Below are 57671 nucleotides of genomic sequence, written 5' to 3' on the forward strand. Positions count from 1 at the left end.
CTTATGGATATTGCCCAGTACCAGAAGAATGTGATTGTTCACATGATCCATGTAAAGAATTTATGGAAAGAGAAATACCAACACTTTATCCACCACAACAAATGGAGAATTTATTTGATGATTGTGAAGAAAATCATTATGAAAGGGACGATGAGAATAATATAATGTACAAAAATATGGCACCAAATAATACTATACCCAGTAATTAATATATAAATAAATATTGAAATACCCAATGACCATATATTATATATTTAGTATAGTATTATTAAAATGGTAGCATGTACAGGATAGATATACATGTTAATAATAAGACTATTTGTATATTAGGACTTCAGTCTTTATATAGGGACTTGGAGTCTTAATATATTTTTATTTACATTTATACAATTTGTTAATTAATAAATGAAAGCTATTGGAACCACTAAAAGTAAAGAGAAAAATAATATGTGGAAAAAATAGGTAGTATTTATTGTATTTAAACATAAAATAATAAAGTATAAAAAAGTAACACAAAATTTTTAGTTTATAAATTAAGTGTTAGGTATAGAACTAGGAGGTATAAAATGTCTCAATTAAAAAGAAATTTAATATCTAAATTAAAAAATAGAACAGCTAAATTAGGTGTAGTAGGATTAGGTTATGTGGGGCTTCCATTAGCTGTAGAAAAAGCTAAGGCAGGATTTCAAGTTATAGGTTTTGATGTCCAGGATAAAAAAGTACAACTTGTCAATGAGGGGAAAAATTATATAGGAGATATAATTGATAATGAATTAGAAGATTTAGTTAGGAAAGGCCAATTAAAAGCTACTACAGATTTTTCGTTTGTAAGTCAGGTGGATGCAGTAGCCATATGTGTACCAACACCTTTAGATTTATATAAACAGCCAGATATATCATATGTTGTTAATTCTGCTAGGAGTATTGAAAAATACATTCATAGGGGTATGCTTATAGTCTTGGAGAGCACAACTTATCCTGGAACAACAGAAGAAGTTTTAAAACCGATTTTTGAAGAGACAGGTTTAAAGTGTGGAAAAGATTTCTTTTTAGCATTTTCACCAGAAAGGGTAGATCCAGGAAACAAACAATTTAAGACTAAAAATACACCTAAAGTTGTAGGTGGTTGTACAGAAGAATGTACAGAAGTTGCGGCCATGCTTTATAGAAGTGTTTTAGAGGGGGAAGTATATGTAGTATCATCTCCAGCAGTAGCTGAAATGGAAAAAATATTAGAAAATGCCTTTAGAAATATAAATATAGCATTGGCTAATGAAATGGCTATACTATGTAAAAAAATGAATATAGATGTATTTGAAGTTATAGATGCAGCGAAAACAAAGCCTTACGGATTTATGGCATTTTATCCAGGGCCAGGACTTGGTGGGCATTGTATACCTCTAGATCCCTATTATTTAGAATGGAAGGCAAAAGAATATGATTTTCATACAAGATTAATTGAAGTATCGGGTGAAATAAATGATCGTATGCCTGAATTTGTGGTAGAAAACGCTATGAAATTACTAAATAAACACAAAAAGGCTATGAATGGATCAATAGTTTTACTATTAGGTGCTGCTTATAAAAATGATATAGATGATATGAGAGAATCTCCCATATTGAAAGTAATAGAACATTTAGAGGAAAATGGAGCAAATATACAATTTAATGATCCATATATACCACAGTTTAGTCATAAAGGTAAATCATATAAATCTGTAGATTTAGATGTAGGATTGGATAAGGCTGATATTGTAATTATAATTACAAATCATAGTTGTTATGATTATGAGAATATAGTGAAAAAATCTAAAATATTATATGATACAAGAAATGCTACAAAGGAAGTAAAGGAGAATAGAGAAAAAATATATAAACTATAATATAGAAAGTAGGATAAGTTCTTTTCGAACTTATCCTACTTTAATATTTTTTAATTTATATACTAAATGGTATTGTTAACAATTGTGAATTATCTTTTTTGTGTTAATTTAGGATCATTCTATACATTAAATTTACTATGAATACAAATACTAAACTTAAAGTTATAGGAATAAAGGAGGTGCAATGTTTGAAAGTATTTAAAAAAGTTATTTGTTGTATAGTTATTATTTTACTTATGTGTACTTCAAAGGTATACGCTAAGGAAAGTAGTGAGGTGCATTTTATAAATACACGTCAAAGTGACTGTATTTTAATAAAGTCTAAAGATTTTAATATATTAATTGATACAGGAGCAGAGGAATCTGCAGATAAAGTTTTAGACTATTTAAGTAGTAATGATGTAGACAGAATAAATTATATTTTTATAACCCATTATCATAATGATCATTATGGGGGACTTGAAAAAATTTTAAAATATAAAAAGGTAGATAAAGTATTTATTCCATCTCATCCTGATGTAATGAGAGATATTATATATAGATATTTATATGTTAGTGGAGTAGATGTGTCTTTTATAAAAGATGAATTTAAAATAAAGAAAAATGATATAAAACTTATAACTATAAAAGCTAAGGATTATGATCAGGAGATTGAAAATAACAATGCTATAGTTATAGCAGGAAAAATAAATGGTAGAAGATATATATTTGCATCTGATATAGAAAAAGAAAGAGAGAAGGAAATTGTAAAGGAAGGCATTATAGGAAAATGTGACATATTAAAACTTCCTCATCATGGACTTAATACTAGTAGTAGCAATTTATTTTTAAGAAGAGTACGCCCTTTAACGGTAATTATAACTTGCAATGGAGAAGAGAGCCCGGATGAAGAAATAATTGAAAAATTAAAGAAAATGAGAATTAACATAATTAGAACTGATGTGGATGGTGACATAGTTATTAAATAAGTAGGTGGTTGATAATATGAAGGTCATAGTAGTAGGTGGTGGTTGGGCAGGATGTGCATCAGCGGTAAGTGCAAGAAAATTAGGGGCTCAGGTTACTATATTGGAAAGAACTGACATGATATTAGGAACAGGACTTGTAGGTGGGATAATGAGAAATAATGGTAGATATACAGCAGAACTTGAACTTAGTTACCTTGGAGGAGGAGAATTATTTAATATATGTAAGCAGTGTTGTAAACACGATAATATAAATTTCCCAGGACATGCTCATGCAAGGTTATATAATGTAGGGAAAATACATGGAGCTGTTAAAAATTTTTTAGAAAATATGGGTATTAAAATAGAATTTATGAGTAGAGCAGTGAAAGTGCATATGGAAAATAACAGGATAATCGGTGTTGAGGATGATAAAAAATTTATATATGAAGGGGATGTTTTTATAGATTGTACTGGTACAGCAGGTCCTATGGAAAATTGTAGTAAATACGGCAATGGATGTGCTATGTGTATAATTAGATGTCCTAGTTTTGGAGGAAGGAAAAGTATAGCATCTTTAGCAGGGGTAAAGGAATATATAGCTAAGAGAAAAAACGGGCAAGTAGGAGCAATGAGTGGATCTTGTAAGTTGCTTAAAGAATCATTAAGTACAGAAATACAGGAGAAATTAAATAAAGATGGGGTATGTATAGTACCAATTCCACAGGAGCTTGTGGATGATCATTTAGGAGTAAAAGCATGTCAACAATATGCATTAAAAGAATTTAAAAATAATTTAATAATTTTAGATACTGGTCATGCAAAACTTATGGCACCTTATTATAATATAGAAAAATTAAGAAAAATACCTGGTTTTAAAAATGTAAAGTATGAGGATCCTTATGCGGGTAGTAAGGGGAATTCCATAAGATTTATTGGCATGTGTCCAAGAGACAATTATTTAAAAGTATTAGATGTAGAAAATCTATTTTGTGCAGGTGAAAAAGCTGGCCCACTAGTTGGGCATACTGAGGCTATAGTAACGGGTACTTTAGCTGGATATAATAGTGTAAAATATATTTGTGGATGCAGTATGCTCTCATTTCCAAGAAAACTTTCCATAGGAGATGGAATTGCATTCGTAAATGAAGAGGTTAAAAGTGAAGAAGGACTAAGTAAAAAATTTACTTTTTCTGGTTCAGTTTATTTTGAAAGAATGAAAAAATTAGGACTATATTCTGTAGACAAGAATGAGATAAAAGATAGGGTAGAAGGGTTATCACTTTTAAATATTTTAAATTCAAAATAATGTTTAGAATAATAAGAACTGTATTATGCAGTTCTTATTATTTATTAAAGTTGACTATTAGATTAGCAACTTATAAAAAGACATTATATATATATTATAAAAAATTTTATAAATATATGAATTTAAATTTTTATACAAAAATTTGACAAAATTTTAAAAAGAAGTTAAAATTTAAAATGAGAGTGTCTACGTATTACTTAAATATGGACAAGTGTTTATTTTATGTAAAGGTTTATATTAAAAATCCATTTAAGGAGAACAAAATTTTTATATTAATAATATAACTTGTTATTCAGATTAGTATTTTTTTAGGCCTAATTTATGTTTTGAAAATAATATATGAAGGGAGAAGATAAAAAGAATATAGTATTAGTTATATGAAAATTTTATCGAAGAGTTAGCAGGTTAGAGAAATTGCAAAATTATTTTGGGAGTGATATTATTGAACGCATCTATATCTGAAAATAAAGAATTATCAACAAAAAGAGGATTTACAGGAAGCACATTAAAAATTACTGCGCTTATTTCTATGTTAATTGATCATATTGCTGCAACGTTAATTTTAATGGGAGTATATTATAAGTTTATACCTGTAGCTGCAAATTCAGCAATGGCTAATAATGCAAATTTAAATATGATATATATGTTAATGAGAGCAATAGGACGTATATCTTTTCCAATATTTTGTTTTTTACTTGTTCAGGGATATATACATACAAGTAACAAAAAAAAATATGCATTAAGGCTTTTTATTTTTGCGTTAATTTCGGAAGTACCTTTTAATTTGGCTTATGGTAATAAGGCATTTTTGCCGGCTTCTCGATTAAATAATGTATTCTTTACATTATTTTTAGGAATATGCGTAATGTATTTAATTGAACTTATTAATAGTAGGAAATTGAACAAAGCCATTAGTATTTTTTCTATTATAGTAGTTATAGTTGCATTTGGTGCTATAGCTAAGTTTATAAAATGTGATTTTACTTATTATGGTATATTGTGTATATCTCTTTTTTATATATTTAGAGAAAATAGAAAATTACAGATTTTATCAGGAATTATTGTATTTTTATATGAGGTGCCAGCAAGTTTGGGTATTGTATATATTTCATTTATTCTAATTTATTTTTACAACGGTGAGAGGGGATTAAAAATAAAATACTTTTTTTATATATTCTACCCAGCACATTTACTTATTTTGTATTTCATAAGAACATATTTGGCCACAATAGGTGTTTAATTAGAATACTTTAGTAAAAGAAAGATAGGAACTGCAGTATGCAGTTCCTATTTATTATTTAGCTTGATTTATAAACATTTGAGTCCAGTAACATGTTCCATTAGAGTTTTTACCTAATCCAACTCCTATTTCCGTAAAGGATTTATTTAAAATATTGGCCCTATGCCCTGGTGAGTTCATCCAACCATCTACAACTTCTTTAGCTGTAGAATATCCTGAAGCTATGTTTTCACCAGCAGTAGTATATTTTATTCCAAATTTTTTCATCATATCAAAGGGTGAACCATAAGTTGGGGATGTATGTGAAAAATAATTTTTATCAATCATATCTTGAGATTTAATCCTTGCTACCTTTGAAAGCTCTACATTAGCTTTAAGGGCAGGTAAGGAAATCTTTGCTCTTTCTTCATTAACAAGTTTAATAACTTCTTGTTCTAATGCATTTATACTTGAATCATTGTTTGTTCCTGTTTGGGAATTTGAACTCTCATTATTGTTATTATTGTTCATTTCATTGTTATTTGAAGTATTGTTGTTATTATTTGAAGTATTGTTGTTATTATTTGAAGTATTGTTGTTTGTAGTTGAACCATTGCTACAACTAGTATTTTTATCTTTAGTTGAATTGTTGCTACAACTAGTATTCTGGTTCTTGAAGTCAGTATTACCATTAGAAGTCTTTTTTACTTCTGTGTTACGGGTAGATTGTTTTTTTGTACAATCCTGATTTGCAGTATTTAAGTTTATATTACATTTAGATGCAATTGAGGATCCAGTTTTTATTGGAGAATCAGATAAGTTTAAAGAGCCTCTTGCAGATACTAATTGTATACTAGATACTGCTAAAACTGTAGTAAGCACTGAAGCAGCCATAAGTTTTCTTATGGAAGATTTATTCATTGTAACACCTACCTTAAATATTTATTTGAAAATTTATAATTTCTATTATACTTTAGGTAGGGGTACATGTCTAAGGTAATGTAGTGGGAAAATGTTAAAATTCTTCCACCTCTTTTAAAAATCTGTAAAAGAAAGCTGATAAGTGTTCTTGTAAATACTTTGTAGTTTCTTTGGCTGCAATATTCCATTTTTCAGTATCCCCTTTTAAACCTTTTTTTGCATTAGCTAAATCTTTATATTTATAGGAATGTTTAGCGCAATCTTGAAAGAGTTGGGTGCAATAATTTTCAAATGAAAGAGAGGAAAATTCGTTGTATTTATCACTAGTTGATACTACGTAGTCCTGATTTCTTTCATTTATGAAATCTTCATATTGTGAATGAGTGCTAAGTACAGCTACTAAATTTGCCGAATGATGTGGAACATTTATGTCTTCCAGGAAATGACAAGCACGACCTAACTCTTCCATAGAATAGGATCTGTTATTTTTATAATTCTGTAATGCATTTTTGGTATGGTTTTCAAAACGCACTAGCCCTGTTTCATAAGAAGCATTTATATATTTAGGTAAATAATTTCTACCAGTATAAGGATTATAAAAATGGTAAGCAAAGCCATAGTCTTTCTCATCTTTATCTGGTTTGTCTGAGAAACTCATTATAGTTTTTTTATAGGGCTCAAGAAGATTAAAAACCTTATCTCCTTTATCATTTTTTAATATATTAAGTGACTGGTTAAGAAAAAATTGATGAGAATAGCCTTCATTTCCACTTGCGAAAAATTTATCTGAAGGTATATAAATGATACTTCCATCATCCTTTTCTAAAGGAATTCTTATTAATGTGCAATCTTTTATATTTTCTTTAGTAGTATATGGAGTGACTTTAGCATAACAAGTATTATTGAAAGTAAATATTGAGCATAAAGTTATTAAGAAGATATTAATTTTTTTAAACAATTTTATATGCATCCTCCTTAAATTAAATAATGATTATAGTAAATAATATGAATATATAAAGATGGGTATGTTAATATGTAAAAATAAAACTATTATAGATTATTTTTTAGTTGATTTCATTAGGGTATAATAGGAATATGAAAGTAATTTGGAGGCGGTATAGTGAAAAAGCTAATGAATATGTTTTGGAGTTTCTTTAAAATAGGAGCATTTACTTTTGGAGGAGGATATGCAATGATTCCTCTAATTGAAGTAGAGGTAGTAGATAAAAAGAAATGGATAAGTAAAGAAGAATTTTTAGATATAGTTGTTATATCTCAGTCTTTTCCAGGTGCATTAGCAGTAAATGCGTCTACTTTTGTAGGATATAAAGTAGAAGGTGTTAAAGGTGCTATAATGGCTTTACTTGGAACTATTTTACCTTCTTTCTCCATAATATTAATAATTGCATCTTTTTTTATGCAATTTAGAAATAATTATTATGTAGATTTGGTATTTAAAGGGATATCCGCAGCAGTACCAGTACTTGTTTTAATTGCAGTAATAAGTTTATCTAAATCAGTTAAAAAAAATTATATGAATCTAATATTAGTTTTAGTAACTGTTTTGCTTGTTTCTATAATAAAGATTCACCCTGTAGTAGTAATTATACTTTCAGGAATTTATGGTTACTTTTATTATAGAGAGAAGGTGTAATTATGGGAAATGTAATAAGTTTATTTTTAGTTTTTTTAAAAATAGGAGCCTTTAGTTTCGGAGGGGGATACGCAATGCTTCCTTTTATCGAAAGGGAGATTGTAAATAATAAGGGATGGATTAATTTTCAGGAATTTAGTGATATAATAGGTATTTCTCAAATGACTCCAGGACCTGTGGCTATTAATTCAGCAACTTTTGTAGGATATAAGGTTTCTAAAGTTTGGGGAAGTATAGCAGCTACATTAGGAGTGGTAGCTATATCATTTTTTCTTGTATCAATAGCTACTCATTATATATTAAAGTTTAAAGAATCAAAAATTATTAAATCTTCTCTTATGGGAATGAGACCAGCACTTATAGGACTTATAATATCGGCTTTTTTATCTTTAGCTATAGAATCTTATAAGGATTTCAAAAGTATAATTATTGGAATTATAATTATGGTACTTTTATTATCTAAAAAAATACATCCTATATTGGTAATTGTGGTAGCGGGAGTTTTAGGTATTATTATGTATTAGCTTGTTCAATATATTTTAAAAATATATTGAACATAATCACCTTATATGCTATAATCTACCTTACAAAGGGGAGTAGCGAATTTATAACTATTCGTCATGACGGCATTTAGCCCGGATAGTTACTCTTAGGTGAGATTGCAAGACCTTTGTCCTATTTGTTATACAAATAGGACAAAGGTCTTTTTTTATTAATTTTAAGAGGGGGAATGAAAAAGAAACCATAAAAACTTAAACAGTTAAATAATTTATTCTTTATATACAAATAATATATATGAGGTGAAGTTGAATGTGGTTTGACAAAGGCACGGATGAAGTGATAAAAGAATTAAATACTGATACTGTAAATGGACTTACATCCAAAGAAGTGGAAGAAAGAAAAGTAAAATATGGACTTAATAAATTAGTAACTAAGAAACCTAAGTCAATTGTTCAAATGTTTTTTGAACAATTAAATGATGTACTTATTTATATTTTACTAGCTGCAGCTATAATATCAGGACTTCTTGGAGAGGTAAGTGATGCTATAATAATAGGATTTGTTATTCTCTTAAATGCTGTAATTGGTGTAGTACAGGAATCAAAAGCAGAAAAAGCTTTAGAGGCACTAAAAGAAATGTCTACTCCTAAGGCAATAGTTAAAAGAGATGGTGAACTTAAAGAAATACCATCTGAGGAAGTTGTTCCAGGAGATATAATAATATTGGATGCAGGAAGGTATATACCATGTGATTTAAGACTTGTAGAAACTGCAAATTTAAAGGTTGAAGAATCTGCATTAACTGGTGAATCTGTACCAGTGGAAAAGGATTCAAAACTTTTTCTAGACAGTAAAGATACTGCATTAGGTGATCAAAGAAATATGGCATTTATGTCTACACTGGCTACATATGGAAGAGGTGTAGGTGTTGCAGTAGGCACAGGAATGAATACAGAAATAGGTAAAATTGCTAAAATGCTTGATAATAGTGAAAATGAATTAACACCTTTACAGAAAAAATTAGCAGAACTTGGTAAGTTGTTAGGCTTTGGGGCACTGGGAATATGCGGAGTAATGTTTTTAGTTGCTTTAGTTCAAAAAAGAGACTTATTTGAAATGTTTCTAACCGCTATAAGTTTAGCTGTAGCAGCAATACCTGAAGGACTACCTGCTATAGTTACAATAGTTCTTGCTATGGGCGTTCAGAAGATGATTAAAGAAAATGCTATAGTAAGAAAACTTCCAGCAGTAGAGACATTAGGGGCAGTAAATGTAATCTGTTCTGATAAAACAGGAACTTTAACTCAAAATAAGATGACTGTAACTAAGTTTTATGCAGATAATAATTTGGGTGATATTTCTACAATAGATTTAAATAATAGTGTTCATAAATTGTTAGTGGAAAACTTAGTATTATGTAATGACGCTACTTATTCCGAGGAATCAAAGACTGGAGATCCAACAGAAATAGCTTTACTTGAGGTTGGATTTAAATATGATATGGCAAAGATTGAATTGGATAAAAAATACGAAAGAGTTAATGAAATTCCTTTTGAATCAGATAGAAAACTTATGACTACAGTAAATAAATATGATTCTGAGTATTATGTAATGACTAAAGGAGCTACAGACAATTTAATAAACCTATGTAAAGAAATTTATATTAATGGTGAGATAGTTCCATTGACAGAGGAAATAAAAAATCTTATAGCAAAGGCTTCTAACTCTATGTCAGATGATGCCTTAAGAGTTTTAGGAGCAGCTTTTAAAAAAATAGAATCTAAGCATATAGAAATTGATAAATTAGAAAATGATTTAATATTTATAGGCTTAGTTGGAATGATAGATCCACCAAGAGAAGAAGTAAAAGATTCTATTTTTGAATGTAAAAAATCCGGAATAAAAACTATAATGATAACAGGAGATCATAAAAATACTGCATTAGCTATAGCCAAGGAACTTGGAATTGCAGAAAATGAAAATCAGGCTATTTTTGGAGCGGAACTTGATAAACTTACAGAGGAGGAGTTAGCTTCAAAAGTTGATAATTTAAGAGTATTTGCAAGGGTTTCACCTGAACATAAAGTTAGAATAGTTAAGGCATTTAAATCTAAGGGCAATATAGTTTCTATGACTGGAGACGGAGTTAATGATGCTCCTTCACTTAAGATGGCAGATATAGGTGTAGCTATGGGAATCACAGGTACAGATGTGGCGAAGGGCGCTTCTGATATGATACTTACAGATGATAATTTTTCAACTATTGTATCTGCTATAAAAGAAGGGAGAAACATATTTAACAATATAAAAAAATCTATAGTATTTTTGCTTTCCTGTAATATAGGTGAGATAATTTCATTATTCTTTGCTATATTATTTGGTTGGCCAGCACCACTTAGACCAATACATCTATTATGGGTTAACCTTATAACTGATAGTTTACCAGCACTATCATTGGGTGCAGACCCAGGTGATCCAGAAGTAATGAAGGAAAAACCAAGGGATCCTAAAGCTAGTTTGTTTTCTGGTGGTACAGGAGTGTTTTTAATATTAAATGGTATTTTAATAGGAGTTTTAACATTAGTAGCTTTTGTAGTTGGAGTGAAAGTTTATACTAGGGATCCTAATTTATTCCCATTGTTTCCAAAGGATATACCGGAGGATGCTTTAACTCATGCTCAAACTATGGCATTTGTAGTTTTAAGCGTATCACAATTGTTTCATTCCCTAAATTTAAGACATCCAAGTAAATCTATATTCCAAGTAGGATTATTTACAAATAAGTTTTTAATTGCTTCAGTATTATTTGGAATATTTTTGCAAGATGTAGTAATAACTGTACCTTTCTTTGCTAAAGTGTTTAAAGTATTCGATTTACTTCCAAGAGATTGGTTGTTTGTAGGTATATTGTCGGTAATACCACTTGTAGTTAATGAAATAGTGAAAGTATTTATAAGAGCTAAAGAAAAAAGTGTTAGTGCTGATGTATAAAATTTAATTATAAAAAAGTGTAGGATTATTTATTAATCTTACACTTTTTTATTTTTGGATCATTTTTGTTTTTGGAGTAGATAATGAAAATGATTATCGTTTATAATTGATTTAACTTAATGGGAAACTATATAAATTAATGTAAAAGCTTAAATGAAGTTTAAAAGTAAAAATAATATAAAAAATTTCAATAAATTGGAGGTATAGCTATGAATAAGAATAGAGAAGAATTACTAAAAAAAGAACCTAAAGAGTTAATGTTTAAATTATGTATTCCAGCAATTATTGGGATGCTTGTAATAGGATTATATTCTTTTATGGATGGAGTTTTTGCTGGACAATTAATAGGGAAAAATGCTATGGGAGCAGTAGGGGTTGCATATCCTATAACACTTATTAATAATTCTGTGGCTACTTTAATAGGAATTGGTTCTTCTTCCATTTTATCTAGAGCTATTGGGAAAAATGATAAAAAAACAATAGATAAAATTATGGGGAATTTGCTAGCATTAGTATTGATATTTTCTATTATTATAATGACAATTGGGATAATATTTACAAAAGAGCTTTTATTTTTAACTGGGGCCAAGGGAGAGATTCTAGATTTAGGTGTAAGATATCTTCGTATTATTTTTATAGGATCAATTTTTGTAAATTTTGCTCAAAGTGCAAATATGGTAATGCGTGGGGAAGGACTTATGAAAGAAGCAATGCTTTTTATGGGTATAGGAGCTGTTTTAAATATAGTCTTAGATCCTATATTAATAATAGTATTTGGTGAATATGCTATAGAAGGGGCGGCTGTTGCTACTGTAATATCCCAAGTTATACAAGCAATTATTATAATGTATCATTTTATAAAAAAGAGTAAAAATATTAGATTTCATGAAATAAAGGTTGAAAGAAGCTTACTTCCACAGATATTTTCCGTTGGAATATCAGCTATGATGATGCAATTTATGACCATTATACAGCAGACATTACTTTACAGAATGGCTACAAAGTATGGAGGAAGTAATCAATTAATATTAATGGGTGCAGCTCTAAGAATACAGGCTTTTTCTTTTATACCTCTTTGGGGTATGAGTCAAGGATTACAGCCAGTAGTCGGAACAAATTATGGGGCAAATTTATTTTCAAGAGTAAGAAAAAGTACAAACATATTTATAATAGCATCTATTATTTTGGCCTGTATATTTTGGATACCTATTGAATTGTTTCCTAAAAAAGTATTAGGATTATTTATAACGGATACTGTTATAGTTAGTGAGGGTATTAATAACTTTAGAATAATGTATAGTATATTCCCAGTTTTAGCAGTCTGGATTATGACTATAACATTTTTTCAATCAATAGGTAATGGTAAAAATGCTGGTATAATGGTCTTGTTAAGACAAATAATACTATTTGTGCCTTCAATTTTAATACTTCCATCTATATTAGGAATTGATGCGGTATGGTTTGTAACTCCATTAATTGATGGTATAGTATTTTTAATATCACTATATTTAATTTTTAAAGAGTATAAGAATATAAATGATGTAAAAAATTTAAAAATTAATCCGTAAAAATAGTTTAGGCTGTTGATAATTATAATTTATCAACAGCTCTTTATTAGATATAGCAACTTATTATATATATAATCCATAAATGTAATGGATAAAATGCATAAAACATATATTTTGTAAGTTTAGTATTAATACCCCTTTTCCCATTATATAAAAGTATTAATATTATAGCAAAAATCATCATCCACTGGGTGTTAAGTAAGAATAAATTATCATATATAAAGGATGGAGAAGAATTAATAAATTGCGGAATTAAAGGACCAAGGTTAAGTACTAGGAAAACTAAAACATATACTAAAGGCATGGATTTTTTCCCTCTATAATAATAAAAAATATAGGTCATTACTACTCCAAATATAGAGGATTCTGTATATAACATTAAATATGAAATAAACGTGGCTAATAGTACACCTAATACCATGAGTTTTTTGTTTTCTTTTGTGCATTTAATAAATGTAAATATACTCATTAGAACTACAGATAAACCTAAAGATAAAAATATATTATTATGTATTACTCTATTGCTAGGTAAAATAAAACATAATGTTTTAGATCCAACAAACATTATTAATGCCCAGAAAAATAATCTAGTAATATATTTAAGTTTACTGCTTGTATAAAAAAAACCTTCTACTACTAAGAAAGCGAAAACAGGAGAGACTAATCTTCCTAAATAATTAAACCATATAGGCATGTTGGGCAAGTAAGCATTTACATGGTCTAAAATCATAAGTAGCATTACTAATATTTTTAATTTAAAGCTATCTAACTTCATATTGTGACCTCCCTAAATTTAAATTGCAATTCATATTATATATTGAAGCTAGAAAACATACTATTTATTTGCATTACAGCTACCTTTCAGTTTTGCAATATTAACTTTTCATGAATATTATATTAGATTTATCATATTTTTTATAAGGTCATATAATACCTAAAAGTTTAATTCATAATAAAAACTAAAGCCTTTATAAATAATTTAGACTTTAGTTTGGTATTTAAATAAATTATATAGAAATTTTATATAGTATATTTTAGTAATTTTTTTATATATTTTGAGCGTATTTTTAGAAAATATATAAAATGGATTATAAAAAAGCTAATCCATATAAAGAAAAATCTTATTTTAATAGGATAACTCAGTACCCCTTGTAAACACTTAAGAGCAAAAAAAGTATGGAATATAGAAATAAAATATGGGACAAAAAATAATATAAATGTTTGAATGGTAATTGAAGTTTTTATTTCATTATTAGTTAATCCTAGTTTACTTATATTTTTATATTTGTTTTTGTCTTCATTTATATCTACATAGAATTTAAAGTATAGGAAACTACCTGCCCCTATAAGGAATATGGCACCTATAAAAAATCCTATAAATAATTGTAAACTAGATTGAAATTTGTCATATTCATAAACATCAGAGCTAGTTAAAAATATAAATGAATCCTTATATTTTCTATGTATTTTATTGTTTAATGATGAAATGGAAGATAGGTTGTTTTTCCATTCAGGAACCACATAACCATAGAAAGTAATATTAGAATAATTATTTTTTATACTATCGTATAGAGAATCTTCTACTACTATAGAATTTGAAAGTATTCCTAATGGGAATATATTTCTATTACTTACACCTTTAACTTTTAAAGTAATATTATCTTTTAGCCAAATGCTTTTTTTATCAAGTAATGTTTTTATGTAATGCTTCTTATTATAATTTGATATTAAATAGGTTTCATTTTTATTTAATTTTATAGGAGTTAAAAAAATTTTATTGCTTTTTAAAGTATTTAATATTTTGTTAAAATCAGCTAATTTTATTATATAATAGTCTTCATCCATAACCTCTTCTTTTATAATAGATAGTTTACATTTATTATATTTTTCATTGCTATTGTTTAATGTATTTTCTATAATAGAAACATGATTTTTCTCTTCAATATTTTTATCAAGGGATAAATAAGAAATTGTAAAGGGGAAATATGTTATTATTCTAGAATCTTGATTATAATTTAATATATACAATGATGATATTGTGGTAAATGCAGCTGAAAAAATAATGGTTATTAAGAATAACATATGTGCATTTTTTTTTATTCTATAGGATAAATCTGATATCCAAAGAATATTTGTTTTTTTCATATAAAATTTTTTATTTAATTTTAATTTGTTGATTACAAGAATACTGAATTGAGAATAAAGCAAATAGGTTCCTATTGTAATTAGCATAAGAATTAATGGTATATAATTATTGAAATTTTTAAAGTACTCACTAAAATATGAAATAAAATATCCTAATAAAATTAGAAAAATTGATAAAATGGATAGTAAAGAAGAATAATTGATATATTTATTGCTTTCCTCTTTTATTTTTAGTAGTTTTGTTACTTTTTTAGAGGGAATAATAAAAGAACAAAATAATGATACTACAAAAAATAAGAATGAGAATAAAACTATAGTTATTATTATTGCTTTTCGAGGAAAATAAAAATACATATTTATTCCTATTATATTTGAGCTTAATAATAAAAAGAATTTACAAAAAGCTAATCCAAATATTATACCTATGATAATAGAGAAAAAACCTACCAGTAAATTTTCAATGAGGATTAAGCTTTTAAGTTGAAATTGTGATGCTCCTAAAATAGTTAATATGCCAAAATCCTGCATACGTAATTTCAAAAATGTACTTAAAGAATATAGTATAAATAAAAATGAAAATAAGGATATTATAATTTCAGAAAATAGTAGCATAATAAAAGTAACGTTTCCTATTTTTTCATAGGAATTAATTAAAGTAGGATGAAACATACATATGGCAAAAGAAAAAAATATAGTAACGGAGAAAATGCTACTTAAAAAATAGGCAATGTATGAATTGAAATTTCTGCGTATGTTAGTTAGGGCGAATTGATAAAAAGTCATTATTATAATCACCTCCTAGAAAAGAGAGTACATCAATAATTTGTTGGTAGAACTTATGTCTACTCTCCCCTCTATGAATTTCATTAAATAGTTCTCCGTCTTTAATAAATATTACTCTATTACAATAACTAGCGGTAATGGGATTATGGGTTACCATTAAAGTGGTTACATTATCTTTTTTATTCAAACTTTCAAATAGTTCCATAACATCTTTAGTAGATTTTGAATCTAAATTTCCAGTAGGCTCATCTGCAAGAAGGAGAGAAGGGGAATGTATTATGGCTCTGGCTATAGCTGCTCTTTGAATTTGCCCTCCAGAAACTTCAAAAGTTTTCTTATGTAAAATATCTTCTATATTTAATTTTTGAGAAATTTCTATAAGTTTTTTCTCCATTTCCTTAATAGAATAACCGTCTAAAATCAAAGGTAATAATATATTTTCCCCTAAAGTTAGAGTGCTGATTAAATTAAAATCTTGAAATACAAAGCCTAACTCTCTTCTACGAAATAAGGAAAGGTTTTTATAAGAAAGTTTATAGGGATTTTTATTGTTTACAAAGATTTCACCAGAGGACGGATAATCAATGGTGGAGATTATATTAAGTAAAGTAGTTTTTCCACTACCTGATGGACCCATTATTCCAACAAATGATCCTTTTTCCATGAAGAAATTAATATTATTAAGTGCTATAGTTGGTACCTTACCTTCATATATTTTAGATACATTATTTAAATTTAATATTTCATTCATTAGATTACCTACTTTCTATAGAAATGAATTTTTCATAAAAGATAGTTAATACTTATTTTATAATATAAATATTTACTGCTCTATCTAATAACGTTTCATTATTATTACATTTATGTAAGGAAGGGATTCCTTAAAATAAAACTTTTATACAAGTACCTTTACCTATCTCTGACTGTACCTGAAGTTTAAGATTCAATTTATTACAAACTTCTTTTACTATATAAAGACCTACCCCTGTAGATTCTCCGAATTTGCGTCCATTTTCACCAGTATAAAAGGGTTCAAATATTCTTTTTATATCACATTTAGGAATACCTATTCCCTCATCACATACTTGTAGTATAATCTTATTATTTTTTTCGTAGGAAGAAATAAATATTTTAGAGTTCTCCCTATTAGAGTATTTAATTGAGTTAGTTAAAAATTGTTTCAATATAAATTTTAACCATTTTGTATCACAATTTATTTTATGATTATTTTTAAGTTCTACCTTAGGATATACTCTTTTTCTTATAAATAGGCGCTTTAAATCGTTAATTACCTCATAGATAAGAGAGTTTAAATCTATAGGTTCAATGTGAAAGTCATTTTCAAAAGTATCCATCCTAGCTAAGTATAATGCAGTGTTTAATCCCTCATTCAGTTTTTCTACTTCCGTTTTTATATTATTAAGATTATTAAAATCACCATCTTGAATAATAAGCTGAATTACAGATAAGGGGGTTTTCATCTGATGAACCCATTGATTTATAAAAGTAAGATGTTCTTTTTGCTTACTTATATATTTTTGTAATTGGTTTTGATAAACAGTATATTGCTTTTTTAAAAATATATCTAATTTTATACCAATAGGGGAAGTACCCATTTGCAGAAGGCAGTCTTCAGGGGAATCTATTTTCCTGTCTAAGTTTTCATACATATTTTTATTTATTATATATCTATAAATGAGAAAACATATCAGTAAAAACAGACTTAAGAAAATAAAATAAAAAATATTTTCTTTAGAGCTAAAGCCACCTATATTATAATAAATTAATGGTAGAATTAATAAATTAAATATATATAAAAGTATGAAGGGCATATGTTCTAGTATAAATAATTTCATTAATCATTCCCCCAAGTTATATTTAACCTATAACCAAATCCACGAACGGTTTCAATAGCATTTTTAATTTTTAATTCTTCTAATCTTTTTCTTGCTCGAGTGACATTAACATTTAAAGTATTATCTTCTACAAAATTTTCATCATCCCACAATGATTCAAGAAGAACTTCCCTGTCTACTGTTTTAGGATATTTATTTATAAGAGTTTCTATTAAAACTGCTTCTTTCTTTGATAAAATAATAGTTTTGTCTTTAAATTTAAGTTCGGGTCTTTCAGGATAGAGTGTTAAACCTTCTAAATTTAACACTCTTTCTTTTGTATTTGGTGAATATAAACCATAATTTCGTCTAAGCTGGCTTTTAATTTTAGCAATAACTACATCATAATAAAAAGGTTTTGTTATATAGTCGTCTGCACCAGTTTCAATTGCCATGACTTGTTCCATTTCACCTAAACGAGCAGAGATAAATATTATAGGACATGTGGATACTCTCCTTATTTTCCTACACCAGTAAAATCCATCGAATTTAGGAAGATTTAAATCCATTAAAACCACGTGAGGCTTTTCTTTTTCAAATACTTCTAAAATATTATTAAAGTTTTCTGTTTTAACTGTAGTATATCCGTATTTCTCTATATGAGAACTTAGTAAATTAGCAATATTTTTATCGTCTTCAACAATCATAATTTTATAGTACATTTTAACTACCCTCTTTCTTATGTATTAACAGTATGATATAGCAACATTATTTTATATTATAGTATTTGTCAATAAGTATTTCCTATTGGAATTAATATAAACTAATTATATTAAATTTTATTGAATATGCAAAAATTATTAAAGTACGAAAATACAGTGGTGAGTGTATATATGGATAAAAAACTAATAAATGGAAATAATTATTATTGATATATTAATTAGGAGGAGATATAAAGTAATATGAAAAGGTTATATAGTTTTTGGATTATATTAATATTGTGTATATTGTCAATGTGTTTTGTAATATATAAAAATAATAATGAATATAGTTATGTTTTTAATGAAAAAGGAGCGGAACAATATAATTTTTTAGATATTAAAATGTTAGATAGTTATTCGGGATGGGCTATAGCAAAAGAAGGTATATTAAAAACTGATTCTGGAATAAAAAAGTGGAATAATGTTAATGACAATAAAAATATAAAAAAAGAAATAAAAGATGGAGGATTATGTTACAAATTTTTCAATAAAGATGTTGGAGTATTAGCCTATAAAAAAGATAATAAAATAGTTACTTATAAAACCGCAAATGGAGGTAAAATTTGGAGAAAATATAATTTGTATTTGGATAACCATTGGAATAAATTGGATTTTGATATTAATATAGACATAGTGGATAAAGAAAATATATTTATTATTTTGGTGAATAATTCAAATTATTTAGAGATAGAAAAGTGCATTTTTAAGTCAGAAGGAAGTATTTTTAAATGGACAAGAATTTTTCCTAAATTAAAAGATAATAAAAGTGAAGTAATGAAGTATTCAAATAAATTTAGTATTTTTACAGGTGTAAGTTATACCAATTCTAAAGTAGCTTGGTATGGAGTAAAAACCTATGGTAATCAAGATCCATTTATATATAAAACAGAAGATGGAGGAGAAAATTGGAATGTCCAATCATTGAGTATTCCACCTCAATACAAAAATTTAAAAGATTTAAATATAAATACTTATCCTCCGGTTTTTTATAAAGAGAATGGATATTTACCAGTAGAATATGTTCTTAATAAAAAAGTGTCACTTTGGGTATATAAGAGCAAAGATGGAGGAAAATGTTGGTTACCAGTTCTTCCTATAGATATGGAGTCAGGAATAGAATTAAAATATGGCTTGGATAATAATGGTATCTTATGGGTTCTAGATAATTCAGGTAATAAAATATATAGATTGCTTAATAATGAAACCAATGTACATCAAATATGGAGTGAAGTAAATCTTAAGGATAAAAGTATTCAATTTGTAGAAGGCAGTAAGGGATATACACTTATTCAAAATAAAATATATTTTACTAAGGACAAAGGAATAACATGGGAAAGTATAGGAGAAAAATAGTAAAAATTCAATGCTTTTTGGAGAATTTTAATATATAATAATTCTAAGGGAATATATTATATAAATACTGCATTGAGAGGTGATAGATTTGGAAATATCTAGGGTAGGCAATACTTCACCAGTAGTAACAAGTGATAATAAGACTATAAGCAATAAAAAGGATTTTTCACAGAGTTTTAATTTTGCAAGAGAAAGAAAATCTGAAGAACAATTAAAAAAAATGTTTGAAGATATAAGGAAAAAGGGAGAAAGGCTTGCTACAACAAAATGCTATGCGGATGTAGCTTCCTATAAAAGAATGATAAAAGATTATTTAAAATCAGTTTTAACCTATATGTATAATATTAAAAAAGATATTAGCTTTTGGCAAACACAGTATTTTATAACAGTAGATACTATAGATGAGAAATTAGAAGAGCTAACACAAATGCTTATAAAAGATCAAAAGGATAATTTAGATGTGGCAAGCACCATAGATGAAATAACAGGATTAATAGTAGATATTTATAAATAATATTAAATGGAGGCAGTATAGGAGATAATTTTACTATACTGTTTTATTTTTTTTTGAATAAAAATTAAATTTTTGTTAATATAAAGTAGGGTGGTTTTATGAAAAAATTGATTAAAAAAGATATTTTAGAAGAATATGTATTAGTAGCTAGTATGATTAAATGGATATTTTTAGCCGCTATTATAGGATTAGTAGTAGGGATGGCCACATCTGGGTTCATAAAAATAGTTAGTTTAGCTTGTAGTGTTACTCATAAATATAAATACTATTATTTAATAATGCCGTTGGCATTTTTTTTGAGTAGTTTAATAGTAATAAAATTAGCACCGGATGCTAAAGGTCATGGTACTGAAAAAGCAATAGAAGCTGTAAATAAAAAAGCAGGGAAAATGGATATAAAAGTAGTACCTGTAAAACTATTAAGTACAATACTTACTATAATGTTTGGAGGATCAGTAGGAATGGAAGGGCCTGCAACCCAAATAGGAGCAGGGATATCATCACAAATAGGAAAAATACTTAAACTTAATGAATCTGGTAGAAAAAGAATAGTTGTTTGTGGGATTGCCTCTGGATTTGTAGGCGTATTTGGAGCTCCCGTAGGAGCTGCTATATTTTCAGCAGAAGTTTTGTATGTAGGACAATTTGCATATCTTGCATTATTTCCGTCTTTAGTAGCATCATTTGTAAGTTTTTTTGTGGGAAGAGCTTTAAAAACAAAGCCTTTAATAAGCTATTTTATTGATATGAAGCAATTTAGTACAGAAATAATGTTTTTGCGAATGGTTTGTTTTGGATTAATAATAGGCATAATTGCAATGATTTTTATAAGGATTGTAAATTTTATAGAGGAGATATTTAAAAAAGTTAATATATATACTCCTATTAAAGGTATAATAGGAGGTATTGTTTTAATTTTAATAGTTATATTAACTGGTACTACAGATTACTTAGGTATAGGGGAAGAAGTCATAGAAAAAACTGTAATGGGACAAGGAGTAAATAAACTAGCCTTTTTCTGGAAGACACTAACTACTTCCATAACGTTAGGATCAGGGGGGAGTGGTGGAATACTTACACCTATGTTATATGTAGGGGCCACTTTGGGAAGTACATGGGCGCATATTGTTAATGGCAGTCAAACTTTTTATTCTGCTGTAGGAATGGTTTCTTTTATGGCTACCTGTGCCAATACTCCTATAGCCGGAATTGTTATGTGTATGGAGCTTTTTGGATCTGAAGTTGGTATGTATGCAGCTATAGTTTGTGTTATAAGTTATTTAATAGTTGGGCATAAAAGCATTTATCCAACCCAAATATTAATAAAACCGAAAACTATGTCATTATCAATAAATACAGAATGTGAAATAAGAACGTCAGATGAAAAGTTTATTATTAAAAATAATGTATTAAAAAAAATCATAAGGAAATAGCTTTTTAATACTTAATATGTATTTTATATAGAATAATATTTTACATAGATAAATTACTATAGGAAATATGGGATATGTTTAAATGTTATTATAGTAATAACTTTAAATATTGATGTAATTTAAAGTTATATATAAAGATTAGGATTTTAATAAAGCCCTGATCTTTATATATAAATATATTATTTAATTATACCTATATTGAAAAATTTTTCTACTTTTTCAATATAGATCCCCTTATTCTTTATATAAGATTGAGCATGTTTTGCATTAGCACATATATATATAGCCTTTTGCCCTTTTTTTTCATTATATAACTCATAAGCCATATTTGTTGGAATAAATTCATCTTTGTTACCATGTATAAACATAATGGGGGTGGACACATTTTTTATAGATTCTTTTGGGGATATAGAATAAAGAGAAAAGCCGGATTTGTATAGTGATATTATATTAGTATAGAATAAAACTATATTAGCAATAAGGGGAGTTTTAATTCCTAGTTTAGAGGATGCCTCTCTTTCATATATCTTTTTTAAATTTGAGTAAGAACAGTCGGATACATAAAAACTTACTAACTTGTCTTTTTCATTTATTTTAGAATGCAGTAAAGCTGTAGCCCCACCTAGAGATTCGCCATGTACCCCTATAGTTCCATTGGGAACTTTATTATTCACCCATTTTACACAGCTATCTAAATCGTAACGTTCATAGTAGCCTAAAGATATATCTTCTCCACCACTTTTACCATGATATCTAGAATCGTATATAAATGTATTAAATCCAAGTTTTAAATACATATCTGCATATTTTAAAGAGTTTATTCTACTTCCCATAAAGCCATGTACAATGATTACAGTTTTATTAGTGTTTTTACTATTTTTAAAGTAGGTACCATAAAGTTTATAACCATATTTTGAGTTTATACAAACTTCTTCTTTATGAAGTTTAATCAAATTATTATAGTCAAGAAAATATTTATTTTCTTCTAATTTATTTAAATTTTTATCAATAGAAATTTTGCATACACCATTATATAATAGATTAGCTGCATAAAGAGAAGGTATGCTTATTATACTAACTAATATTATTAAAATTAATGAAATAGTTCCTATAAGTATTTTTTTCTTTTTCACTTTGTCACCTCTAATAAAGATTACTATCTATAAATTATATAATGATAAGATTTTTTTTTCTACTATAAATGCTATATAATTAAATACAAGTAGTAGATAATAATAAAAAAGGAGTTATACCTATGATAGATAAGATTCAAAATTATTTACAAGAAATTGCAGAAACATTAAAAGCCATAGTTGATATAGATATAACTATAATGAATAAGAATTTAAAAAGAATAGCTGGTACAGGAAAATTAAAGGAAAAAATAGGATCTCAGGGACCCCGAAATTCAGTGTTTGAAAAATGTATTCTTACAGGGAAAAGTTATTTTATTACTAATCCAGTGAATTGTAGAGAGTGCTTAAATTGTGAAATAAATAGGAATTGTACAGAAAAGGCAGAAGTATGTTTCCCTATAATTATAGATGGGAAAGTTGAAGGTCTCATTGGGATGATTGCTTTTTCAGAAAAGCAAAAAGAAATTTTTTTAAAAAAACAGGAAAGTTATAAAGACTTTGATAAAAGAATGAGTGAACTTATTTCATCTAAAATTAAAGAAAATGCATTTTTAAACAGATTAAAATATAAATCTATGGAGCTTTTGACAGTAATAGATTCCGTAGATGAAGGCATTATAATAATAGACAAAAATAATATTATATTGTCTGTAAACAAGTATATAAAAAATAGACTAAAAAGAACTGATATAGTAGGAAAAAATATAAATAATTTATTATCCAAAATTGCAATAGATAAATTTACTAAAACATGCTATGTACTTGATGATGAGGAAGTTAATATAACAATTGATAGGAATAAATATAGATTTTTAATGTCCATGGTGCCTATACATTTGGAAGGAGAAATAGAAAGTGCGGTTATAACTTTAAAAGATTTTAATAAACTTCAAAGGTCTGTTTTTAAGATTAGTGAAAGTGGAGATAAATTTACTTTTAATGATATGATAGGAAAAAGCACTTCTTTTTTACAGGTAAAAAATCAGGCAAAACATATAGCCAAAAGTAATGCTGCCGTATTACTTTTAGGTGAGAGTGGAACAGGAAAAGAATTATTTGCAAGAGCTATTCATGCAGAAAGCAATAAAAGAGATGAAATATTTATGCCTATAAATTGTGGAGCTATACCAGAAAATTTAATGGAAAGTGAATTATTTGGATATGAAAAAGGGGCTTTTACTGGAGCTAATGTTTCTGGTAAAATTGGTAAGTTTGAAATTGGTAAAAATGGGACTGTATTTTTAGATGAAATAGGAGATTTACCTCTACATTTGCAGGTAAAACTTTTAAGAGTTTTAGAAGAGAAAGAAATTATAAGAGTTGGTGGAATAACTCCCATAAAGATGCACTGTAGAATAATTGCTGCTACCAATAAAAATTTATTAGATATGGTTAAAAAAGGGCAATTTAGAGAGGACTTATTTTATAGGTTAAATGTTATTCCAATACATATTCCTCCACTTAGAGATAGAGATATAGATGTATTAAATTTAGCCTACTACTTTTTACAAAGATACAATGGCATATATGATAAAAACATTGAAGGTTTTACAAAAGATGCGGAGGAAATTCTTGTAGGGTATTCTTTCCCTGGGAATGTAAGGGAATTGCAAAATATTATTGAGTATGCCATTAACTTTGCTCAAAATAGTTTAATTGATAAAAGTCTTATAAGTAAAAGAATGTCAAATAGAAATAAAAATATAGATACTAATATGACATTAAAAGAACTTGTATCACAATTTGAAAAAGAAGTTATAAATAAATTTATAAAACAATATGGTAGTAGTACAGAGTCTAAAAAAATAATAGCAAAAAAATTGGGTATAGGTACTGCTACTCTTTATAGAAAAATAGATGACTAAATAAAATTTTTTATAAAACTATATATTACTAACATAAGTGTATAAACTTTTGTAAGTTTACTATACATTAAATAAAAATAGCCCTATCATAGGGCTATTTTTATTTAATTATTACTTATTTATATTTGATGAATAGATTTTAATATTAATTGAGCTATTAGAGCGGAACCTAAATAAGTTCCTACAAATACAACTATAGATAGAACTATTATTCTCCAACCAGATTTTTTAAAGCTATCTAAATCTTTACCTATTGAAAGACCTACATATCCTAATATAGGTGTTGTAAGGGATAGGAAATCAACTTTAGCAATATAACTTGAAATTATTTCAGAGTAAGGAATTCCAGGATAGGTTACGATACAACCTAGAGTAACTATATATGCTACAGCTGGAATTTTACCAGGCATAATTTTAGTTAAAAGTATACCTCCAATGGCTATTAAAACAAGTATTAACATTCCAGGTAAAGCTTCTAAAATGTTATGTTTAGCTCCTACCATATTTCCAACAAGTGAAAGTAATGCTATTAGAATTAATATAAAAATAGAATTCTTAAGTTTCATTTTTAGACCTCCTCAGAAGGGTTTGAATTTTTAGTAGCAACTTTTTTAGGTTCTACCCCATATTTTAACTTATATGATCTTTTGTATAACCATTCTGTTAAAGGTAAGGAAATCCAAAGGGACATATAGAGCCCATCTAATCCTGACAACATGTTACTTGCAGCACCAAAGGCAGCTAAAGTGTCACTCATATCAGGAAACATAGCACTTAAAGATCCTACACAAGCGGTCATCATACTAGCACTACCAACTCCGGAAGCCATAGCAAGTGCATATGGATGGATAGGTAGATAAGCAGCACAAAAACTTGCAAGTAATCCAAAGAAAACAGTACCAAATACAGTACCACAGATATATACTCCCATAACACCTTGACCTTCTTCACCATCAAGACCATAAACATCACTTATTAAAGCAATATTAGGTTCACGAGCTATTGAATGAGCTGCACCAATAGTTTCTCTTTTAAGACCAAGAAATACTGCAAGTGGAACTCCTAAAAATACAGTACCTATGTTACCAAACTCTTGTAATATTAAAGCAGGACTGGATTTTATAATTTTTGGCAAAGTAGGGCCAATCATTGTACCATATCTAGCCATTAAAAGCATTAATGAAATAGTAATAAGAGTGCCTGCATCTTTCATATCTTTATCATTTACTACTTTTAAAAATTTAGGTGTTAGTAATACTCCTAAAATAAGTGCATAAAGCATTGGTAAAAGCACAATAGTTCCTGGACCTACATTATATTTTAATACACCTATAAGTTCTGAAATTATAACAAGTATAAGTACGATTATATGATTTTTCCAGTTTTTCATTATTGCATCTTCCTTTCAAAGCAATTTTCTAAAAACTTTATATATTCTTCTTTGCTTTCAAAAGTAGGTTTATAATCACTAATAACTTCAGCTGCCTTTTTTCCATCTTTATATAAAAGATCAATTACAGTCATAGCCATTAATTTAGCAGGCAATATACATGCAGCGTTATAATCTTCTACTTTGAAATCTTTTGTGTGTAGAGCACCAGAAACTCCGCCTACAAATGGATGAATAGAAGGAATTAAATTGGATACGTCTCCCATATCTGTAGAGGCTGCAAAGTGACCTGCACCTATAACAGAATCTTTTGGTAATAGCTGCTTACTATTATTTTCAAAGATTTTATTTAAAGGTTTAGAACATTTTAAAGGAAGATGTCCTGGGATAGTATTTATAATTGTTTTTGTTCCCATGGCAAATCCACCGCCAAGTAAAGCTCTATCTACTTTTTCATTAGTACTTTTCATAGCATCAACGTTCTTAGCACGAACATAGCTTTCCATTCTTACATCAGAGGGAACACTATTTACTGTATCTCCGCCTTTTGTAATTATAGGATGTACTCTTATAGAGTCTTCATCTCTAAAGGATTCTCTTAATGCATTTATTCCCATAATACCTAGCGTAGCGGCGTTTAAAGCATTTACTCCTTTGTCAGGAGCCTCTGCTGCATGAGCAGCTTTACCTATATACTGAATTGTTTTACCAAGAAAACCATTGCTTGTTTCTCCAATAGCAATAGTTGGTTTAGGTGAGTTTTTCTGTGAATGCATCATCATTGCGATGTCCACATCGTCAAAAGCACCTATATATATAAGTTCTTGTTTTCCTGCTAAAAAGTGTATTTTTCCTTCTTCTTTTAATTTTTGTCTATATTCAATTTCTATAAATTCTTCGGCTGGTACTGCCATAAAAGATACGTTTCCACTTAAGTGGGTTTCAATTCCAGATAATTTAAGACCTAAAGCAGCACCTACCATGGTTGCTATTTGAAGGTTATGTCCACAGGTATGAGAGGCACCAGTTTCTTTATTTGCATCTAAACTATCAAAGCAAATAACTCCATCTAGTTCACCAAGTATGGCTACATTTACACCTTCACAATTTTTCTTTAGTTTAGCTTTTACACCAGTTAAAGCTAATTTGTTTTCATAAGATAAATTTAGTTTTTGAAAAAAATGACATACTTTTTCTGCTGTTTTTTCTTCTTTAAAACCTAATTCAGGTGTTGATTTAATATCTTTGGCAAAAGATATTAATTTTTCTGCATTATCATCTATAGTTTTGCATACTAGAGATTTTAATTCGTCTACTGTCATTATTATCTCTCCCTTAATTTTGCTAAATATATACTTGTCCCTTTTCCGAATACAGATGTTTTCTAAAAAAAGACTATCTATATTTTATTATGTGTTTTAAAAACTGTCAACAGAATTATTGGAAATTAGTGAATTAGTTCATTTTATGATATATTATGTCGTAAAAAATATAATTGACAACCCATTAAAAAAGTGATAATCTGATTTTAGATTTATAAAAAATAATTTAAATTGAATATAATTATTCCTTCAGGGTTTGGTGAAATTCCATACCGGCGGTAAAGCCCGCCAGCCGAAAGGCAGATCTGGTGAAATTCCAGGGCCGACAGTATAGTCTGGATGAAAGAAGGTAGAGTATATTAAGCTTATAAATATGTAAGATTATATAGTTTTTTTGTTATATAATTTTTTAACATAAGTTTTGTTTAATATATTATTATGTAAGTTTTTTAAACCCTGAAATTAGTTTCAGGGTTTTTTTATTTATCAATATATCCATTATTTAGTAATGTTAATTAAAATGAATTGGTCATAAAATTAAGAGAAAGGTAAGGAGATGAGTGGATTTGCATGAAAATTATATGCGAAGGTGTATAAAACTTGCCCAAAATGGTATTGGGAAAGTAAATCCAAACCCATTAGTAGGAGCTTTGATAGTTAAAGATGGGCAAGTTTTAGGAGAGGGATATCATGAGTATTTTGGTGGGAATCATGCAGAGATAAATGCTTTTAAAAATTGTAATACTTCTGTAGAGAAAGCTACATTATATGTTACTTTAGAACCTTGCTCACATTATGGAAAAACTCCTCCATGTGTAGATGTGATTATTGAAAAAGGGATAAAAAAGGTTGTAATTGGAATGATGGATCCTAATCCATTAGTATCAGGTAGTGGAATAAAAATACTTAAGAATAATGGAATAGAAGTTATTACTGGAATAATGGAAAAAGAGGTTAAAAAGCTAAATGAAGTTTTTATTAAATATATAAAAGAAAAGCTACCATTTTGTATGATAAAAACAGCTATGACTTTAGATGGCAAGATTGCTACATATAAAGGGGACTCTAAATGGATAACTAATGAAAAATCAAGAGCTTTTGTTCATGAAATTAGAAATAAATATTCAGCTATAATGGTTGGCATAGGTACTGTAATAAAAGATAATCCTAGTTTAACTACTAGGTTGAAAGGTAATAATTTAAGAAATCCCATAAGAATAATCGTAGATAGTAATGGTAGAATTCCTTTAAACTCAAGGATTCTACAGGAAGAAGGAAAAAATATAGTAGTGTTAACAGAAAACGCCCACTCTGAAAAAATAAACATGTTAAAAGAAAAAGGAGTTGATATAGTAATAACCCCAAATAAACATGGGAAAGTTGATTTAACAAGTTTAATGAGAATTTTAGGGGCAAGGGGCATAGATAGCGTACTTATAGAAGGAGGTGGAACGTTAAATTATTCTTGCTTAAAAGAGAATATTGTGGATAAAATTAACATATTTATTGCCCCAAAAATTATAGGAGGAAAGGAGGCAAAAACTCCTGTAGAAGGTGAGGGCATTGAAGGTATTAAAGATTCTATAAATTTAATAAATGTGAACATAATAAAATTTGATGAAGATATTTTAATAGAAGCGGATTTAAATTATGGTAATTAATTGTTATAAAGTATTGATGTTTAATTATTTAAAAAGGATGGGGATAATTTGTTTACAGGTATAATAGAAGAAATAGGAGTCATTGAAAACATATATATATCTGAAAATTCAGAAAAAATTATAATTAAATGTAAAAAGATTTTAGAAGATATAAAACTTGGGGACAGTATATGTACTAATGGAGTATGTCTTACTGTAACTGAATTTAAAAGTAGTAATTTTACTGTGGATATAATGCCAGAGACTAGAAAAAGAACTAGCCTTAGCCAACTAAAGGTAGGAAGTAAGGTGAATTTAGAAAGGGCTTTGAAGGCATCTCATAGATTTGGAGGACATATAGTAACTGGACATATAGATGGGGTGGGAATAATAAAAACATTTAAAGATGACCAAAATGCTATATGGATTTCAATTGAAGCTAATGAGAGCATTCTTAAATATATTGTAGAAAAGGGTTCAATTGCTATAGATGGTGTAAGCTTAACTGTAGCATATGTAGACAATAAAATTTTTAAAGTTTCAGTAATTCCACATACAAAAGAGCAAACGATACTTATAAATAAAAGTATAGGACATAAGGTGAATTTAGAATGTGACGTAATAGGTAAATATGTGGAAAAGCTATTAAAAGTAAAGGAAATTAATAAAAAAACTGTTATAGATATGGAGTTTTTAATGGAAAATGGATTTTAGTATAAATTATTTAATACAAAAATACTAATGAAAGGGTGAATATAAATGATTAAATTTAATTCTATAGAAGAAGCAATAAAAGATATTAAACAAGGAAAAATGGTAGTAGTAGTGGATGATGAAGACAGAGAAAATGAGGGAGATCTAATAGTAGCAGCTGAAAAAATTACACCGGAGATAATAAACTTTATGGCTAAATTTGGAAGAGGTCTTATATGTATGCCTATTGTAGGAGAAAGACTTAAAGAACTTAATATAAATCAAATGGTAGATAAAAATACAGATAATAATGGAACAGCTTTTACTGTTTCTATAGATTCTAAAGAAAGTACTACAGGAATATCAGCTTATGAAAGAGCTGCTACTGTAAAAAAAGTTTTGTGTCCCAAAGCCATAGAAAAAGATTTCAAAAGACCTGGTCATATATTTCCATTAGAGGCTAGGAAAGGCGGAGTTTTAAAGAGAGCAGGACATACAGAAGCAGCTGTGGATTTAGCTACTCTTGCAGGTCTTTATCCTGCAGGGGTAATATGTGAAATTATGAATGAGGATGGAACTATGGCTAGGGTAGCACAACTTAATGAGTATGTGAAAGAACACAATTTAAAAATTATAACTATAGCAGATCTTATAAATTATAGAAGAACTAAGGAGTCTTTAATAGAGAGAGTAGTTGAAGCTAATATGCCAACTAAGTATGGAGAATTTAAAATAATTGGATATATAAATAAGTTAAATGGAGAACATCATGTAGCTTTGATAAAAGGAAATATAGATGCTAAAAATCCAGTGTTAGTAAGAGTTCACTCTGAGTGTTTAACAGGTGATGCACTAGGTTCTATAAGATGTGATTGTGGTGATCAATATGATGCTGCAATGAAAGCAATAAGCAAGGAGAAAAGAGGAATTCTTGTATATATGAGACAAGAGGGAAGGGGAATAGGTCTCATAAATAAGTTGAAAGCCTATAATCTTCAAGATAAAGGCATGGATACTGTAGAGGCAAATATTGCTTTAGGATTTCCACCGGATTTAAGGGATTATGGTATAGGAGCACAAATACTTGCAGATTTAGGGGTAAAGGAAATAAAACTTATGACAAACAACCCTAAGAAGGTATCGGGTCTTTCAGGCTATGGGATAGAGATTGTAGATAGAGTGCCATTACAAATATTTAATCATGAAGAAAGTGAATTTTATTTAAAAACTAAAAGGGAAAAGATGGGACATATATTAAGTTTATAATATTAAGAATGTATAGGAGGATTATGTATGAAGCATTATGAAGGGAAATTGATTGCAGAGGGTTTAAAATTTGGAGTAGTTATAGCAAGGTTTAATGAATTTATTGGCAGTAAATTATTAAGTGGAGCTTTAGATGGATTAAAAAGACATGGTGTAAATGAAGAAAATATAGAAATTGCATGGGTTCCAGGAGCTTTTGAAATACCGTTAATAGCTAAAAAGATGTCTAAGTCAAAAAAATATGATGGAATTATTTGTTTGGGTGCAGTTATAAGAGGAGCCACTTCACATTATGATTTCGTAGCAGGGGAGGTTGCTAAGGGCATTGCTAAGGTCACACTGGACGAAGAAGTTCCAATAGTATTTGGGGTACTTACTACAGAAAATATTGAACAGGCTATTGAAAGAGCTGGTACTAAAGCGGGGAATAAAGGTTATGAGGCGGCTATTTCAGCTATAGAAATGGCAAATTTAATAAATAAAATGGAATAATGAATAAGTTTATAACGTAAATATTAAGGAAGAGATTTTTTCTCTTCCTTAATATTTTATATACTTACAATGTGAGAAAAAAAGTGTATTGACACTGTTTAAATTATATATTAACATGAAAATGATAATCAATAACAATTAAAGGGGGATTTTTTATGAAAAAAATTTCAGGTATAGTTCTATGTATAGCTATGACAATGACACTATTTGCTGGATGCGCATCATCTAATGATGGTAATAAGGGAGCAAAGGATAGTAAAGAAACAAAAACAATAACATATAAGGACGGTAAATATAAAGCTTCTTATGATAAGGCTGATAGTCATGGCTGGAAAGCTTTTGTAGAATTAGAAGTAAAGAATGGTAAAATCTCAGCAGTAGACTTTGACTATTTAAGTAAAGATAATAAGAGAAAGACAGAAGATAGAAACTATAATGAGACTATGAAAAAATCAAAATCTAAAACTAGTCCAAAAGAATTTTGTCCTAAGTTAGAAAAAAATCTAGTTGAAAAGCAAGACTTAAACAAGGTAGATGGAGTTTCTGGAGCTACTAGTTCTGTAGAAAATTTTAAGGCTTTAGCTAAAGCTGCTTTAGAAAATGCGTCAAAAGGTGAAACAAAAGAGACAATAGTACCATTAAAAGAATAATAAAATTTAATTTAAAATAAATACAAAGGGCTTTTAGGAGATAAAAGCCCTTTATTTAAAATTTTAATCTTAATGAAAAACAAAACAGGAGGGATAAATGATTGTTAAATAAAGGTGTAAAAGGTACTTTAGTTTTATTTTTAATAACATCTATTTGTGCTTTAATTTTATCTATAACCCATAGTGCTACTAAGGATATAATAGTTTTTAGAGAAAAGATGGAGAGTTTACAATTGGATATGATATTTCCTCATAGAAGGGCAGATAATGTAAAGGAATTATCTAAAGGTATGGCAGAGGATTCTATTATAAGTGCTTTATATGAGGTTTATGGAGGCAAGGATTTAATTGGTCATGCTATAATGGTTGTATCCAAAGGCATGGGTGGACCAATGAAGATGACTGTAGGAGTATCAAAAGAAGGGAAAATTTCTGGAATAAAGGTTTCATCTCACTCTGAAACCCCTGGTATAGGGGACATTGTTGAAAAACAAAGCTTTATAGATAGATTTAAAAATATATCTATAAAAGAAGGACTAAAATTGGTAAAAACATCTCCTAATAATGGGAATGAAATAGAAGCAGTCACAGGAGCTACTATTACCTCTGCTGCAGTAACATCAGGAGTAAATGAGGCTATAAAATTTTATAAAAATCATGTGTTAGGGGAAGAAACAAAAAAAGAAAGTAAGGAGATAGTTCCTAATTCTTTAATAGAAGGTGGAGATGCTTTTAGGGATATAAAAGTTAATCTTAAAGATAATATAAAGGAAGTAAAGGGAATTTGTAAAGAGAATAAACTTTTAGGATACTCAATAATTGCATATGGTAAGGGGATGGATGAAATAGAAGTATTAGTAACCATATCCTTAAAAAATAAGATTACAGATATAAAAGTATTAAAGCAAAATGAAACTGAAGGATTAGGAGATGCTATAATGGAGGAGGAGTTTACATCTAAATTTAAAAACAGGAGCATTGATACACCTTTTAAAGTAGTGAATAGGCCTTCAAAATTAAACAGTGAAATAGAAGGTATATCCGGAGCTACTATAAGTAGTGATGGAGTAGTAAAAGGTATAAATGAGGCTATAAGTTTTTATAAAGAAATATTAATTAAATAAATGTAGATAAATTATGTATAGTATAATATAACTACAGTTGTATATATTTTTTTATATGACACAAAATATATATTGGCTATTTAGATAAAATATTATAGTATTCAAGGAGGAAAAGTTTATGGCTAAAAAAGGAATGAAGAGACCTGCACCAAATGAAGCTCCAACTTATGAAACTAAAAAAAGAAATAAAAACCAACAACCTGTTCCAGAGACTAAAAAGTAATTAAGGAAGATTAGTATGAAAAGCAAAAGAGAACTTTTTATAGAGTTTGATAAACATCTTATGGAGGATATAAAACCTTCTAATTATTTTAATAGTATAATAGATGAAAATATTATGGACGTTTCTCCATTTTATTTATTAAAGGATTTAGTGAGGACAGATCAAAATCTAAAACATCATCCAGAAGGTTCTGTATGGAATCATACTATGATGGTAGTGCGACTTGTTGCTAATTGAAAAGATTAGCCTAATTAACTGATTAAATTCAGGGATTAGAACTATTATTGCGAGAAATCAAATGAAAGGGTAACGCCTTGAAGGGTTTCCACTGATACTCCAAATAGCGTTTTAATGAGTAAACATTAAAGGGTTATAAGCTTGGTGAAGACGATTGAGAGCCACCGTAAGTAGATGAGATACATTTCCTACACGAAATGCGAACTAGAGGTAGTCGAGTGGTGATAGGTCGGGTGTCTATAAAATGTCTATGGTTAGGATGTTATTAAGTAACTGACGAATTTGGGAATGTAAGAGCCTAGACATAGTATACTTAGAAATGGGTATAACACAAAAAGTGTGGTAAGTGTGGATGAGTAAAATTTGCCGTTATGAAAATCCATATAGTGTTACAGGCACTATCAAGCTTACAGGCTCATACCAAAAACCTAAAGATATATGCACAGATAGCAATAATGGAACAAGGGAAATCTAGAATATGGAGGATTTACTTCCGATGAAGTAGTGATAAGGAAAAGAGATAGTCTATAACTTATCTTAATCTAGATGAAAGTGGTGGCATGAAGCTAAGAAGTTTCTGTAATGGAAGCGGAGCAATAGCCACTAGACTAATTGTTGTTTGAAAATTGAATAGATGAATAGATTCAAGGTTCGGGTACGATTAAGAGATGTGAAACTTCATTAAGGAGGATTAACAGACTTGAAGGAAAGCTTATTAAAGAAGAAACAAAAACTAAGAAATAATGAATACTATAATATGCAGGATTTGTTCGACAACCTTCACAGCAAAGCAAGAAGAAATTATAAATTTACTGATTTAATGAAATACATCGCATCAGAAAATAATATATTACTTGCATATAGAAATATTAAGAGAAATGATGGTTCAGTAACGGTAGGAACTGATGGATTAAATGTAAACTACTTTGAAAAAATGGATAGTGATTACTTTGTGAAATTGATACAAAGAAAATTACAGAATTATCACCCTAAAAGTGTTAGGAGAGTAGAAATCCCTAAAAACGACGGTACTGGTAGAACCAGACCATTAGGAATACCTTGTATAGAAGATAGAATAATACAACAATGTATTAAACAAGTGTTAGAGCCAATATGCGAAGCCAAATTCCACAAACATAGTTATGGTTTCAGACCAAATAGGTCAACAAACCATGCTATAGCAAGATGTAACTACTTAATGTGGAAAAGTAACTTACATTATGTTGTAGACATAGACATAAAAAGTTTCTTTGATAATGTAAATCATGCCAAGTTAAAGAAGCAAATATGGAATATGGGAATACAAGATAAAAATCTAATAAGTATAATCGGTAAAACACTAAAGTCAGAAATAGAAGGAGAAGGAATACCAACAAAAGGTACACCACAAGGTGGTATTATCAGTCCATTATTATCAAATATAGTTCTTAATGAATTAGATTGGTGGATAAGCTCCCAATGGGAAACATATAAAACTAAATACAAATTCAACAAAGACTGTAATAGATATACTAGTATTAAAAAATCTAATCTTAAAGAAATATGGATTGTAAGATATGCAGATGATTTCAAGATATTTTGCAGAAATTATGGAGTAGCACAGAAGATATACAATGCTACAAGGTTATGGCTCAAGGAAAGATTAGACCTAGATATCAGTACAGAGAAATCCAGAATCACTAATTTGCGAAAAAACTACACAGAATTTTTAGGCATCAAACTCAAAGTGGTAACTAAAAATAATAGATATATATGTAATAGCAGAATGAGTGATAAATCCAAAAAACGAACCATCAAAAAACTTAAAGAACAAACAAAGAAAATTAAGAATAAGACAACACCTCAAGAAGTCAACAAACTAAACGCCATAATATTAGGGAGTCACAACTACTATAAGATGGCAACTCAAGTAAATCTTGACTTCTCCGAGATTAATTTCTTAGTTACAAGAACCTTATATAACAGATTGAAGAATGTTATGAAAAAAGAACATAAAACATCCAAAGCTTACCAAAAATTATATGGAGAATACAATGGTAAAAAATATACAATATCAGAAACTACAATATTCCCCATATATGGAGTTAAAACCAAATCTCCTATGAATTTTACCCAAGTAATAAATAATTATACAATAGAGGGTAGAAAACTTATACATGAAAAATTAGGAGGAAATCTAAATAAACTTATTGAATATGCTCTAACAAACACAAGTGAATATAACTCTACTGAATATAATGATAATAGAGTTTCACTTATAGCTGGTCAAAAAGGTAAATGTGGAATAACAGGCGAATGTCTTAAAATAGGAAATATGGAATGTCATCATAAAATACCTAAACACTTAGGTGGAACAGATGAATACAAAAACCTAATTTGGGTATGCACAGATGTACATAAACTAATCCATGCTACAGTAGAAGACACCGTTAATAAGTATTTGGATAAGTTGGAATTGGATGATAAAGGTTTGAAAAGGTTAAATTCTTTAAGAAAGTTAGTAGGAAATTCATATATTCAAATAGCAAGTTAAATAAAGTAAAACACAATTAGTTGGAACGCTGTATGCGATGAAAGTCGCACGTACAGTGTGAATGGGGGGAAAACTTGAAGATAATTTCAAAGAGTTACCTATCCATATATAGATAAAGCTGCTAGTAAAAAGAATCTAAGTAAAAATTCAAGATGTTTCATGTGGGCAGCACTACTACACGATATTGGAAAAGCTCCAACAACGAAGATTAGGAAAAGTAAAATAACTTCTTATGATCATGATAAAATTGGAAAAAAACTTACAGAACAATTTTTGAAAGAATTAAATTGTGATGATGAGTTTATAAAGAATGTGGCTGTTCTTGTTAGATGGCACATGCAACCATTATTTATTTCAAAAGATATGCCTTTTTCGGATATTAGAAACATGACAAGAGAAGTTTCCCTAGAGGAGATTGCTCTGCTATCAATATGTGATAGACTTGGAAGGGGAGAGATGTCAGAATATAAAATCAAGGAAGAAAAAAAGAGTATAGAACTATTTTTAAAAAAAGTAAATAAAGATAAATGAGATTTGTATATGAGAGTTAATTAAAGTGTAAAAAATTAACTCTCATTTTTTTTATAATATTATAAAACGTATTTAATATAATTAATTAAAGGACGTTTTAAAAAATAGAGTACAAACAGTAAAAAACGAACAATAAGAGTTTTTGAATTATAATCAAACTTAATGGTAAGTATAATTTATCTAAATAACATAATAATATTCAAAAAAATTATAAAGACTATATTATTTTAAGTAAAAAGATGATATAATTATAACAAAAGCTAATATATATATAACCTTGTGACAGGCAGCGGTGTTTATTTTTATAAGTTAAGACCACCATAAAACTTTATAAGGGGGATTTTATATGTTGGATGGAAAGAAAATAAGGGAGTATAGATTAAAGTTAGGATACACTGCTTCAGATGTTGAAAAACTTACTCAAAATACCCAGTACCCAACTTGTATATCAAAATCCTATTTAGAGGAGCTAGAAAGGGGAGATAAAAAGAACCCAAGTTTTCAAAAGGTAGTAGTATTAGCAAATATATTATGCTGTAAGTTAGATGATTTAGTAGTACACTAATGATTATATATAAAAAATATGTTTATAAGATAGGATTTCCATTTGGAAATCCTATAGTTTTTTAGTTTTTTATTGTAAATTACATATACTAATAATATAATATGTTTTGTATTAATTAAAAAGGAGAGAGGTAAATGAAAAATCCAATAGTTACTATAGTTATGGATAATAATGAGGTATTGAGGGCTGAATTATATCCTGAAATTGCGCCAAATACAGTTAATAATTTTATAAGTCTTATTAAAAAGGGATATTATAATGGACTAACTTTTCATAGAATTATAAAAGGCTTTGTAATTCAAGGAGGATGTCCTGAGGGAAATGGTACAGGAGGTCCTGGATATTCAATAAAGGGCGAATTTAAATTAAATAAAGTAGAAAATAATTTAATACATACAAAAGGAGTACTCTCTATGGCAAGGGCTGGTCATCCAGATTCAGCTGGAAGTCAGTTTTTTATAATGGTTGGAGATGCTCCACATCTAGATGGTCAATATGCAGGTTTTGGAAAGATAATTGAAGGACTTGATATAGCTTTAGATATAGCAAGAATTCCTACGGATTATATGGATAGACCCGTAGAGCCACAGATAATGAAGGAAGTTACTGTTGAAACTTTTGGGAAAGAGTATTCAGATCCAGAAACTGTATAAAAGTGATATTTTTAATAGACTATTTCAAATTTTTGAAATGGTCTATTGTATTTAAAAAACTATTTATTATTTAGATATAGTATAAATATACTTAATAAAAATTAGATAAATATAAGATATTTTATTTAATTATAAACGAGGAATTATATACAAATATGAGACCTTTAACAAGTGTATAAAATGATGTAGAAATATTAGATACTAAAGAGTAATAAATTTTATATTTACAAATTATGATATATATATTATAATATATAAGTTAAACGAAAAATATAAAGAAAGGTTCAAAAAGGTTAGAAGGTTATTGTAGTTATTGATTTTAATAAATATAAAAATTCAATTGGAAAATTAAGTAATGTAGAGGTAAGGACATGGTATATTTATCATGACAATAATATTGTTAACAAAATAGATAAATCATTGTCAATAAAAGAACAAGCTGTAAAGGCGCATTCTTTAAGAAATAAGTATAGAATGCAGGCCAGGAAGCTGATGAAAGATAGAGAGTTAGCTGAATATTTGGATGTAAATAATTCTAATTTACCCTTTGAATATTATGAAAATAAATATTTTCAACAAGGCTATACTGGAAATTTTCTTTATAAAAAAATACTAGACTCATCAACTAGGTCAAATATATTGGTTAATAAAAAATTAGGAATAATGTAAATTTATTTATAGATATAGATTTAATATGATAAATAATTTTATTTGAAAAAGTGAACCATATGTTGAATATTTAAATTCATCATGTGGCTTTTGTCATTTTACAGAGATATTAAATTTGAAAATTATTTATGAAATATTAGGCTGCTAAAATTTTATAGTCAGCCTAATACTTTATAAATTTATTCCTTAGTCTAAAAATAATTTAAAACTTGCATCAGATGGCATTTTAAAGTCTCCTCTTGGCGAAAGGCTTATGGTACCAACTTTTGGACCATCTGGTATGGCGGAACGTTTAAATTGTTGTGTAAAAAATCTTTTTATAAAAAGATTAAGCCAATTTTTTATTGTGGATTCCTCATAGTCCTTATTGAAAGCATAGTTTGCAAGAAATAAAATTTTTTCAGGCGATGTACCTTTTATAAAATGATATAGGAAGAAATCATGTAGTTCATATGGTCCTACTATATCTTCGGTTTTTTGAGAAATATTTCCTTTTGTATCTGTTGGAAGAAGTTCTGGGCTTACAGGAGTATTTAAAATATCAATTAATATATTAGATGTAATTTTATCTACTTCATTTTCTGCTACATATCTAACTAGATATCTTACTAATGTTTTAGGTATAGAACAATTTACCGAGTACATGGACATGTGATCTCCATTGTATGTACACCAACCAAGAGCCAATTCAGATAAATCTCCTGTTCCGATAACAAGGCCACCTTCTTTATTTGCTATGTCCATAAGAATTTGGGTTCGTTCTCTTGCCTGAACGTTTTCATATGTTACATCATGAATTTTAGGGTCATGGCCTATATCCTGAAAATGTTGGAGACAGGATTTTACTATATTTATTTCTCTTAAGTCAGTTCCACAACTTTTACATAAGTCTATGGCATTATTATAGGTTCTATCAGTGGTTCCAAAGCCTGGCATAGTGATAGTGGTTATATTTTTTCTATGTATTTTTAGCATATCAAAGGTTTTAATTATTACAAGTAATGCTAAGGTAGAATCAAGGCCCCCAGATATACCAACTACAGCTTTTTTTAGTCCTGTATGAGTTAGTCTTTTAGCAAGAGCAGCGCTTTGAATATTAAATATTTCTTTGCAGCGTTCCTTTCTCATATTTTCTTTAGAAGGCACAAAAGGATGCTTTTCAATATATTTATCAAATTCTATATTAGATAAATCTTTAAAAGTAAAATTAATTTCTCTTATTTGTATAGGACAAAATTTAGAATTATCTCTAAAGCTTATGTTTTTTAATCTTTCTCGATTTAATTTATCTACATCTATAGTGGAATTTATAATTTGATTTTCTCTTTGAAATCTATTATTTTCTTTTAACATACTTCCATTTTCACAAATTAGTAAATGACCACTAAACAAAAGATCGGAGGAAGATTCAAGCACACCAGAGGATGAGTATATGTAAGAACACAGGCATTTGGCACTTTGAGAATTAACTAGATTTCTTCTATAATTAGCTTTACTTACTATTTCATTCGATGCAGAAAGATTTCCTATAATATTTGCTCCACTTAATGCTAAATAACTACTAGGAGGAATGGTTACCCAAGCATCCTCACAGATTTCAAATGCAAATTTAAATATTTTACTTGAAAATATTAAGTCTGTTCCAAAAGGAATATTATCTTGAAATTCCAAATTAATGGTTTTATTCACAACTCCAAGACCCTCTGAAAACCATCTTTTCTCATAAAATTCCGTATAATTAGGGATATAACTTTTAGGAACTATTCCAAGTATATTTCCATCATAAATAATAAATGCACAATTATACAATGAATTGTTGTAGTTTAAGGGTGCTCCTACAGCAACTAATATATCTTTCCCTACTAAATAATTACATAAATCCTTTATAGCAGATATTGAAGATTTAAGGATTTCAGTATTTAAAAATAAATCACCACAGGTATAGGAAGTTATACAAAGTTCTGGAAATACTACTAACTTAGATTTTTTATCTAAGCTCATTTGTATACACTTTTTTATATTTTTAATATTAAATTCTATATCTGCTACATTGGTTAAAGGACATGCAGCGGAAACATTTATAAATTCGTAAGAGGAATTAAAATGTTTGCTTAAAAAATTAGTCATAGAATAAGACCTCCAATAAAATATTATTTAATTTTAATTATTAAGTAATGTGTATAAATTGTCAATTTATAATTAGAATAAAATACCTTAGCTAAACTAATAATACTATTAGTTTAATCAATAAGGAGGAAATATATTTATGGCTGTAATAGAAGATATGTTTTGTTTTCAATGTGAGCAAACTATTGGTGGCAAAGGATGTACAAAAGCAGGTAATTGTGGTAAAAATGCGGAAGTAGCAGCACTTCAGGATTTACTAATATATGAACTTAAAGGCATAGCGTTTTATGGGGATAGATTAATAAAAAAAGAGGAAAAAATAGATGATGAAATAGATAAGTTCATGATGGATGGAAGTTTTTCAACTTTAACAAATGTAAATTTTGATCCGGAAAGATTTGTTGAGTATTTAATAAAGGCAGAAAGAATAAAAGAGAAATTAAAAGATAAGTTGGGAAAAATTAATGAGCAAACTCCTAAAGCAGCTATATATAAATTACCCAGTACAAAGGAAGCTATGCTAAAAGATGCAGAAAAAGTAGGCATAATGCAGGATCAAACCTTAGATGCGGATATTCGATCATTAAGAGAAATGCTTGTATATGGAATGAAAGGCATGGGGGCTTATGGTCATCATGCTCATGTTCTTGGATATACTGATAAAGAAGTAAGTAATTTTTTTTATAAAGGATTTTCAAGTATTATAGATGATAGTTTAAGTGTAGAAGATTTATTTAATTTAAATATGGAGTTTGGTAAAGTAAATTTAAAATGTATGGAGCTTTTAGATAAAGCTAATACAGAAAGTTTTGGAAATCCAACACCAAATCAAGTGTTAACCACTATGAAAAAGGGACCTTTTATTATTGTATCAGGACATGATTTAAAGGATTTAAAAGAGCTTTTAGAGCAAACTAAGGGAAAAGGAATAAATATTTATACCCATGGGGAAATGCTTCCAGCCCATGGATATCCTGAATTAAAAAAATACGAACATTTAGTAGGGAATTTTGGAGGAGCATGGCAAGATCAGCAAAAAGAGTTTGATGGAATTTCAGGATGTATTTTAATGACTACAAATTGTTTGCAAAAGCCAAGAACATCGTATAAGGATAGGATTTTTACAACTAGTATAGTAGGATGGCCAGAGGTTAAACATATTAAAGAAGTGAATGGTAAGAAGGATTTTACAGATTTAATAAATAAAGCAATAGAACTTGGTGGTTTTTCAGAAAATGAAAAGGAAAAGAAGATTTTAGTGGGTTTTGGACATAATGCTGTTTTAAGTAATGCAGATAAAATTATAGAGGCTGTTAAAGGTGGAAAAATAAAAAGATTCTTTTTAATAGGAGGGTGCGATGGAGCAAGACCTGGACGAAATTATTATACTGAATTTGCAGAAAAAACTCCTAAAGATACTATAATACTAACTCTTGCTTGTGGTAAGTATAGATTTAATAAAAAGGATTTTGGGACAGTACAAGGTCTTCCAAGGCTTCTTGATGTAGGTCAATGTAATGATGCTTATTCAGCTATAAAAATTGCTCTTTCCCTTGCACAGGCATTTGAATGTGATGTAAATGATTTACCACTTTCAATGATATTATCTTGGTATGAACAAAAGGCGGTATGTATATTAATAACATTACTTTCTCTTGGCATACAGGATATTAGATTAGGTCCTACTTTACCTGCTTTTATATCACCTAATGTCCTTCAGATCTTAATAGATAAGTTTAATATTAAACCTATATCAACGCCAGATGAAGATTTAAATATTATATTAAAATAATAAATAAAAAGGTATGAGGAATGATCCTCATACCTTTTTATTTAGATTTTTATAGAGGAATTGTAAAACCATATAAAAATTCTAATCTTTACTTAAATAAATTTACTCTAAAAATTCTACAAGGCAATAAAATAGTGTATAATGATATCATAGACATTATTTTTGTGTGTAGCAAAGGAGGGGGAAAATGGAGGCTACATGGGAAATTATATTATGGGTATCCATAGGTGTTATAGCGTTAGTAGTAGATATACTAACTAGTAGCTTACTTTTTGTATGGTTTACAATTGGAGCTATAGCTGCCTTAATAACTTTAATACTTGGATACAAAATAGCAACACAACTTATAATTTTTATAATAATTAGCATTATATTTATGGTAATAGGGTATCCGTTAGCTAAGAAAACACTTAAGAAATCTGTGGAAAGACTTCCCACTATGGAGGAAGGATATATAGGAAGAGAACTTATTATTGAAGAAGAGTTTAGTAAAAAAACCATGATAAAAGTGGATGGAATATACTGGACAGTTAAAAGTGAAGGGGAACCTATTAAAAAAGGAGATAAAGTAAAAATAACCAGAATAGATGGTAATAGATTAATAGTAAAAAAGGTGTAGGAGGAAGATTGCATGTCAGGAAAAATAATACTTATTGTATTGATATTATTTGTATTAATAGTAATTTTATCTTCAATTAAAATTGTTAATACAGGATACGTTTATATATTAGAAAGATTTGGACAGTTTTTTAAAGTTCTAGAACCAGGATGGCATTTTACTATTCCATTTGCAGATTTTGTAAGAAAAAAGGTATCAACTAAACAACAGATTTTAGATATAGAACCTCAAAATGTTATTACACAGGATAATGTTAAAATTTCTATAGATAATGTTATTTTCTATAAAGTTATGAATGCTAAAGATGCTGTTTATAATATAGAAAATTATAAATCAGGTATAGTTTACTCAACTATAACTAATATGAGAAATATAGTTGGTAATATGACATTGGATGAAGTTTTATCAGGAAGAGATAAAATAAACAGTGAATTATTAATGGTGGTAGATCAAATAACAGATGCATATGGAATAAAAATCTTATCCGTTGAAATCAAAAATATAATGCCACCAGCAGAAATACAACAGGCTATGGAAAAACAAATGAAGGCTGAAAGAGATAAAAGAGCTGTTATACTTCAAGCTGAGGGTGAAAAGCAAAGTGAAATTGCAAGAGCAGAAGGAGATAAACAGGCTAAAATACTTGGAGCAGAAGCTGAAAAAGAAGCTAATATTAGACGTGCAGAAGGGTTAAAACAAAGTCAGCTTTTAGAAGCGGAGGGTAAAGCAAAGGCAATTGAAGCCGTTGCTCAAGCTGAAGCAAAGGCAATACATTTAGTAAATGAAGCTATAATTAGCTCAGGAACAAATTCAACAGTAATTGCATTAAAGCAAGTTGAGGCACTACAGGATATGGCTAAAAATCCTGCGAATAAGCTTATACTACCCAATGAAACATTATCCTCACTTGGCAGTATAGCAGCGGTAGGGGACTTATTAAATAAGAATAATAAATAAAACCTTTAAGAAATATACTTAAAAAGGATTGCATCGAAATTTCATTTTGATGTAATCCCTCTTTTTATTTATAGGTTTATTTTAAAGCAGTTTATAAAATTAACGAAATAATAATAATGATAAGAAATACAGATTTATATTATACCTTTAAATATATGGTAAGTATAAGAATTTAGAAAATAAAAATAATAAATTATTATTACTATACTACCGTATTTAAATTTTATCATAGTATATACTAGGGGGTGCTATAACGTGGCTATACAGGAAATAGTATGTAGAACATTAATGGCTATAATAATTGCTGGAATAGTGGGATATGAAAGAGAGAATAAGAATAGACCTGCTGGATTTAGAACTCATATTTTAGTTTGTCTAGGGGCTGCTGTAATTTCTATGATACAAATATATGATATGGAATATGTGGCAGAAATGATTAAATCTAATTCAGAATTAGCATCTGCATTAAAATCTGATGTAGGTAGACTTGGAGCACAGGTTATAAGTGGAATAGGTTTTTTGGGTGCAGGAACAATTATTCATGAAAAGGGTTCCGTGAAAGGTCTTACTACTGCAGCAAGTCTATGGGCTGTTGCTTGCATTGGACTTGCTATTGGTAGAGGATATTATTATTTAAGTATTATATCTGCAATATGCGTAGTGATAGTATTAGTTTCTTTAAAAAAACTTGAAGATAAGTTTAGAGAGAAGTGTAAGGAAGTTCACTTACAAGTAGAGTATTTCAATGATAATAAGGAAGAAGTTACTCATGAAATATCAACTTATTTTGAAGAACAGAAAATAAAAATAAAAAATATAGAATTTTTATTAGAGGAAGATGAGATAGATGATGATAAGAAATATTCTCAATATATAAGCAGTAGGTATACAATTTTGATGCCAAGGTGTACTAATAAGGAGGCAATTGTAGGTAGATTAAGTGAAAAAGCAGATGTAATAAAAATAGAAGTCCTATAAAAATTAATATTATAAACTAAAATTTTACATCTATTTAAGTTTTTTTAAAGACCATTGAAATTTATCAATGGTCTTTAGTTTCTGTGTTTATTAATTTTCATAAGGGTTATTTTTAATGAGTTTAGTAGTTTTATGTATAAAAAAGAGTTAAACTGCTATAAAATATAAATAATAAAGGATTAGTTTTATATGAATTTAGGAGGAAATTACTATGATAATAAAAAAGGCGGATATTAAACAATTAGATAATATAATGATTTTAATAAAAGATGCAGTAGAAGATATGATGTTAAATGGAATTGAGCAATGGGATCATATTTATCCAAATGTAGAAGTTATAAAAAAAGATATAGAAGATGGTAGCCTTTATATCTATGTTGAAGAGGATATTATTAAAGGAATTATTGTATTAAATAAAACTCAAGATATAGAATATGAGGATTTAATATGGCAAGTTAAGGATAGATTTGCAGTTATACATAGGTTGTGCGTAAATCCTAAATATCAGGGAGCTGGTATAGCAAAAGCACTTATAAAATATGTAGAGAAAAGGGCGAAGGATAATAAATTTAAGTCCATAAGATTAGATGCTTTTATAAAAAATACTAAAGCCTGTAGTATGTATGAAAAAAGAGGGTTTAAAAAGGTTGGAACTATAAGACTTAGAAAAGGGGAATTTTACTGTTTTGAAAAAAAATTATAGATGATGATACACTTATTTTTTTAATGCTCATATATTGTTAACATAAGCATTAAAAGAGAGGAGTTAATATGATCTATTTTAGATATCCTGAGGATAATTTTGAACAGTTTTTACCCTGGGATGTATATAATGAAAATTTTGTAGATGAATATGAAAAAACTTTATTAGGAAAAGAAATGGAAAGTCAGGCCAAACTTGGGGAGCAAATACTTAAGCCAAATACATTTAAATTAACTTATCCTTTTGTTACTAATCTACAGGAATCAGTTAGAAAAAAAGTAAATGAAGGGATAATAGATGAGGTAGTTTATTTATTTAAAGATCAGGTATTATATCCAGAGAACATAGACTTTAAAGAAGTAATAAGCTTTTATGAGGTACCTTTAAATGAAAAAGGGCTTTTAAGTATATTATTTGGAATTTATACATTCACAGGTGGAGCCCATGGGTATACAAAATATAGTTCTATAACTTTGGATTTAAATAGTGGTAAAGTTTATAGCTTTAGTGATTTATTTAACCCTAAAATATATTATAAAGGTTTTTTAGATGAGATAGCAAAACAGTATATTAAAGATAATAATATTCCCCTTGTTGAGGAATATAATGGAATACATCAGGATCAAAAATTTTACTTAACACCTAATGAATTAGTGCTTTATTATCAAGTGTATGAGTATACTCCATACTATTATGGAGTATTTAAAATAATAATACCATATGATAAAATCTTAAATCTACTAGGACCCATGAGTCCTATTCAAAAATTAATAAATAAATGAATAATATAAATAAATATATAAAAGGTATGTAGTTTTTAAAAATTACATACTTTTTATTCTTTCAAAATTGTAAGGAAATCTATCTATAATGTAACATAATTAAATTGAACTGATTAGGTAATATAAATTATAATTTAATATATAAAAAAGGAGGTAAAATTTATGTCAAGTTATTTATTTCCAATAAAAATGGCATTAATAAGTTTTCCATTTATAGCATTTTTCTTAACACTTCCATTCGTGATATATCAGTATAGAAAGTATAAATATGTAAACAAAATAAGGGTGATAGTTTTATATTCTTTTTTATTATATATGATAACATCTTACTATCTTGTAATTTTACCTTTGCCAGCTAGCAGAGATATAAAAGTGTTAAATGTAAGTAAATATTACCAATTAATACCATTTAACTTTATTCAAGATTTTTTAAAAGAAACTAACGTTGTTTTTTCTAAACCAATAACATACATGTATATGTTACAAGAAAGAGCTTTTTTACAAATAGTATTTAATATATTATTATTTATTCCATTAGGTATATATATAAGATATTATTTTAGAAAAGATTTAAAAAGAGTAATTTTAATATCATTTATCATTTCATTATTTTTTGAAATTACACAGCTCACAGGATTATATGGATTATATAAATATCCGTATAGACTATTTGATGTGGATGATTTAATGTTAAATACTTTAGGAGGAATAATTGGATATTATATGGCTCCAGTATTTATGTATTTCCTACCGGATAGTGGTACATTGGATGAAAACGTAGATTTTTCATGTATGAAAGTGAGTTTTACTAGAAGGCTAATAGCTTTTTTTATAGATTGGATAATACTAAATATTATTATAGAAATATTAGCAGTAAAAGATTCTGTAATTTTTAATGGTATAGTAGTATTTATATATTTTATATTAATAGTATATTTAACAAATGGTAAAACTGTAGGAAAGAAAATTTTAAATATAAAAATAAAAGGACAAAAGGATGTTTTAACTTTTAAAGAAGTGTTTTTAAGATATTCTATACTATATTATGGAGTAATAGGTGTTAATAGAGTGGTTACCGTAGCTACATCAATAAATGAAAATGCCATTATCTTATATGTTATGATGCTGTTTTTATTTGTGTATGATGGAATTATATTTGTACACTTTATCTTACACTTGTTTAAAAAAGAAAAACAGTTTTTTTATGAAAAAGTTAGTAATACAAAAAATGTTATAATAACAGAATAGTAGGAAGTGTGTTTAAGCACTTCCTACTTTAAATTTATAGAAATTTAAATGCATACAAAGCTTTCGATTCGCCTTAAGTCCATTCCAAAGTAAATCCAACGACGTCCAGTCCATCTCCAACCGGAGACAGAATTTCTTCCTACAAAGACTATCCAAGCCCAAAATCCTCTTCCGTTTCTAGGCCATATATATACAAATCTATAAAGACATGGTCTTAAAGAACCTGGATTTACAGCTTTTATACCAGGACTTTTATTAGGTATATAAGAAGGGGGACGTCCCGATGGCGGTCTTCCAGGTGGTCTTCCTCCCCCACCTCCTCCAGGGGGCATTGGTGGACGAGGAGGTGGCATTGGTGGACGAGGGGGCGGAGAAAACTGTCCATAGAGGTACTGAAATGGACATGTAAAATTTTGAAATTTATATGTTTCTTCTAGTTTATCGTAATAGTTTTCATAAAAATCTTCATTTAATTCATCATTTCTGTAGAAACCATCAATGTACATTAAATATTCTCCTTAAAAAAAATTACAATATATTATATGTAAAGTATGCATGTAGTGTGAAAGCCAGTAATGAATAACGTAAATAGTATTGTAAAGTTGTTGCTATTTTAAGTATATGAAATATTAGTTTACTTATAATTTTTAATAGAGTGTATATAACAGGCAATTTATAAATACTAGAAAAAATGTTATTATATACTTAAGAATTTGGATTTAAATCGAATAATTAATAGTGAGGGTGTAATATTTAATCACATTTGTAATTTACTATATTATAAGGAGGTAATAAACATGAAAATATCCTCCCTACTTATGAGAGGAACTATGGAAAATTCAAATATAAACCGTAGTGCTTTAGACAATGAAATAAAGTCTTTACAAAAGCAAAAATTAGAACTTACAAAGCAAATAGATGGGATAAAACAGCAACACTTAGATACAAAAACAGAAGGGGATTTAATAAAGGCACTGCAGGAGCAAATTCAGCAAATAGAACAACAAATTCAACAAAAGAACATGGAAAAATCAAATAATAATAATAATAAAAAAGAAGATAAAGAAATTAATCTGAAAAAAGAGGAAAGGGATTCTTTTGAATTAAGTGATTTATCAAATATCAATATAACATATGATAAGATGAAAAAACTTAATAAAATTAAAACAAAGTTAAATGGAGAAGGCAGAATCTTAGAAAAAGAGGCAGAAATTGATGCTCAAAGGGACAAACTTGGCAATGGGTCTAAAATAGTTCAAAAGAAAAGAAAAAGAGTAGCTGAAATGTATGCATCAGTCCAAAAAATTAATGCAAAATTATCAAAGGAATCTGATAAAATATCTAATAAAATAAAAAAATCAAAAGTAATGATTCATGAAGAAAACAAATCAGAAGAAAATATAGAAAATAATAAAGATGAAAAAATAAATATAGTAATTTAGTGTATATATTACATCCTCATATATTTAAATCTAATGGGAATAGGGGGAGACATATGGGGAATTCAAATGACAAAAACTTAATTAGAAGTTCTAAAATTTTACTTATTATAGGTATAATAATACTAATAGGTGGTACTATTTCTTTATTTATTAAAATGAAATTTGAGACAAGAAGTTCTGATATAGCAAATATAATAGCAGTGATGATTTTATCATTACTTTTAATAGTAAAGGCCACTATAGGAATTATACAAATTAAGAAATATGGGAAATAGATAAACTTATAAATTTTTTAGGATGCATCTTAGAAATTATTTCAAGAGGTATCCTTTTTTATGTATTTATTGTTATAATAAAAGTCTATTTATTAATTTATAATAACGTAATCATTAGTATATCTCCTGTAAATGTTAATAAAATGAAAAATATATAAAATCCCTATGATAAAAAATAGCATATATGATATTATGATATAAAAAAAGAGTTAAATAAAAGGAGTTTTTACATGAACAGTAAGAATATCATACTAAATAGGCATAAATTAGCAACGTTTTTACTGATCATTGGGTGTGTTTTAATGATTTTACCTATAATAAGTATGAAACTGAGATTATTTTTATTAAAAAAAATTAGTCCAAACAGTTTTAAATATTATAATTTTTATAAAATGAAAAGTGATAAACAGGATATATATTTATTAGGAACTTTACATAAGGAACATTTAATAAATCAGGATTTTTCACTAATTCATATAGGAGCAGTTATAGAAAGTTTAAAACCTGATTTATTATTGGTTCAAAGTAGACCTGAGGAATTAAAAAAAGGTAATGTTGGTGATGGTAGTCTTGAAATGCCATTTGCAAATCTTACGGCACATTACTTAGGTATAGATGTGAATGGTATAGATTGGATTGACTATTTGCCTAGTATTAATGAAAGTTTAAGAAATGAAAAAATTTCTCAAAATATAATAAAAAATTCAAAAGGTTATAAAAAGGTATTAGTATTATGCGAATATAAGAAAACCAGAAATATATTAAAAAAACTTAATCGGAAAGGATATTGTATTTCTGGGTTTAATAATAGGAATAAGGAAAGGTTGTTTTCGTCCAATAACAGAAAATTTTCTTTTCCTTTTGGAATGAAATATTATATTCAGAAAAAAATAGACTTTAATAAGCAGAATATAAAATCGGAAAAGGATTCAAGAAAAAAAAATTTATTTAAAGAAGAAATAAATTTTAATAGAGAACTTATAGATATTATTGAATTAGTAGGAGAAAGAACAAAATAAAGTTTTAATCAGCTGGTGCATTTTTGCAGCAGCTGATTTTTATAAAATTTTATTCTATAACTTTAATATCGTATTTAAAATTGTTAAAAGGAACTCTAAATTCTCTAATCCCAGAAGAATAAGGGGCTATTTCATATAAACCAAAATAAATTACTATATTATTATTTTCTATAAAGAAACTTTGATTTTCAGATATAGTTTTAAAAGTATTTTTAAAATAAATCTTTGGATTTTTACTTATTTCATTTTTTATATAATTATTAATAATATGTTTGAAATTTTCATTATTACAAAATAAATCTTTAAGAGTTAGTAGCTTACCAGTTTTAGTATTTATATTAAAAGTTTTTTTAGTGGTGATTCCATGTGCACCACCAGTGTATTCGTAATATATTAATGTTATGCTTAAAATATTATTTTTATTATAGGATAAATTATAATCTACATTAAAAATATATTTATTTTTTAAATTAGTATCTTCTTTGGAGTAATTTAAAATTTTAGATTTATTAATTAATATATCTTCGTCTATTAATGTATTAATTTTATATTCTATAGTTTTATTTTTCAAACCATATACTACAGGCATTTTTATATCTGTATCTAAACGTGGATAAATATCTTTTGTATTTTTGCAAAGTATTCTTGCGCTTTCATTAAGGATATTGTACTTAAGATTAGTTATTATAAAATTTTTAGTTAAGCTACTAGAATAATTTTTCGCAGATACTATTGAGGTACTACTTATTGTCATTACACTAGCTAATACAATATAGAGTATTTTTTTCACATCAACCCCTCCAAATAAAAAATGTAATATTTTACATATATAATACTCTTGTTAAATTGATAAAGGGTTACGGAAAAAATAAAATAAGTTTACAAAACAGTTACGTTTTAAAGATGAAATTAATATTTTATAATTTGTTATAAAATATTAAGCTTATTTTAAGATATGTGTAAGAATTTATAAAGGAATGTTTTTTATAATTATAAGTGTAAAGTTTATTTAGCTTTTAAAAGGAGATGCAAAGTTTATGAAAAACATAGTTATATTTCTTATAATATCTTTAGTATTGTTGATTTGTTTAGATTGTTTCGTGGGAGATAAATATTTTACACGAGAGCCTAGAACATATTATTTTAAAATTTTGAGAAATATATTTAACATATTAGTAGTAACTTTTATGTTTCTTCAAAGAAAGGAATTGTTATCTATAAATAAAATAGGAAATATGCTTATTTTCGCCTGCATCATTACAGCGATATATAATGTATTTAAAATGTTTTTTTCTATTGACATACTAAAAAGAGAGGATTTACTATAGTATACATATTTTATTGAAGTGGTGGAGTGAAACAATTTAAAAAAAGTTTCACTCTATTTATGTATATTGATATGAAAGTCATCTAATTTTTAAATAATATTTAATTATTTTATTTGATTCCTTTAGGAATACAGGGTAAAAATATATTAAAATTTGGGTGTTAATCTTATAATCAAAAATTTTAATATGGTTGAAAGCTTAGAAATTTAAGGGTAATATATAATATATAGATTTTTAAAATAATAATTTTAAAGGCTGATTGATATGAGTAAAGAAATAAAAATATCTGTGAGAAATTTAGTTGAATTTATAATGAGATCTGGGGATTTAGATTCAAGTTTTACTGGAAATAGTAGGGCTTTAGAAGGAACTATGATTCATCAAAAAATTCAACGATCAAAAGGTGAAGAATATTCAAAGGAAGTTTTTCTAAGACGTACTATAGAATATAAGGACATTATAATTATTGTGGAAGGAAGAGCAGATGGAATAATATCCCTTGATAAAGAAATAATTATAGATGAAATAAAAAGTACATCAAGAAATTTAGAGGATATAGATGAGAATTTTAATCCATTACATTTTGCCCAGGCTAAATGTTATGCATATATATATGCAAAGGAGAAATCAATAGAAAATGTAAAAGTACAGCTTACTTATTGTAATATAGATACTGAAGAAGTTAAATATATAATAAAAAGTTATTCTCTGTTTGAGTTAGAGAATTTTTTTTATTCATTGTTAGATAAATATTTTTTATGGGCAGATTTTACTAAAAATTGGGTTCAAATTAGAGATAAAACTATTACTGATATAAAATTTCCTTTTCCCATTTATAGAAAAGGTCAAAGAGAGTTAGCGGTTTCGGTTTATAGAACTATTAGGGAAGGAAAAAATATATTCTTGCAGGCACCAACGGGTATAGGGAAAACAATATCTACTATATTTCCTACGGTGAAAGCTATGGGGGAAGGAATGGTAAAAAAAATATTCTATTTAACAGCTAAAACTATAACTTCCATTGTTGCTATAGAAGCCTTTAATAGAATGTTATGTAAGGGATTAGAATTCAAAGTAATAGTTTTAACAGCTAAAGATAAAATATGTTTAAATAATGAAGTAGTATGTAATGGGGAAAAATGTGAGTTTGCCAAGGGTCACTTTAATAGAGTAAATAAGGCTATAATGGAGATACTTAAAAGTGAAAATTTGATTACAAGAAGTGTTATAGAAAATTATGCAAAAAAGCATAGGGTATGTCCTTTTGAATTATCTTTGGATTTAACTATATGGTCGGATTGTATTATATGTGACTATAATTATGTTTTTGACCCAAGAGTGTATTTAAAAAGATTTTTTGATACGGGAAAGGATGACTATATATTTTTAATAGATGAATCACATAATTTGGTAGATAGAGGTAGAGAAATGTTTTCTGCAAAACTTAATAAAAAGTCAATCTTAGAAGGAAAAAAGTCAATTAAAAACTCAAATAAAAAACTATATAAAATTATGGATAAAATTAATAAATCCATGATTAGTTTTGGTAAAAAGTGTGAAGGTGAAACTTTCTATAAGCAGAAAGAAGAACCTATGAGTATGTACTCACCTCTTAGGGATTTTATAAGAGAGGGAGAGGGTTGGCTTAAGGATAATGAGAAGGATGTAAATTATGAAAATATATTACAAATTTATTTTGATATACTAGCATTTTTGAGGATTAGTGAAATATACGATGATAAATTTATTACTTATATTCAGAAAGAGGAGAAGGATATAATAATAAAATTATTTTGTTTAGATCCTTCATATCTTTTGAGTTTAGGTATAAATCAAGGGAAAAGTGCTATCTTTTTTTCTGCAACTTTAACTCCTATGAAGTATTTTAAAGAAATTTTAGGTGGAGATTTAAAAGAGGATTACCAAATCAGATTTGTATCACCTTTTAAACTATATAATAGGAAACTTATGATAGCATCTAATATATCAACAAGATACATTCATAGGGAAAAAAGTCTACATAATATAGTGGAGAGTTTAGAAGGTTTTGTGTCTGAAAAAACCGGAAATTATATTATATTTTTTCCATCATATAAATACATGGAAATGGCTTTTTATGAATTTAAAAGAGAATACCCAAATATAAATGTTATAATGCAAAATTCAAGTATGATTGAAGGAGAAAGAGAAGAATTCTTAAAAAAGTTTCAAGATAATCCTAAGGAAACATTGATAGGATTTTGCGTTTTAGGTGGAATTTTTTCGGAAGGAATAGATTTGAAGGGGGATAAATTATCCGGAGTGGTAATTGTAGGTGTAGGGCTTCCACAAATTTGTTTTGAAAGAGATATAATAATGGAGTACTTTAATGATAAAAATAATTTAGGTTATGAGTATGCATATATATACCCTGGAATGAATAAAGTGCTTCAAGGGGCAGGCAGAGTTATTAGATCGGAAAATGATAGAGGGGCAATACTTTTAATAGATGATAGATTTATCACTAAACCTTATTATAGTTTATTTCCTAAGGAATGGTATAATAATGTAAAAGTTAGGAATGTGAATGAAATAAAAAAACAATTAAAAAATTTTTGGTGAAAATTTATTTTTGTATTGACAAGTTGTAAAATTATAAATATAATGAAATACAATAAATTAAATTATATTTATACATAAGCTATGACGGAGACAAAAATATCTTTCAGTTAATTACAGAGAACCAATGTTTGCTGAGAATTGGTGTTAATGAGATATATAATACTCACTCCAGAGCTTTCTAGCTGAAAAAATTTTTTAGTAGGTGGGGACGTATACCAGCGTTATATGGTTAGGGTTTTCTTAAAACACTGCATTTAATTGTAAATTATTAAATTGGTAGTAAGGCTTTGCTGTGATTAATAATTATGTAGTTTATTAAGTGTATTTTAAGATTGACCTGAATGAGATATGATTATCAAATAAATCATAAATAAGGTGGTACCGCGAAATTAAAGTCTTTCGTCCTTATAATAAAGTTATTATAAGGACGGAAGACTTTTTTAATATAATTATTTTTCTTTAATACCTTAATGTAGTAAATAAATTTATTTTATAGATATTCACATGTGTAATATTAAAAATTTAATTAACAATTGATTTATCAGTATATTACTCCTAATAAGATAATTGAAAAAGAGGTGGTTTGTGTATGAAAAAAACGACAAAGGATTATTTAGTTATAGGTCTTGCTTTATTTGCAATGTTTTTCGGAGCAGGAAATTTAGTGTTTCCTCCTTACTTAGGAAAAGATATGGGAACTAAGTTTATTATAGGTGCTATTGGTTTTGTACTAACTGGTGTGGGACTTCCTTTTTTAGCTATATTGGCATGTACAAGAAATGAAGGAAGTTTTGAAAATATGGCAGGAAAGGTTAGTAGAAAATTTGCAGTTTTATGCGCTGTGGCTATATTTTTAGCTATAGGGCCTATGCTTGCAATACCAAGAACTGCAGCAACTACTTATGAGTTAACTGTACAACCTATGTTTCCAGCTATATCTTCTTTACTTTCTATGATTTTATATTTTGCTCTTAATTTATGTTTTGTATTAAAACCTTCAAAAATAATTGATAATATAGGTAAATTCTTAACACCGTTACTTTTAATTGTGCTTTCAATAATAATAATAAAAGGCATATTATGTCCAATAGGAAGTGTTATAAACACTAATGTACAAACACCTTTATCAACTTCATTAATTGAAGGATATCAAACAATGGATGCTTTAGCAGCCTTAATGTTTGCTACAATAATTACTTCATCAGTTATAGATAAAGGTTATAAAGGTAAAGATATTATAACATTAACAACAAAGGCGGGGATTGTAGCGATTGTAGGGTTGGCACTAGTTTATGGTGGCCTTATGTACTTAGGAGCTCAAACAAGTTCCATGGCATTAGGAGAAATAACTAAAACATCATTATTGCTGAAAATATCTCAAATGACATTGGGATCTTATGGTAGTATTGTAATAGGAATAGCTATAGGTCTTGCATGTTTTACAACTTCTGTTGGACTAATAACAGCAGGTGCTAATTTTTTTGACAATGTAAGTGATGGTAAACTACCATATAAGATAAATGCAATAGTAATATCATTAGTAAGTATTGTTATAGGAACTTTTGGGGTAGATAAAATAGTTAAAATATCTGTTCCAGTATTAAGTATATTATATCCAGTTGCTATAACACTTGTGTTAATTAATTTATTTAAAAATCTATCTAAAAATAGTATTGTAGTAAAAACTTCAGTATATACAGCATTAACAGTTAGTTTACTTGATTCTCTTCCAAATTTAGGTATTAATATTAGGTTTTTAAAATCACTATTTGGTTTAATGCCACTATCAAGTATGGGATTTGGATGGGTAACTCCCACTATAATAGCGTTAATATTATCTTTAATTATAAGCCAAGTGAAAAAAAATAATTCAGAAGAAGTATTGGAAAATAGAAGTTAAAACTAGGTAATTTAGGGGGGATATTGATGAAAAGAACTACTAAGGATTTTTTAGTTATAGGTCTTGCACTTTTTGCTATGTTCTTTGGGGCAGGAAATTTGATATTTCCACCTTATTTAGGAAAGGTTATGGGAAGTAAATTTATTATAGCAGCTATAGGATTTGTGATTACAGGTGTGGGGCTACCTTTTTTAGGAATATTAGCATGTACAAAGACTAATGGCAATTTTGAAAATATGGCAGGTAAGGTAGGTAAGAAATTTTCAGTATTATGTTCTATAGCTATATTTTTGGCAATAGGTCCTATGCTTGCCATACCAAGAACTGCCGCAACAACTCATGAGTTAACAATACAGCCTATATTTCCAGGTATTTCACCTTTAGTTTCTATGGTTTTATATTTTGCATTAAATCTATGTTTTGTATTAAAACCATCAAAGGTAATAGATAATATAGGGAAGTTTTTAACTCCTGTACTTTTGATTGTACTATCACTTTTAATAGTAAAAGGGATAGTATCTCCAATAGGAAATATAACATATACCAATATAGATTCAGCCTTTTCAAGTTCATTGATAGAGGGATATCAAACTATGGATGCATTAGCTTCACTTATGTTTGCCACAGTAATTACTTCTTCCGTTATTAGTAAAGGGTACAAAGGTGGAGAAGCCATAAGTATGACAATAAAATCTGGGCTTGTTGCTATAATTGGATTGGGTATAATATATGGTGGATTAATGTATTTAGGTGCTCAAACTAGTAATATATTGCCAAAGGATATAACTAAAACAGCACTATTACTCCAAGTAGCCAAGAAAATTTTAGGTAAATATGGTACCTTGTCTGTCGGTATAGCTATGGGTCTTGCATGTTTTACAACATCTGTAGGTTTAATAACAGCTGGTTCTAGTTTCTTTGAAAATATAAGTAAAGGGAAATTACCTTACAAAATTAATGCAATAGTAATATCATTAGTAAGTATTGCTATAGGCAGTTTCGGGGTTGACAAAATAGTAAAGATTTCTGTACCCATATTAAGTGTATTATATCCTGTAGCTATAGTTCTTATAATAACTACTTTATTTACAACTCTG

The 57671-nt window shown here is 27.8% G+C and carries 52 protein-coding genes, 3 pseudogenes and 1 riboswitch (1 of these 56 running past the window's edge); of the genes and pseudogenes, 40 read left to right on the plus strand and 15 right to left on the minus strand.

Annotated features, from left to right (window positions below; all coding sequences use genetic code 11):
- The 5 genes and pseudogenes from EJL03_RS00005 to EJL03_RS00025 form a co-directional block, all read left to right on the plus strand.
- Positions 1-209, plus strand: a pseudogene (locus EJL03_RS00005) (exosporium protein CsxA); the annotation flags it as partial.
- A gap of 357 nt (positions 210-566) precedes the next feature.
- Entirely contained in the window at positions 567-1883 is a 1317-nt protein-coding gene (locus tag EJL03_RS00010; protein ID WP_125151922.1) for a nucleotide sugar dehydrogenase, read from the plus strand.
- Between the two features lie 188 nt (positions 1884-2071).
- Positions 2072-2851: a ComEC/Rec2 family competence protein gene (locus EJL03_RS00015; RefSeq protein WP_164508956.1), complete on the plus strand. Its 780-nt coding sequence runs from the start codon at positions 2072-2074 to the stop codon at positions 2849-2851.
- A gap of 16 nt (positions 2852-2867) precedes the next feature.
- Positions 2868-4136, plus strand: coding sequence for an FAD-dependent oxidoreductase (locus tag EJL03_RS00020; protein ID WP_125151924.1), 1269 nt, complete (start codon positions 2868-2870; stop codon positions 4134-4136).
- Between the two features lie 442 nt (positions 4137-4578).
- Positions 4579-5376, plus strand: a complete 798-nt coding sequence (locus EJL03_RS00025; RefSeq protein WP_125151925.1) for a TraX family protein — start codon at positions 4579-4581, stop codon at positions 5374-5376.
- A 54-nt stretch (positions 5377-5430) separates the two neighbouring features.
- Here EJL03_RS00025 and EJL03_RS00030 read toward each other — a convergent pair whose 3' ends face one another.
- Positions 5431-6276 (minus strand): CAP domain-containing protein, encoded by an 846-nt coding sequence (locus EJL03_RS00030; protein WP_125151926.1) that lies wholly within the window; start codon positions 6274-6276, stop codon positions 5431-5433.
- A gap of 94 nt (positions 6277-6370) precedes the next feature.
- Positions 6371-7234 carry a zinc dependent phospholipase C family protein gene (locus EJL03_RS00035; RefSeq protein ID WP_164508957.1) on the minus strand — a complete coding sequence of 288 codons (864 nt, stop codon included), beginning with the start codon at positions 7232-7234 and terminating at the stop codon, positions 6371-6373.
- Between the two features lie 162 nt (positions 7235-7396).
- Between EJL03_RS00035 and EJL03_RS00040 the strand changes: the two genes are divergently transcribed.
- The 4 genes from EJL03_RS00040 to EJL03_RS00055 all read left to right on the plus strand — a co-directional run bounded on the left by EJL03_RS00040 (position 7397) and on the right by EJL03_RS00055 (position 12990).
- A complete protein-coding gene (locus EJL03_RS00040) occupies positions 7397-7930 on the plus strand; it encodes a chromate transporter (RefSeq protein WP_125151928.1) in 534 nt (177 codons plus the stop codon).
- Positions 7931-7932: 2 nt separating this feature from the next.
- Entirely contained in the window at positions 7933-8454 is a 522-nt protein-coding gene (locus EJL03_RS00045; RefSeq protein ID WP_125151929.1) for a chromate transporter, read from the plus strand.
- 286 nt (positions 8455-8740) lie between these two features.
- Positions 8741-11422: a cation-translocating P-type ATPase gene (locus EJL03_RS00050; RefSeq protein WP_125151930.1), complete on the plus strand. Its 2682-nt coding sequence runs from the start codon at positions 8741-8743 to the stop codon at positions 11420-11422.
- 209 nt (positions 11423-11631) lie between these two features.
- Positions 11632-12990 (plus strand): MATE family efflux transporter, encoded by a 1359-nt coding sequence (locus EJL03_RS00055; RefSeq protein WP_125151931.1) that lies wholly within the window; start codon positions 11632-11634, stop codon positions 12988-12990.
- Between the two features lie 46 nt (positions 12991-13036).
- On the opposite strand, the gene EJL03_RS00060 is transcribed toward EJL03_RS00055, so the two are convergent.
- From EJL03_RS00060 to EJL03_RS00080, 6 genes and pseudogenes are all read right to left on the minus strand, one after another.
- Positions 13037-13765, minus strand: a complete 729-nt coding sequence (locus EJL03_RS00060) for a TraX family protein (protein ID WP_125151932.1) — start codon at positions 13763-13765, stop codon at positions 13037-13039.
- A gap of 245 nt (positions 13766-14010) precedes the next feature.
- Positions 14011-15135, minus strand: coding sequence for an FtsX-like permease family protein (locus EJL03_RS16280; protein ID WP_243108561.1), 1125 nt, complete (start codon positions 15133-15135; stop codon positions 14011-14013).
- A 249-nt stretch (positions 15136-15384) separates the two neighbouring features.
- Positions 15385-15918: pseudogene (locus EJL03_RS16740) on the minus strand (FtsX-like permease family protein); the annotation flags it as partial.
- Positions 15890-16669: an ABC transporter ATP-binding protein gene (locus EJL03_RS00070; protein WP_125151934.1), complete on the minus strand. Its 780-nt coding sequence runs from the start codon at positions 16667-16669 to the stop codon at positions 15890-15892. The pseudogene EJL03_RS16740 and the gene EJL03_RS00070, both read right to left, overlap by 29 nt.
- Positions 16670-16799: 130 nt before the next feature.
- A complete protein-coding gene (locus EJL03_RS00075; RefSeq protein ID WP_164508958.1) occupies positions 16800-17534 on the minus strand; it encodes a sensor histidine kinase in 735 nt (244 codons plus the stop codon).
- A gap of 239 nt (positions 17535-17773) precedes the next feature.
- Positions 17774-18475 carry a response regulator transcription factor gene (locus tag EJL03_RS00080; RefSeq protein ID WP_206427319.1) on the minus strand — a complete coding sequence of 234 codons (702 nt, stop codon included), beginning with the start codon at positions 18473-18475 and terminating at the stop codon, positions 17774-17776.
- Positions 18476-18715: 240 nt separating this feature from the next.
- Between EJL03_RS00080 and EJL03_RS00085 the strand changes: the two genes are divergently transcribed.
- The 3 genes from EJL03_RS00085 to EJL03_RS00095 all read left to right on the plus strand — a co-directional run bounded on the left by EJL03_RS00085 (position 18716) and on the right by EJL03_RS00095 (position 21814).
- On the plus strand, positions 18716-19867 hold the full coding sequence (locus EJL03_RS00085) for a WD40/YVTN/BNR-like repeat-containing protein (protein ID WP_125151936.1): 1152 nt from the start codon (positions 18716-18718) through the stop codon (positions 19865-19867).
- A gap of 88 nt (positions 19868-19955) precedes the next feature.
- On the plus strand, positions 19956-20381 hold the full coding sequence (locus EJL03_RS00090; protein ID WP_125151937.1) for a YaaR family protein: 426 nt from the start codon (positions 19956-19958) through the stop codon (positions 20379-20381).
- Between the two features lie 98 nt (positions 20382-20479).
- Positions 20480-21814 carry a chloride channel protein gene (locus tag EJL03_RS00095; RefSeq protein WP_125151938.1) on the plus strand — a complete coding sequence of 445 codons (1335 nt, stop codon included), beginning with the start codon at positions 20480-20482 and terminating at the stop codon, positions 21812-21814.
- A 179-nt stretch (positions 21815-21993) separates the two neighbouring features.
- Here EJL03_RS00095 and EJL03_RS00100 read toward each other — a convergent pair whose 3' ends face one another.
- A complete protein-coding gene (locus EJL03_RS00100; RefSeq protein WP_243108563.1) occupies positions 21994-22947 on the minus strand; it encodes an alpha/beta hydrolase in 954 nt (317 codons plus the stop codon).
- A 122-nt stretch (positions 22948-23069) separates the two neighbouring features.
- On the opposite strand from EJL03_RS00100, the gene EJL03_RS00105 reads away from it, so the two are divergent.
- Complete coding sequence (locus EJL03_RS00105; RefSeq protein ID WP_125151940.1) at positions 23070-24815, plus strand: sigma-54-dependent Fis family transcriptional regulator; 1746 nt, start codon at positions 23070-23072, stop codon at positions 24813-24815.
- 119 nt (positions 24816-24934) lie between these two features.
- Here the strand turns inward: EJL03_RS00105 and EJL03_RS00110 are convergent, their stop codons facing one another.
- From EJL03_RS00110 to EJL03_RS00120, 3 genes are read right to left on the minus strand one after another with little or no spacing between them, the layout of a single operon-like run.
- Positions 24935-25381 (minus strand): DUF340 domain-containing protein, encoded by a 447-nt coding sequence (locus EJL03_RS00110; RefSeq protein WP_125151941.1) that lies wholly within the window; start codon positions 25379-25381, stop codon positions 24935-24937.
- Positions 25382-25383: 2 nt separating this feature from the next.
- On the minus strand, positions 25384-26205 hold the full coding sequence (locus EJL03_RS00115; protein WP_125151942.1) for a DUF3100 domain-containing protein: 822 nt from the start codon (positions 26203-26205) through the stop codon (positions 25384-25386).
- Positions 26205-27527 carry an amidohydrolase gene (locus EJL03_RS00120; RefSeq protein WP_125151943.1) on the minus strand — a complete coding sequence of 441 codons (1323 nt, stop codon included), beginning with the start codon at positions 27525-27527 and terminating at the stop codon, positions 26205-26207. Before EJL03_RS00120 ends, EJL03_RS00115 begins: the two co-directional genes overlap by 1 nt.
- A gap of 241 nt (positions 27528-27768) precedes the next feature.
- Positions 27769-27882, plus strand: a riboswitch (FMN riboswitch).
- Between the two features lie 211 nt (positions 27883-28093).
- Between EJL03_RS00120 and ribD the strand changes: the two genes are divergently transcribed.
- The 13 genes and pseudogenes from ribD (at position 28094) to EJL03_RS00180 (ending at position 38803) form a co-directional block, all read left to right on the plus strand.
- Positions 28094-29188: a bifunctional diaminohydroxyphosphoribosylaminopyrimidine deaminase/5-amino-6-(5-phosphoribosylamino)uracil reductase RibD gene (gene ribD / locus EJL03_RS00125; protein WP_423243313.1), complete on the plus strand. Its 1095-nt coding sequence runs from the start codon at positions 28094-28096 to the stop codon at positions 29186-29188.
- A gap of 48 nt (positions 29189-29236) precedes the next feature.
- The gene (ribE, locus tag EJL03_RS00130; RefSeq protein WP_125151945.1) at positions 29237-29881 is read left to right on the plus strand and encodes a riboflavin synthase; all 645 of its coding nucleotides are present in this window, start codon (positions 29237-29239) and stop codon (positions 29879-29881) included.
- Between the two features lie 45 nt (positions 29882-29926).
- On the plus strand, positions 29927-31126 hold the full coding sequence (locus EJL03_RS00135; RefSeq protein WP_125151946.1) for a bifunctional 3,4-dihydroxy-2-butanone-4-phosphate synthase/GTP cyclohydrolase II: 1200 nt from the start codon (positions 29927-29929) through the stop codon (positions 31124-31126).
- Between the two features lie 27 nt (positions 31127-31153).
- The gene (gene ribH / locus EJL03_RS00140; RefSeq protein ID WP_125151947.1) at positions 31154-31618 is read left to right on the plus strand and encodes a 6,7-dimethyl-8-ribityllumazine synthase; all 465 of its coding nucleotides are present in this window, start codon (positions 31154-31156) and stop codon (positions 31616-31618) included.
- 155 nt (positions 31619-31773) lie between these two features.
- On the plus strand, positions 31774-32268 hold the full coding sequence (locus EJL03_RS00145; RefSeq protein ID WP_125151948.1) for an FMN-binding protein: 495 nt from the start codon (positions 31774-31776) through the stop codon (positions 32266-32268).
- A 101-nt stretch (positions 32269-32369) separates the two neighbouring features.
- A complete protein-coding gene (locus tag EJL03_RS00150) occupies positions 32370-33392 on the plus strand; it encodes an RnfABCDGE type electron transport complex subunit G (RefSeq protein WP_125151949.1) in 1023 nt (340 codons plus the stop codon).
- Between the two features lie 238 nt (positions 33393-33630).
- On the plus strand, positions 33631-33852 hold the full coding sequence (locus tag EJL03_RS00155) for a hypothetical protein (protein WP_125151950.1): 222 nt from the start codon (positions 33631-33633) through the stop codon (positions 33850-33852).
- Between the two features lie 352 nt (positions 33853-34204).
- Entirely contained in the window at positions 34205-34327 is a 123-nt protein-coding gene (locus EJL03_RS16515) for a hypothetical protein (protein ID WP_279222040.1), read from the plus strand.
- Between the two features lie 225 nt (positions 34328-34552).
- Entirely contained in the window at positions 34553-36385 is a 1833-nt protein-coding gene (gene ltrA, locus EJL03_RS00160; protein ID WP_243108564.1) for a group II intron reverse transcriptase/maturase, read from the plus strand.
- Positions 36386-36523: 138 nt separating this feature from the next.
- A pseudogene (locus tag EJL03_RS00165) lies at positions 36524-36916 on the plus strand (HD domain-containing protein); the annotation flags it as partial.
- 346 nt (positions 36917-37262) lie between these two features.
- Complete coding sequence (locus EJL03_RS00170; RefSeq protein ID WP_125151952.1) at positions 37263-37481, plus strand: helix-turn-helix domain-containing protein; 219 nt, start codon at positions 37263-37265, stop codon at positions 37479-37481.
- Positions 37482-37615: 134 nt separating this feature from the next.
- Entirely contained in the window at positions 37616-38134 is a 519-nt protein-coding gene (locus EJL03_RS00175) for a peptidylprolyl isomerase (protein WP_125151953.1), read from the plus strand.
- A 420-nt stretch (positions 38135-38554) separates the two neighbouring features.
- A complete protein-coding gene (locus tag EJL03_RS00180; RefSeq protein ID WP_243108566.1) occupies positions 38555-38803 on the plus strand; it encodes a hypothetical protein in 249 nt (82 codons plus the stop codon).
- Positions 38804-38989: 186 nt separating this feature from the next.
- Here EJL03_RS00180 and EJL03_RS00185 read toward each other — a convergent pair whose 3' ends face one another.
- On the minus strand, positions 38990-40930 hold the full coding sequence (locus EJL03_RS00185) for an NAD(+) synthase (RefSeq protein ID WP_125151954.1): 1941 nt from the start codon (positions 40928-40930) through the stop codon (positions 38990-38992).
- A 139-nt stretch (positions 40931-41069) separates the two neighbouring features.
- On the opposite strand from EJL03_RS00185, the gene hcp reads away from it, so the two are divergent.
- The 7 genes from hcp to EJL03_RS00220 all read left to right on the plus strand — a co-directional run bounded on the left by hcp (position 41070) and on the right by EJL03_RS00220 (position 48009).
- Positions 41070-42722, plus strand: coding sequence for a hydroxylamine reductase (hcp, locus tag EJL03_RS00190; RefSeq protein WP_243108568.1), 1653 nt, complete (start codon positions 41070-41072; stop codon positions 42720-42722).
- Between the two features lie 187 nt (positions 42723-42909).
- Positions 42910-43341 (plus strand): NfeD family protein, encoded by a 432-nt coding sequence (locus EJL03_RS00195; RefSeq protein ID WP_125151955.1) that lies wholly within the window; start codon positions 42910-42912, stop codon positions 43339-43341.
- Positions 43342-43353: 12 nt separating this feature from the next.
- A complete protein-coding gene (locus EJL03_RS00200; protein ID WP_125151956.1) occupies positions 43354-44298 on the plus strand; it encodes an SPFH domain-containing protein in 945 nt (314 codons plus the stop codon).
- 255 nt (positions 44299-44553) lie between these two features.
- Positions 44554-45276, plus strand: coding sequence for an MgtC/SapB family protein (locus EJL03_RS00205; RefSeq protein ID WP_125151957.1), 723 nt, complete (start codon positions 44554-44556; stop codon positions 45274-45276).
- 211 nt (positions 45277-45487) lie between these two features.
- The gene (locus EJL03_RS00210; protein WP_125151958.1) at positions 45488-45979 is read left to right on the plus strand and encodes a GNAT family N-acetyltransferase; all 492 of its coding nucleotides are present in this window, start codon (positions 45488-45490) and stop codon (positions 45977-45979) included.
- Positions 45980-46047: 68 nt separating this feature from the next.
- On the plus strand, positions 46048-46761 hold the full coding sequence (locus EJL03_RS00215; protein WP_125151959.1) for a DUF3298 and DUF4163 domain-containing protein: 714 nt from the start codon (positions 46048-46050) through the stop codon (positions 46759-46761).
- A gap of 162 nt (positions 46762-46923) precedes the next feature.
- Positions 46924-48009 (plus strand): VanZ family protein, encoded by a 1086-nt coding sequence (locus tag EJL03_RS00220; RefSeq protein WP_125151960.1) that lies wholly within the window; start codon positions 46924-46926, stop codon positions 48007-48009.
- A gap of 44 nt (positions 48010-48053) precedes the next feature.
- Here the strand turns inward: EJL03_RS00220 and EJL03_RS16250 are convergent, their stop codons facing one another.
- Positions 48054-48515, minus strand: coding sequence for a hypothetical protein (locus EJL03_RS16250; RefSeq protein ID WP_243108570.1), 462 nt, complete (start codon positions 48513-48515; stop codon positions 48054-48056).
- Between the two features lie 291 nt (positions 48516-48806).
- Here EJL03_RS16250 and EJL03_RS00230 point away from each other — a divergent pair, with 291 nt between their 5' ends.
- The 3 genes from EJL03_RS00230 (at position 48807) to EJL03_RS00240 (ending at position 50745) form a co-directional block, all read left to right on the plus strand.
- Positions 48807-49451 (plus strand): FlxA-like family protein, encoded by a 645-nt coding sequence (locus EJL03_RS00230; RefSeq protein ID WP_125151961.1) that lies wholly within the window; start codon positions 48807-48809, stop codon positions 49449-49451.
- Positions 49452-49504: 53 nt separating this feature from the next.
- Positions 49505-49726 (plus strand): hypothetical protein, encoded by a 222-nt coding sequence (locus EJL03_RS00235; protein WP_125151962.1) that lies wholly within the window; start codon positions 49505-49507, stop codon positions 49724-49726.
- Between the two features lie 230 nt (positions 49727-49956).
- The gene (locus EJL03_RS00240) at positions 49957-50745 is read left to right on the plus strand and encodes a hypothetical protein (protein ID WP_125151963.1); all 789 of its coding nucleotides are present in this window, start codon (positions 49957-49959) and stop codon (positions 50743-50745) included.
- Positions 50746-50794: 49 nt separating this feature from the next.
- Here the strand turns inward: EJL03_RS00240 and EJL03_RS00245 are convergent, their stop codons facing one another.
- A complete protein-coding gene (locus EJL03_RS00245) occupies positions 50795-51535 on the minus strand; it encodes a DUF3298 and DUF4163 domain-containing protein (protein ID WP_125151964.1) in 741 nt (246 codons plus the stop codon).
- A 247-nt stretch (positions 51536-51782) separates the two neighbouring features.
- On the opposite strand from EJL03_RS00245, the gene EJL03_RS00250 reads away from it, so the two are divergent.
- The 4 genes from EJL03_RS00250 to brnQ (EJL03_RS00265) form a co-directional block, all read left to right on the plus strand.
- The gene (locus tag EJL03_RS00250) at positions 51783-52073 is read left to right on the plus strand and encodes a hypothetical protein (protein ID WP_125151965.1); all 291 of its coding nucleotides are present in this window, start codon (positions 51783-51785) and stop codon (positions 52071-52073) included.
- 264 nt (positions 52074-52337) lie between these two features.
- Positions 52338-54674 carry a helicase C-terminal domain-containing protein gene (locus tag EJL03_RS00255; RefSeq protein ID WP_125151966.1) on the plus strand — a complete coding sequence of 779 codons (2337 nt, stop codon included), beginning with the start codon at positions 52338-52340 and terminating at the stop codon, positions 54672-54674.
- A gap of 589 nt (positions 54675-55263) precedes the next feature.
- Positions 55264-56574 carry a branched-chain amino acid transport system II carrier protein gene (gene brnQ / locus EJL03_RS00260; protein WP_125151967.1) on the plus strand — a complete coding sequence of 437 codons (1311 nt, stop codon included), beginning with the start codon at positions 55264-55266 and terminating at the stop codon, positions 56572-56574.
- A gap of 26 nt (positions 56575-56600) precedes the next feature.
- On the plus strand, positions 56601-57671 hold the 5' portion of the coding sequence (gene brnQ, locus EJL03_RS00265) for a branched-chain amino acid transport system II carrier protein (protein WP_125151968.1). It continues 228 nt past the right edge of the window; only the first 1071 of its 1299 coding nucleotides appear in the window; its start codon is at positions 56601-56603; its stop codon lies beyond the right edge, outside the window.

Origin of the sequence: Clostridium rectalis, assembly GCF_900626095.1 — a bacterium.
Taxonomy (GTDB): domain Bacteria; phylum Bacillota; class Clostridia; order Clostridiales; family Clostridiaceae; genus Clostridium_AS; species Clostridium_AS rectalis.

What these genes read in the sequence shown, in the direction of transcription:
- EJL03_RS00010 (WP_125151922.1), top strand. Translation starts at nt 567, where the DNA reads ATGTCTCAATTAAAAAGAAATTTAATATCTAAATTAAAAAATAGAACA.
- EJL03_RS00020 (WP_125151924.1), top strand. Translation starts at nt 2,868, where the DNA reads ATGAAGGTCATAGTAGTAGGTGGTGGTTGGGCAGGATGTGCATCAGCG.
- EJL03_RS00030 (WP_125151926.1), bottom strand. Translation starts at nt 6,276, where the DNA reads ATGAATAAATCTTCCATAAGAAAACTTATGGCTGCTTCAGTGCTTACT.
- EJL03_RS00045 (WP_125151929.1), top strand. Translation starts at nt 7,933, where the DNA reads ATGGGAAATGTAATAAGTTTATTTTTAGTTTTTTTAAAAATAGGAGCC.
- EJL03_RS00050 (WP_125151930.1), top strand. Translation starts at nt 8,741, where the DNA reads ATGTGGTTTGACAAAGGCACGGATGAAGTGATAAAAGAATTAAATACT.
- EJL03_RS00055 (WP_125151931.1), top strand. Translation starts at nt 11,632, where the DNA reads ATGAATAAGAATAGAGAAGAATTACTAAAAAAAGAACCTAAAGAGTTA.
- EJL03_RS00060 (WP_125151932.1), bottom strand. Translation starts at nt 13,765, where the DNA reads ATGAAGTTAGATAGCTTTAAATTAAAAATATTAGTAATGCTACTTATG.
- EJL03_RS16280 (WP_243108561.1), bottom strand. Translation starts at nt 15,135, where the DNA reads ATGAAAAAAACAAATATTCTTTGGATATCAGATTTATCCTATAGAATA.
- EJL03_RS00070 (WP_125151934.1), bottom strand. Translation starts at nt 16,669, where the DNA reads ATGAATGAAATATTAAATTTAAATAATGTATCTAAAATATATGAAGGT.
- EJL03_RS00075 (WP_164508958.1), bottom strand. Translation starts at nt 17,534, where the DNA reads ATGGGTACTTCCCCTATTGGTATAAAATTAGATATATTTTTAAAAAAG.
- EJL03_RS00080 (WP_206427319.1), bottom strand. Translation starts at nt 18,475, where the DNA reads ATGTACTATAAAATTATGATTGTTGAAGACGATAAAAATATTGCTAAT.
- EJL03_RS00085 (WP_125151936.1), top strand. Translation starts at nt 18,716, where the DNA reads ATGAAAAGGTTATATAGTTTTTGGATTATATTAATATTGTGTATATTG.
- EJL03_RS00095 (WP_125151938.1), top strand. Translation starts at nt 20,480, where the DNA reads ATGAAAAAATTGATTAAAAAAGATATTTTAGAAGAATATGTATTAGTA.
- EJL03_RS00105 (WP_125151940.1), top strand. Translation starts at nt 23,070, where the DNA reads ATGATAGATAAGATTCAAAATTATTTACAAGAAATTGCAGAAACATTA.
- EJL03_RS00110 (WP_125151941.1), bottom strand. Translation starts at nt 25,381, where the DNA reads ATGAAACTTAAGAATTCTATTTTTATATTAATTCTAATAGCATTACTT.
- EJL03_RS00115 (WP_125151942.1), bottom strand. Translation starts at nt 26,205, where the DNA reads ATGAAAAACTGGAAAAATCATATAATCGTACTTATACTTGTTATAATT.
- EJL03_RS00120 (WP_125151943.1), bottom strand. Translation starts at nt 27,527, where the DNA reads ATGACAGTAGACGAATTAAAATCTCTAGTATGCAAAACTATAGATGAT.
- EJL03_RS00135 (WP_125151946.1), top strand. Translation starts at nt 29,927, where the DNA reads ATGATTAAATTTAATTCTATAGAAGAAGCAATAAAAGATATTAAACAA.
- ribH (WP_125151947.1), top strand. Translation starts at nt 31,154, where the DNA reads ATGAAGCATTATGAAGGGAAATTGATTGCAGAGGGTTTAAAATTTGGA.
- EJL03_RS00145 (WP_125151948.1), top strand. Translation starts at nt 31,774, where the DNA reads ATGAAAAAAATTTCAGGTATAGTTCTATGTATAGCTATGACAATGACA.
- EJL03_RS00155 (WP_125151950.1), top strand. Translation starts at nt 33,631, where the DNA reads ATGAAAAGCAAAAGAGAACTTTTTATAGAGTTTGATAAACATCTTATG.
- EJL03_RS16515 (WP_279222040.1), top strand. Translation starts at nt 34,205, where the DNA reads ATGAGTAAAATTTGCCGTTATGAAAATCCATATAGTGTTACAGGCACT.
- EJL03_RS00170 (WP_125151952.1), top strand. Translation starts at nt 37,263, where the DNA reads ATGTTGGATGGAAAGAAAATAAGGGAGTATAGATTAAAGTTAGGATAC.
- EJL03_RS00175 (WP_125151953.1), top strand. Translation starts at nt 37,616, where the DNA reads ATGAAAAATCCAATAGTTACTATAGTTATGGATAATAATGAGGTATTG.
- EJL03_RS00185 (WP_125151954.1), bottom strand. Translation starts at nt 40,930, where the DNA reads ATGACTAATTTTTTAAGCAAACATTTTAATTCCTCTTACGAATTTATA.
- hcp (WP_243108568.1), top strand. Translation starts at nt 41,070, where the DNA reads ATGGCTGTAATAGAAGATATGTTTTGTTTTCAATGTGAGCAAACTATT.
- EJL03_RS00195 (WP_125151955.1), top strand. Translation starts at nt 42,910, where the DNA reads ATGGAGGCTACATGGGAAATTATATTATGGGTATCCATAGGTGTTATA.
- EJL03_RS00200 (WP_125151956.1), top strand. Translation starts at nt 43,354, where the DNA reads ATGTCAGGAAAAATAATACTTATTGTATTGATATTATTTGTATTAATA.
- EJL03_RS00210 (WP_125151958.1), top strand. Translation starts at nt 45,488, where the DNA reads ATGATAATAAAAAAGGCGGATATTAAACAATTAGATAATATAATGATT.
- EJL03_RS00215 (WP_125151959.1), top strand. Translation starts at nt 46,048, where the DNA reads ATGATCTATTTTAGATATCCTGAGGATAATTTTGAACAGTTTTTACCC.
- EJL03_RS00220 (WP_125151960.1), top strand. Translation starts at nt 46,924, where the DNA reads ATGTCAAGTTATTTATTTCCAATAAAAATGGCATTAATAAGTTTTCCA.
- EJL03_RS16250 (WP_243108570.1), bottom strand. Translation starts at nt 48,515, where the DNA reads ATGTACATTGATGGTTTCTACAGAAATGATGAATTAAATGAAGATTTT.
- EJL03_RS00230 (WP_125151961.1), top strand. Translation starts at nt 48,807, where the DNA reads ATGAAAATATCCTCCCTACTTATGAGAGGAACTATGGAAAATTCAAAT.
- EJL03_RS00235 (WP_125151962.1), top strand. Translation starts at nt 49,505, where the DNA reads ATGGGGAATTCAAATGACAAAAACTTAATTAGAAGTTCTAAAATTTTA.
- EJL03_RS00240 (WP_125151963.1), top strand. Translation starts at nt 49,957, where the DNA reads ATGAACAGTAAGAATATCATACTAAATAGGCATAAATTAGCAACGTTT.
- EJL03_RS00250 (WP_125151965.1), top strand. Translation starts at nt 51,783, where the DNA reads ATGAAAAACATAGTTATATTTCTTATAATATCTTTAGTATTGTTGATT.
- EJL03_RS00255 (WP_125151966.1), top strand. Translation starts at nt 52,338, where the DNA reads ATGAGTAAAGAAATAAAAATATCTGTGAGAAATTTAGTTGAATTTATA.
- brnQ (WP_125151967.1), top strand. Translation starts at nt 55,264, where the DNA reads ATGAAAAAAACGACAAAGGATTATTTAGTTATAGGTCTTGCTTTATTT.